This is a genomic window from Phycicoccus sp., from assembly GCF_035325325.1.
Taxonomy (GTDB): domain Bacteria; phylum Actinomycetota; class Actinomycetes; order Actinomycetales; family Dermatophilaceae; genus Phycicoccus.
Genome location: NZ_DAOLAC010000003.1, coordinates 76,109 through 133,779 on the forward strand (window position 1 = coordinate 76,109; position 57,671 = coordinate 133,779).

45 protein-coding genes (2 of these 45 running past the window's edge) are annotated in these 57,671 nt (G+C 71.6%); 22 read left to right on the forward strand and 23 right to left on the reverse strand.

Annotated features, from left to right (window positions below):
* From PKA89_RS03350 to PKA89_RS03365, 4 genes are all read left to right on the forward strand, one after another.
* Positions 1-1,374, forward strand: the 3' portion of a protein-coding gene (locus tag PKA89_RS03350) for a primary-amine oxidase (protein WP_324416600.1). 603 nt of this gene lie to the left of the window's left edge; the window shows 1,374 of its 1,977 coding nt (coding positions 604-1,977); the start codon falls outside the window, past its left edge; it ends in the stop codon at positions 1,372-1,374.
* Positions 1,375-1,533: 159 nt separating this feature from the next.
* Positions 1,534-2,919, forward strand: coding sequence for an APC family permease (locus PKA89_RS03355; RefSeq protein WP_324416602.1), 1,386 nt, complete (start codon positions 1,534-1,536; stop codon positions 2,917-2,919).
* A 122-nt stretch (positions 2,920-3,041) separates the two neighbouring features.
* Positions 3,042-3,959 (forward strand): pyridoxal 5'-phosphate synthase lyase subunit PdxS, encoded by a 918-nt coding sequence (gene pdxS / locus PKA89_RS03360; RefSeq protein WP_324416604.1) that lies wholly within the window; start codon positions 3,042-3,044, stop codon positions 3,957-3,959.
* Between the two features lie 1,049 nt (positions 3,960-5,008).
* The gene (locus tag PKA89_RS03365; protein WP_324416606.1) at positions 5,009-6,490 is read left to right on the forward strand and encodes a hypothetical protein; all 1,482 of its coding nucleotides are present in this window, start codon (positions 5,009-5,011) and stop codon (positions 6,488-6,490) included.
* Between the two features lie 189 nt (positions 6,491-6,679).
* Here PKA89_RS03365 and PKA89_RS03370 read toward each other — a convergent pair whose 3' ends face one another.
* A complete protein-coding gene (locus PKA89_RS03370) occupies positions 6,680-7,579 on the reverse strand; it encodes a LysR family transcriptional regulator (protein ID WP_324416608.1) in 900 nt (299 codons plus the stop codon).
* A gap of 71 nt (positions 7,580-7,650) precedes the next feature.
* Here PKA89_RS03370 and PKA89_RS03375 point away from each other — a divergent pair, with 71 nt between their 5' ends.
* Together PKA89_RS03375 and PKA89_RS03380 are read left to right on the forward strand one after the other, a co-directional pair.
* The gene (locus tag PKA89_RS03375) at positions 7,651-8,673 is read left to right on the forward strand and encodes a pyridoxal-phosphate dependent enzyme (RefSeq protein WP_324416610.1); all 1,023 of its coding nucleotides are present in this window, start codon (positions 7,651-7,653) and stop codon (positions 8,671-8,673) included.
* Positions 8,670-9,833, forward strand: a complete 1,164-nt coding sequence (locus PKA89_RS03380; RefSeq protein WP_324416612.1) for an amidohydrolase — start codon at positions 8,670-8,672, stop codon at positions 9,831-9,833. The genes PKA89_RS03375 and PKA89_RS03380 overlap by 4 nt, the downstream gene beginning before the upstream one ends.
* A gap of 358 nt (positions 9,834-10,191) precedes the next feature.
* On the opposite strand, the gene PKA89_RS03385 is transcribed toward PKA89_RS03380, so the two are convergent.
* The 7 genes from PKA89_RS03385 to PKA89_RS03415 all read right to left on the reverse strand — a co-directional run bounded on the left by PKA89_RS03385 (position 10,192) and on the right by PKA89_RS03415 (position 15,295).
* Entirely contained in the window at positions 10,192-10,710 is a 519-nt protein-coding gene (locus PKA89_RS03385) for a dsRBD fold-containing protein (RefSeq protein ID WP_324416614.1), read from the reverse strand.
* 140 nt (positions 10,711-10,850) lie between these two features.
* Positions 10,851-11,234: a hypothetical protein gene (locus PKA89_RS03390; protein ID WP_324416616.1), complete on the reverse strand. Its 384-nt coding sequence runs from the start codon at positions 11,232-11,234 to the stop codon at positions 10,851-10,853.
* Positions 11,235-11,501: 267 nt separating this feature from the next.
* Positions 11,502-11,906: a hypothetical protein gene (locus PKA89_RS03395; protein ID WP_324416618.1), complete on the reverse strand. Its 405-nt coding sequence runs from the start codon at positions 11,904-11,906 to the stop codon at positions 11,502-11,504.
* Positions 11,907-12,026: 120 nt separating this feature from the next.
* Positions 12,027-13,037 (reverse strand): zinc-dependent alcohol dehydrogenase family protein, encoded by a 1,011-nt coding sequence (locus tag PKA89_RS03400; protein WP_324416620.1) that lies wholly within the window; start codon positions 13,035-13,037, stop codon positions 12,027-12,029.
* Between the two features lie 27 nt (positions 13,038-13,064).
* Positions 13,065-13,493, reverse strand: coding sequence for an Hsp20/alpha crystallin family protein (locus tag PKA89_RS03405; RefSeq protein WP_324416622.1), 429 nt, complete (start codon positions 13,491-13,493; stop codon positions 13,065-13,067).
* A gap of 103 nt (positions 13,494-13,596) precedes the next feature.
* Positions 13,597-14,481: a fructose bisphosphate aldolase gene (locus PKA89_RS03410; protein WP_349255524.1), complete on the reverse strand. Its 885-nt coding sequence runs from the start codon at positions 14,479-14,481 to the stop codon at positions 13,597-13,599.
* Between the two features lie 130 nt (positions 14,482-14,611).
* Positions 14,612-15,295 carry a hypothetical protein gene (locus PKA89_RS03415; RefSeq protein ID WP_324416626.1) on the reverse strand — a complete coding sequence of 228 codons (684 nt, stop codon included), beginning with the start codon at positions 15,293-15,295 and terminating at the stop codon, positions 14,612-14,614.
* Between the two features lie 130 nt (positions 15,296-15,425).
* Here PKA89_RS03415 and PKA89_RS03420 point away from each other — a divergent pair, with 130 nt between their 5' ends.
* From PKA89_RS03420 to PKA89_RS03460, 9 genes are all read left to right on the forward strand, one after another.
* Complete coding sequence (locus PKA89_RS03420; protein ID WP_324416628.1) at positions 15,426-16,595, forward strand: sensor histidine kinase; 1,170 nt, start codon at positions 15,426-15,428, stop codon at positions 16,593-16,595.
* Entirely contained in the window at positions 16,592-17,248 is a 657-nt protein-coding gene (locus PKA89_RS03425) for a response regulator transcription factor (RefSeq protein ID WP_324416630.1), read from the forward strand. Before PKA89_RS03420 ends, PKA89_RS03425 begins: the two co-directional genes overlap by 4 nt.
* 500 nt (positions 17,249-17,748) lie before the next feature.
* Complete coding sequence (locus PKA89_RS03430) at positions 17,749-23,943, forward strand: SdrD B-like domain-containing protein (RefSeq protein WP_324416632.1); 6,195 nt, start codon at positions 17,749-17,751, stop codon at positions 23,941-23,943.
* A complete protein-coding gene (locus PKA89_RS03435) occupies positions 23,940-25,385 on the forward strand; it encodes a multicopper oxidase domain-containing protein (RefSeq protein ID WP_324416634.1) in 1,446 nt (481 codons plus the stop codon). Before PKA89_RS03430 ends, PKA89_RS03435 begins: the two co-directional genes overlap by 4 nt.
* The gene (locus PKA89_RS03440; RefSeq protein WP_324416637.1) at positions 25,382-26,725 is read left to right on the forward strand and encodes a multicopper oxidase domain-containing protein; all 1,344 of its coding nucleotides are present in this window, start codon (positions 25,382-25,384) and stop codon (positions 26,723-26,725) included. Before PKA89_RS03435 ends, PKA89_RS03440 begins: the two co-directional genes overlap by 4 nt.
* Before the next feature lie 14 nt (positions 26,726-26,739).
* Positions 26,740-29,694: a multicopper oxidase domain-containing protein gene (locus PKA89_RS03445; RefSeq protein ID WP_324416639.1), complete on the forward strand. Its 2,955-nt coding sequence runs from the start codon at positions 26,740-26,742 to the stop codon at positions 29,692-29,694.
* 65 nt (positions 29,695-29,759) lie between these two features.
* Positions 29,760-30,260: a hypothetical protein gene (locus PKA89_RS03450; protein ID WP_324416641.1), complete on the forward strand. Its 501-nt coding sequence runs from the start codon at positions 29,760-29,762 to the stop codon at positions 30,258-30,260.
* Positions 30,257-32,176, forward strand: coding sequence for a copper resistance protein CopC (locus tag PKA89_RS03455; RefSeq protein WP_324416643.1), 1,920 nt, complete (start codon positions 30,257-30,259; stop codon positions 32,174-32,176). The genes PKA89_RS03450 and PKA89_RS03455 overlap by 4 nt, the downstream gene beginning before the upstream one ends.
* The gene (locus PKA89_RS03460; protein WP_324416644.1) at positions 32,173-33,879 is read left to right on the forward strand and encodes a S8 family serine peptidase; all 1,707 of its coding nucleotides are present in this window, start codon (positions 32,173-32,175) and stop codon (positions 33,877-33,879) included. The genes PKA89_RS03455 and PKA89_RS03460 overlap by 4 nt, the downstream gene beginning before the upstream one ends.
* Before the next feature lie 21 nt (positions 33,880-33,900).
* Here the strand turns inward: PKA89_RS03460 and PKA89_RS03465 are convergent, their stop codons facing one another.
* Both PKA89_RS03465 and PKA89_RS03470 read right to left on the reverse strand, forming a co-directional pair.
* Complete coding sequence (locus PKA89_RS03465) at positions 33,901-34,914, reverse strand: HAMP domain-containing sensor histidine kinase (RefSeq protein ID WP_324416645.1); 1,014 nt, start codon at positions 34,912-34,914, stop codon at positions 33,901-33,903.
* 34 nt (positions 34,915-34,948) lie between these two features.
* The gene (locus tag PKA89_RS03470) at positions 34,949-35,620 is read right to left on the reverse strand and encodes a response regulator transcription factor (RefSeq protein WP_324416646.1); all 672 of its coding nucleotides are present in this window, start codon (positions 35,618-35,620) and stop codon (positions 34,949-34,951) included.
* Positions 35,621-35,960: 340 nt separating this feature from the next.
* Here PKA89_RS03470 and PKA89_RS03475 point away from each other — a divergent pair, with 340 nt between their 5' ends.
* Positions 35,961-36,887, forward strand: a complete 927-nt coding sequence (locus PKA89_RS03475; protein ID WP_324416647.1) for a universal stress protein — start codon at positions 35,961-35,963, stop codon at positions 36,885-36,887.
* 13 nt (positions 36,888-36,900) lie between these two features.
* Here PKA89_RS03475 and PKA89_RS03480 read toward each other — a convergent pair whose 3' ends face one another.
* Genes PKA89_RS03480 through PKA89_RS03495 form a run of 4 tightly spaced genes read right to left on the reverse strand, consistent with a single transcriptional unit; the run spans position 36,901 to position 40,048 of the window.
* The gene (locus PKA89_RS03480) at positions 36,901-37,704 is read right to left on the reverse strand and encodes a PIG-L family deacetylase (RefSeq protein ID WP_324416649.1); all 804 of its coding nucleotides are present in this window, start codon (positions 37,702-37,704) and stop codon (positions 36,901-36,903) included.
* Positions 37,705-37,729: 25 nt separating this feature from the next.
* On the reverse strand, positions 37,730-38,716 hold the full coding sequence (locus PKA89_RS03485; protein ID WP_324416651.1) for a HEAT repeat domain-containing protein: 987 nt from the start codon (positions 38,714-38,716) through the stop codon (positions 37,730-37,732).
* Positions 38,717-38,729: 13 nt separating this feature from the next.
* Complete coding sequence (locus PKA89_RS03490) at positions 38,730-39,488, reverse strand: hypothetical protein (protein ID WP_324416653.1); 759 nt, start codon at positions 39,486-39,488, stop codon at positions 38,730-38,732.
* Complete coding sequence (locus PKA89_RS03495) at positions 39,485-40,048, reverse strand: hypothetical protein (RefSeq protein WP_324416655.1); 564 nt, start codon at positions 40,046-40,048, stop codon at positions 39,485-39,487. The genes PKA89_RS03490 and PKA89_RS03495 overlap by 4 nt, the downstream gene beginning before the upstream one ends.
* A gap of 178 nt (positions 40,049-40,226) precedes the next feature.
* Here PKA89_RS03495 and PKA89_RS03500 point away from each other — a divergent pair, with 178 nt between their 5' ends.
* The 3 genes from PKA89_RS03500 to malQ all read left to right on the forward strand — a co-directional run bounded on the left by PKA89_RS03500 (position 40,227) and on the right by malQ (position 44,394).
* Positions 40,227-40,547: a DUF3311 domain-containing protein gene (locus PKA89_RS03500; RefSeq protein WP_324416657.1), complete on the forward strand. Its 321-nt coding sequence runs from the start codon at positions 40,227-40,229 to the stop codon at positions 40,545-40,547.
* Positions 40,544-42,190, forward strand: coding sequence for a sodium:solute symporter (locus PKA89_RS03505; RefSeq protein ID WP_324416659.1), 1,647 nt, complete (start codon positions 40,544-40,546; stop codon positions 42,188-42,190). The genes PKA89_RS03500 and PKA89_RS03505 overlap by 4 nt, the downstream gene beginning before the upstream one ends.
* A gap of 65 nt (positions 42,191-42,255) precedes the next feature.
* Positions 42,256-44,394, forward strand: coding sequence for a 4-alpha-glucanotransferase (malQ, locus tag PKA89_RS03510; RefSeq protein ID WP_324416661.1), 2,139 nt, complete (start codon positions 42,256-42,258; stop codon positions 44,392-44,394).
* A gap of 40 nt (positions 44,395-44,434) precedes the next feature.
* Here the strand turns inward: malQ and PKA89_RS03515 are convergent, their stop codons facing one another.
* The 9 genes from PKA89_RS03515 to PKA89_RS03555 all read right to left on the reverse strand — a co-directional run bounded on the left by PKA89_RS03515 (position 44,435) and on the right by PKA89_RS03555 (position 53,410).
* Positions 44,435-45,391: a hypothetical protein gene (locus tag PKA89_RS03515; protein WP_324416663.1), complete on the reverse strand. Its 957-nt coding sequence runs from the start codon at positions 45,389-45,391 to the stop codon at positions 44,435-44,437.
* 214 nt (positions 45,392-45,605) lie between these two features.
* Positions 45,606-46,304, reverse strand: a complete 699-nt coding sequence (locus PKA89_RS03520; RefSeq protein WP_324416665.1) for a type 1 glutamine amidotransferase — start codon at positions 46,302-46,304, stop codon at positions 45,606-45,608.
* Positions 46,304-47,008, reverse strand: coding sequence for a VIT family protein (locus tag PKA89_RS03525; protein ID WP_324416843.1), 705 nt, complete (start codon positions 47,006-47,008; stop codon positions 46,304-46,306). The genes PKA89_RS03520 and PKA89_RS03525 overlap by 1 nt, the downstream gene beginning before the upstream one ends.
* A 43-nt stretch (positions 47,009-47,051) precedes the next feature.
* Positions 47,052-47,360 (reverse strand): 4a-hydroxytetrahydrobiopterin dehydratase, encoded by a 309-nt coding sequence (locus PKA89_RS03530; protein WP_324416667.1) that lies wholly within the window; start codon positions 47,358-47,360, stop codon positions 47,052-47,054.
* A gap of 56 nt (positions 47,361-47,416) precedes the next feature.
* Positions 47,417-48,622 carry an ABC transporter ATP-binding protein gene (locus tag PKA89_RS03535; RefSeq protein WP_324416670.1) on the reverse strand — a complete coding sequence of 402 codons (1,206 nt, stop codon included), beginning with the start codon at positions 48,620-48,622 and terminating at the stop codon, positions 47,417-47,419.
* Positions 48,619-49,635, reverse strand: coding sequence for an ABC transporter ATP-binding protein (locus PKA89_RS03540; RefSeq protein ID WP_324416672.1), 1,017 nt, complete (start codon positions 49,633-49,635; stop codon positions 48,619-48,621). Before PKA89_RS03540 ends, PKA89_RS03535 begins: the two co-directional genes overlap by 4 nt.
* Before the next feature lie 7 nt (positions 49,636-49,642).
* Complete coding sequence (locus PKA89_RS03545) at positions 49,643-50,629, reverse strand: ABC transporter permease (protein WP_324416675.1); 987 nt, start codon at positions 50,627-50,629, stop codon at positions 49,643-49,645.
* Positions 50,626-51,633, reverse strand: coding sequence for an ABC transporter permease (locus PKA89_RS03550; protein WP_324416677.1), 1,008 nt, complete (start codon positions 51,631-51,633; stop codon positions 50,626-50,628). The genes PKA89_RS03545 and PKA89_RS03550 overlap by 4 nt, the downstream gene beginning before the upstream one ends.
* Before the next feature lie 109 nt (positions 51,634-51,742).
* On the reverse strand, positions 51,743-53,410 hold the full coding sequence (locus PKA89_RS03555) for an ABC transporter substrate-binding protein (protein ID WP_324416679.1): 1,668 nt from the start codon (positions 53,408-53,410) through the stop codon (positions 51,743-51,745).
* A 254-nt stretch (positions 53,411-53,664) separates the two neighbouring features.
* Between PKA89_RS03555 and typA the strand changes: the two genes are divergently transcribed.
* The 3 genes in view from typA to PKA89_RS03570 are tightly spaced (at most 9 nt apart) and all read left to right on the forward strand, a layout consistent with a single transcriptional unit that may run on beyond the window.
* Positions 53,665-55,560 carry a translational GTPase TypA gene (gene typA, locus PKA89_RS03560; RefSeq protein ID WP_324416681.1) on the forward strand — a complete coding sequence of 632 codons (1,896 nt, stop codon included), beginning with the start codon at positions 53,665-53,667 and terminating at the stop codon, positions 55,558-55,560.
* Between the two features lie 9 nt (positions 55,561-55,569).
* Complete coding sequence (locus PKA89_RS03565) at positions 55,570-57,423, forward strand: ABC transporter substrate-binding protein (RefSeq protein WP_324416683.1); 1,854 nt, start codon at positions 55,570-55,572, stop codon at positions 57,421-57,423.
* A protein-coding gene (locus PKA89_RS03570) for a PIG-L family deacetylase (RefSeq protein ID WP_324416685.1) crosses the window boundary here: on the forward strand, positions 57,420-57,671 show its 5' end (the start). 612 nt of this gene lie beyond the right edge of the window; only the first 252 of its 864 coding nucleotides appear in the window; its start codon is at positions 57,420-57,422; its stop codon lies off the right edge, out of view. Before PKA89_RS03565 ends, PKA89_RS03570 begins: the two co-directional genes overlap by 4 nt.

The following is a 57,671-nucleotide window of genomic DNA, read 5'->3' on the forward strand; positions in this document are numbered from 1 at the left end:
ATCGCCGTGGTGGACCATGAGATGATCCCGGTCCCCACCGAGACGGCCAACTTCCACCTTGCGGAGTACCGCGGGCCGGACATGGACACCCTCAAGCCGATCGAGATCACCCAGCCCGAAGGGCCCTCGTTCAAAGTGAAGGGCTCGCAGGTCGAATGGGCCAACTGGAAGGTCCGCCTCAGTTTCGATGCCCGCGAAGGTCTTATTGTTCGGCAACTGAGCTATAACGACGCGGGTGAGGACCGCCCCGTCATGTTCCGAGGCTCCATTGCAGAGATGGTGGTGCCCTACGCGGATCCGTCGCCGGCCCGCTACTGGCAGAACTACTTCGACACCGGCGAGTACCTCTTCGGGCGCTACGCCAACTCACTTCGCCTCGGATGTGACTGCCTGGGCGAGATCCACTACTTCGATGCAGTCATCGCTGATGCTCAGGGCGAGCCGAACACCATCGAGAACGCCATCTGCATGCACGAAGAGGACTACGGCACCTTGTGGAAGCACAACGATATGTACACCGGTGCCTCTGATGTTCGACGCCAGCGCAGGCTCGTGATCAGCTTCTTCACCACTGTTGGCAACTACGACTACGGCTTCTACTGGTACCTGTACCTCGACGGCACCGTGGAATGTGAGGCCAAGCTCACTGGCGTTCTGTTTCCCGCGGGCTATCCGCGGGAAGGGTTCCCCTACGCCTCGCAGGTCGCTCCCGGCGTTGGCGCCCCCTACCACCAGCACATGTTTAGTGCACGTCTGGACATGATGGTTGACGGCGTCGAGAACACCGTCGTGGAGGTCGACGCTCAGCGCGTCCCCATGGGACCGGAGAACCCTTACGGCAATGCCTTCACTAACAAGGCGACCGTTGTGCGTGAAGAGTCCGAAGGTGCTCGCCTCGCAGACGCAACGGTCGGTCGTACCTGGCACATCGTCAATCGCAACCGAACTAACCACGTCGGGCAGCCCACTGCCTACGTGCTCTATCCCGAACAGTCTCCAGTCCTGCTTGCCGACGAGAAGTCGGGCATCGCCAAGCGAGCCGCCTACACGACGAAACAACTCTGGGTGTCCGCCTACGACCCCGAGGAGCGCTACCCAGCGGGCGATCTGGTGAACCAGCACCCCGGCGGGGCCGGCCTTCCGGCCTACATGGCTGGCAACCGGCCCCTTGAGCAGGCCGACGTCGTGCTATGGCACACATTCGGTGTAACCCACTTTCCCCGGCCCGAGGATTGGCCCGTCATGCCTGTGGACTACGTCAAGTTCAAGCTGAAGCCGCACGGCTTCTTTGACCAAAACCCGGTCCTAAACATCCCCGAGAGCGCCGGCAAGCACTGCGGCAGCGCTTCGATGAGCGATACGACCTGTCACTAACCGCTTCTCCAAACGACAGCCATCAGTACCAGGAAAACAGCAGTCCCCGTCGGCCCGCGAAATTAGTCATGCAAGGCGGCTCTGGCCGGCTTGCGCCCAAACCTCGCAACCGTGTGGCCGAAAACCTAGGTCCGCGACACACATCACTTGGAGCACGAAATGTCCCAGATCGACACCACGCCTCAGATGAAGCAGACCTTGGGCCTGCGCGCGGTCGTCTTCTTCGGCCTGGCCTATATGGGCCCGCTCATCGGCATCGGCGTGTTTGGCGTCATCGCAACCGAGAGCTCCGGGGCTCCCGCGGGCTCAATGCTGCTCGCGACCGCCGCCATCTTGTTGACGGCTCTAAGTTACGGGAAGATGGCAAAACACTTTCCGGCGTCCGGTTCGGCGTACACCTACGTGCGAAAGACTATCGGCGCGAAGCTGGGGTTCATGGTCGGGTGGGCGATCCTGCTTGACTACCTCTTCATTCCGCTGGTCATTTGGCTGGTCGGCGCTGTCTATCTTGAGGCCGAGTTCCCTTCGATGCCAAAGGTTGCTTGGCTGACGATTTTCATCGTGGCCTCAACCGTGATCAACATCATTGGGATCAAGGTCGCTGACAGGGTCAACGTGGCCGCTATCGTCTTTCAAGTTTCCATCCTCGGCATCTACATCCTCCTCGCTCTGCGTCGCATCCTCTCCGACGACGGAGGCGGCGCCCTGTTCTCGCTCGACCCGTTGCTCGGCGTCCAGGAGAGCCTAGGCCCGATCGCCTCCGGTGCAGCTATTGCGGCCTACGTATTCCTGGGGTTTGACGCCGTGAGCACGCTGAGTGAAGAGACGAAGAACGCCGAGAAGAACATCCCGCGCGGCATTATCCTTGTCGCGTTGGTGGGGGGTGCCATATTCGTGACCGTCATCTACCTTCTGAGCATCATTGAACCGGGCGTCCCGCTCAACGCAGACACAGCAGGGTCGGACATAGCCAAGACCATCGGCGGCGACCTCTTCGCCTCGTTCTTCCTTGCGGCAATCATCTCGCAGCAGTTCAACGCTGGCATTGCAGCTCAGGCAAGCACCGCGCGACTGACCTATGCGATGGGCCGCGATGGCCTGTTCCCTCGAAGCATCTTCGGCAAGCTCTCGGCACGCTTTTTGACGCCGGTCTACGGGATTCTCGTTTGCGGCATGATCGGGTTCGGAGCAGCATTCCTCTCGCTGTCGACCTCGACCTCGTTCATCAACTTCGGGGCTTTCCTTGGCTTCACCATGGTCAACGTCGCCGTCATCGCCTATTACATCCGCAACCGCGATCGGCTCAAGCTTAACCCGCTGCAGTACGTCATCCTTCCGCTCGCGGGCGCCGCCGTAGACATCTACCTGCTGACCGCTCTGGACGGTCGCGCACAGCTAGTCGGTGGAATCTGGCTGGCACTTGGCTTCGGTTGGCTTCTCGTCCTCACCCGCGGATCCAGCCGCCCCCCCCCCGAGATGCACATGGAGGGTGCCGCAGCCCCCGCCGTTCGCGCGGCCAACCAGACCGCACGTAGCGAGACCTAACTCGGTGACCCCGACGTTCAGCTGCTCGCCCCCTAATCACACTCACTGGTCTCGGTTCCGACAGACCGGCAAGCGACACGACCGAGGAGGACCGCATGGACTCGAACGGTTCCAGGATCGCCGTGAACGATTCTGTCCTCAGCGACAACCCCAGGGCCACCACGGTCGGCACCACCGGCGTCAAGCGCGGCATGGCCGAGATGCTCAAGGGCGGGGTCATCATGGACGTCGTCAACGCCGAGCAGGCGAAGATCGCCGAGGACGCCGGCGCCGTCGCCGTCATGGCCCTCGAGCGGGTCCCCGCCGACATCCGCGCCCAGGGCGGGGTGTCGCGGATGAGCGACCCCGACATGATCGACGGCATCGTCGCGACGGTCTCCATCCCCGTCATGGCCAAGGCCCGCATCGGGCACTTCGTCGAGGCCCAGGTCCTCCAGGCCCTCGGGGTCGACTACATCGACGAGTCCGAGGTCCTCACCCCGGCCGACTACGCCAACCACATCGACAAGTGGGCCTTCACCGTCCCCTTCGTCTGCGGTGCGACCAACCTCGGCGAGGCCCTGCGCCGGATCACCGAGGGCGCGGCGATGATCCGCTCCAAGGGCGAGGCCGGCACCGGCGACGTCTCCAACGCCACCACCCACATGCGCCGGATCCGCCAGGAGATCCGCCGCCTGCAGAACCTCCCCGAGGACGAGCTGTACGTCGCCGCCAAGGAGCTCCAGGCGCCGTTCGACCTCGTCAAGGAGGTCGCCACCGCGGGCAAGCTCCCCGTCGTGCTCTTCACCGCCGGTGGCATCGCCACCCCGGCCGACGCCGCGATGATGATGCAGCTCGGCGCCGAGGGCGTGTTCGTCGGCTCGGGCATCTTCAAGTCAGGCAACCCGGCCCAGCGCGCCGAGGCGATCGTCCAGGCGACGACCTTCCACGACGACCCCGACGTCATCGCCAAGGTCTCGCGCGGCCTCGGCGAGGCGATGGTCGGAATCAACGTCGACGAGATCCCGCAGCCGCACCGCCTCGCCGAGCGCGGCTGGTGACGGTCGACTTCGGCCGCCTCATTCGAGGATTGCAGTCACCAGCGTCCCCTTGGCAACGGCCGGCATACCAGCGCCGCGCTCGGTCGTGAGCAAAGACCCCGGCACTATTTCCGTCTTCTTCGTTGCGGGAGGGACTGGGATCTCTGCAGAGACTCTCGGCAACCGCAAGTGTTGAACGACCCCGCATGAGATGAATCGATGAAGTTGAGATCTCCAGACCCTGGGGGCACTCAATGCATGAATCGGTTCAGCGAGGGACGCGCTCGGCTGTGGGCATAGAGGCCCAGCACTGGCCGTTCCGGCAATCAGCTCGCCTCGAACACGCTGTTGTGGTGTCCAGGGTGTAGGGACCCCTCCCAGAGCGCGATGCCTCAGGCAGCCAACCATGTGGCAACCGCAGAGCGAGTTCGTGTGATTGCTCCGCGCGGTCTATCTCTGGAATCTGATGACGATGGGTCCAATGCGAGGACTGCGGCTTAGCGTCGCCACTCGCACGCGGACAGCACGGACCCGCGCTCCTTGAGCCGCGCCAGGCTTGTCCCTTTGGGTGACCGGCGCCCATCCACAGGTGGCACAGCGCGTCCTCACTATCCACAGGTCTTGCCCTTGGACCGGTGGGCTGCTTCCGTGCCGTTCATCGTGATGAGGCGCGAGGGCGGTTGACCCTCAACGGCGGTGATTTGGCCTAGGGGGGTCATGAGGACTGACAAAGAAAATGCAGTGCGGGCAGCTCGGCGTGGGGATGGGTTGAAGGCCTTGGTCCAGGCTCTTCAGGCGGTCGGAGACGCGGCGTCGGAGGCCACCTCCGCCGGAGGCGACATCCGGCTGCATGTGATCGCCTGTCGCGCCCACCACCTCGCCAACCATCTGGCTCAGAAGGACGACGTCGTGGTGGGCGCACCAAGTGCGTCTGAGAGGGCGCAGGACCTGCATGAGGCCGCGCAGGAGCTCAGACGGCAGGTGGTTTCGCTCGCGGGTGGCCAGCCGGGCATCCGCCCGGTTCTCGTCCAAGCGCGTGGGCTGGTTCTGTTGGCCGATGCGATTCGGCGATGAGCGAGCGCGACGCCCGCAGCGTGGGCGAGCTGTTGCTGGAGGGTGACCTGGCCATGCGCCGGCTACTAGTGGATGCCGAGCGGCTCGACGTCGCAGAGTTGACGGCCGCCCTTCCATCACTGCTCCGGGCGGCCGAGGAGTTCGTCGGCGTGCTACCGCGTCGTGGTTCAGCGCCGGGCCAGGGCCTGCCGTCGATTGCGCCTGACCCTTCGCTCGGCCGGCTGCGCGCCGTCACCGACCGAATGGAGCGCCTCCGGGGTACCCGTGAGTGGCTGTCCTCGGCGCCTCCGAGCCCTCAACTGTCGGCGGTGAGGGACAACCTGCTTCGGGCCCGCGACTTGGTGGTGGAGCATCACCATGCTCAAGCCGTCCCTCGGCCCGACGTTCTCGCTGATGGAGCGGCGGCGCGGGCGCGAGTCATGCACACGCTGTATGTGTCCGCCCACGCTGTGGTCCTCGCAGCCCGGCACTCCGCGCTCGATAGAAGCGCGGGTGCACGCCGGCGTCCGGCATGGCGAGACCGAGAAGTCGGTGCCTTGGGGGCGATTCAGCATCTCGCGGAGTCACTGGAGCAGTTGGCCGGGGAGGAGGTTCGCCGGACCTTCCCCTCTGCGTCGCGCGGAGAGTGGCGAGAGCTTCCGAACCCCTCGCGCCTTCGGGAGAGCATGGGCGCTTGGGAGGTTGAAGCCCGTCGCTCGTTGTCAGGTAATGCGACACCAGCGGACCGTGCCGAGGTGGTTCGGGTGCAGGGTGCGATTCTGGCAATGGGCCGAGTGTTGCTGGGCGTGGCCGCGCACCAAGGCGTGATCGACCGAGACGGCTTTCGGGATCTGGTCGAGCCCAGCCTGCTCGAGGTCGAGGCCCGAGTCGGTGAAGTCCGCGGGATGGTGCAGGACCTTGCAACTCGGGGTTCAGGGGGCCTCGATCACCGTCTTGCTCGGGCAGGCTCGGAGGTTGTACTGGCTCACACCGAGCTCGTCTTGGACGGAACGGGGGCCGCTTCGCCGGCCGTGATTGCTCGGCGCACCGACCTGCGCGCGATTTCCAGCGACGTCGCGGATGCCCTTCCCGCAGCCGTTGGCGTCCTCAGCGAACTCGGCACTTCCCTGACTGACCCAGCCTTGGTGACCAACGCCGTGGGGCTCCAGCACCTGATCAACCGGCTCGAGCGGGGACAGGGCCCCCGGCTTGAGAGTCCAATGACTCCGTGGGTCGCGCCCAGGGACCTCGCCCTCGGCCGGAGTGTTCCACCACCCGACTGGGTTCGCGCCGAGATCGACGGTGCAGTGGAAGCGGCATTCAGGGCTCTGTCGGTCGCGATCACCGCGAGCACTTCCGTCGGTCTTGGTGGACGTGAGCACTTTCGCGATGTGACGGGGGAGGGATCGCCGTCGGCACTCCGGCCTCCCGCTGGTCGGCTTGGCCTTGGGCAGGGAAGGTCTCCAGGGCCCGCTGACCCAGGGGTCGCCCGCATGTAGCGGAACGTCCGGCCGGGCCTTGGTGAAGGTCATCGGACGCGCCAGCGAACGCCATTGATACAGCGCGAGCCTGCTCGCCCCGGTTCCGGCTCATTGATGCGGCCGTCGGTGTCGGGCACCCAGCGCGTCTGCACGACGTCCTTCGACGGTTCGCACGACGCTGAGTGTCACGGCCAACAGCGCTCCTGCTCAGGCAGTGGCTGCTGTCTTAAGGGCTTGGTGCGTCGCGGCGATGCGTGGGTGCTCGCGGCTGCCGACGCGGATGGCGGTCAGGATGCGCCGGTGGGGGCGCCCGGGGAGTGCATGGGTGACGACGCCGTCGCGATGCCGTGCGTCGGCGAGGCCGGGCAGGAGGGCTGCGGCGAGCCCCTGTTCGACGACGCGGAGGTGGATCTGCAGGTCGGTGGAGGTGTAGCGGACGTCGGGTTCGAACCCGGTCGTCCGGCACAGGGCCGTGGCCCAGGCGCGGGAGGTCGTGCCGTGGGGTTCGAGGGCGAGTGGCCGGCCCGCGAGGGCTTCGAGCGTCGTGACCTCGTCCCAGGTGGCCGGGACGGCGAGCTCGAGTGGGTCGGTCGTCAGCTCGTGGAGGTCGGCGCCGGGGACGACGGGGAGGGGGTGCCCTGGGTACTCCTCGGCGAGGACGAGGTCGAAGTCTCCGGCGGCGAGTGCGGGCAGGGCGGTCTCGGGTTCGAGCTCGGTGACCTCGAGGCGGCAGTCGGGGTGCCGGTCGGCCATGAGGGTGACGGCCCGCAGGACGAGGGAGAGGATGGCGCTCTGGAAGGCGGCCACCTTAACGGTTCCGGTGACATCGCCTCGAAGCGATGCGAGGTCGGCGTGCGCCTGTTCGACCTGTGCGAGGACGACGGTGGCGTGCCTGACGAGCAGCTCGCCCTCGGGGGTGAGGCGCAGACGGCGCCCGTCGGGCTCGAGGAGGCGGGCTCCCGCTTCGCGTTCGAGCACGGTCAGCTGCTGGGACACCGCGGAAGGGCTGAACGACAGGGCCTGGGCGACGGCCGCGATCGTGCCTCGACGCGACAGCTCGACGAGCAGGCGCAGCCGCTTGACGTCGAACACAGGCACCCCACCCATCAGATCTGCTTAACGGTTATCCTCGATTCTATGCGCTGGACCTGACGGGTGCAGTCCAGAACACTGGACGCATGACGACCTGGTTCCACAACCCCGAGGCCCGCCGTTGGCACTCCGTCGCGGGCGCGGTGACCCGCGAGTTCCACCGTGAGCTGCCCGGCTACGAGCCGACACCGCTGGTCGACCTTCCGGGCCTGGCCGCCGAGCTCGGTGTGGGGCGGGTCCTCGTCAAAGACGAGTCGATGCGCCTCGGGCTCCCGGCGTTCAAGGTGCTCGGTGCGTCCTGGGCGTGCACGAGGGTGCTCGAGCGTTCCCCGGGCGCACACCTGGTCACGGCGACCGACGGCAACCACGGTCGCGCGGTGGCGCGCATGGCCCGTCTCCTCGGCACCGCCGCCACGGTGTTCGTGCCTGCCGTGATGCTGCGCGAGACGGCCGAGCTCATCGAGACCGAGGGTGCGGAGGTCCGATGGGTCGACGGGGACTACGACGACGCGGTCCGCACCGCCGCGGAGCACGCCGCCGCCGAGGTCGGCCGAGAGCTGGTGCAGGACACCGCCTGGGAAGGCTACGAGGAGGTCCCCGGCTGGATCGTCGAGGGTTACGACACCCTGCTGGACGAGATCGACGAGCAGCTCGGCCGCGCTCCCGACCTCGTCGCCGTCCCGGTCGGGGTCGGCTCGCTGGCGCAGGCGGTTGTGGCGCACTACCGCCGACCCGCCCCCGGCGCGACTCGGGTGCTCACGGTCGAGCCCGACACCGCGGACTGCGTCATCACCAGCCTCTCGGAAGGTCGTCCCGCGAGCGTCCCCACGGCCTCCACGGTCATGGCCGGCCTGAACTGCGGGACGATCTCGAGCCTCGCCTGGCCCGTCCTGCGCGACGGGCTCGACGCCGCCGTCGTGGTCGACGACACCGCCGCCCTGCGCGCGTCCGCCGACCTCGGACGGCTCGGCGTCTCCTCCGGCGCGTGCGGCGCCGCCCCCCTGGCCGGCGTCCGTGCCGCCCTGGCCGACCCGGCCCACCGCTCCGACCTCGACCTGCCCGACGGCGCGGTCGTCGTCCTGCTCAGCACCGAAGGAGCCACCTCGTGACGCCACACCTCGACGCTCGGCTCCGGACCTGGCGCCGAGACCTCCACCGCATCCCCGAGACCGCGTTCGAGGAGCACGCCACCTCCACCTATGTCGCCGACGCGCTGGAGACCCTGGGGTTCAGCGTGAGTCGGGGCGTGGGCGGAACCGGCGTCGTCGGCTCCCTCACCCGAGGGACCTCCACCCGATCCGTCGGCCTGCGCGCCGACATGGACGCCCTCCCCATCGCCGAGGTCGAGGGCCGCACCCACGGGTCGACCCACCCCGGACGCATGCACGCCTGCGGCCACGACGGACACATGGCCATGGTCCTCGGCGCCGCCGCGACCGCAGCAGCCGACGACACCCTCGACGGCACGGTCCGCGTGATCTTCCAACCCGCCGAGGAGCCCGGCCGGGGCGCCCAGGCCATGATCGACGACGGTCTCCTCGAACGGTTTCCCCTCGACGCCCTCCACGGCCTGCACAACCTCCCCGGCATCCCCACCGGGCACCTCCACACCCGAGCCGGCGGCATCATGGCCAGCGAGGACAACTTCACCATCGTCATCACCGGCCGCGGTGGCCACGCAGCCCGGCCCGACGCCGTCGTCGACCCACTCGTCATCGGCGCGGAGATCGTCCTCGCCCTGCAGACCGTCGTCGCCCGGACGATCGACCCCGTCACTCCGGCCGTGCTCTCCTGCACCGAGTTCCACACCGATGGGGCCCGCAACGTCATCCCCGGAACCGTGACCATCACCGGCGACACCCGCAGCTTCGACCCCGCCGCGCAGACCATCCTCGAACGCCGCATCCGGGAGATCTCCCTCGGCATCGCGGCGGCCCACGGCGCCACCGCCTCCGTCGCCTACACCCACGAGTTCGCCCCCACCGTCAACGACCCCGAACGAGCGGCGCTCGCCGCCCGCGCGGCCGCCACGGCCCTGGGGGAGGACCGGGTCGACGGCACCTGCCTGCCGATCATGCCCAGCGAGGACTTCGGCGTGTTCGCCCGCCACGTCCCCTCCTGCTTCAGCTTCATCGGCAACGGCACGGACGACGCCGCCGGAGGTACACCCCTGCACAGCCGCACCTACGACTTCAACGACGACGTCCTCACCGCGGGCGTCGCCTTCTACACCGAGGTCCTCCGACAGGAGCTCACCGGACCGCGCTAACGAGCTCGTTCACCACCAAAACGAAACATCCGGACATGCCGCGATGCGGTCGGTCTTGCCGCGTTGCAGCCCCCCGGTGAGGAGGCCTAGCCTTATCGGGCGCAGCGACCATGCCGCACGATGGCTGCCGTCCAGTCCGCATATAGTCCGCAAAAAGTCCGCAAAGCGACCAACATTAGCCGGTCCTTTCCAGTTCTGGTCAACGTTGCCCACTTCGAAAAGATGCAGGTCAGACGGCATTTGCCAACCGTGCCCGGCAACTCCCAACGACACTCGGCGAAGTAGGGGTACGTTCCGCTTCAACGTCTAGCGTCGACGGGATGGGCCAGTCGGCGTCGGGCACCGCTGGCCACTGGGCTCACCGTGGTCTCAGCGCGACGTCGTGCTCTCCGGTCAGGCCCTCGATGTCGGAGGCGGCGGTCCCGAGGAGCTCGTCGGCCAGTCGGCGCAGGGCGCGGGCGACGGCCACCTCGGCACCGACCTCGGGGACGAGGGGGTCGTCCGGACCGCGAGTGCTGTGGCCGTAGCCCCGCAGGTGCTCGGGTGCCTCGGTGACGAGCACGGCATGCGCGTCCGTGTCGTCATCGGCCTCGTAGATGTGGATCCGCACGGTCCAGTCGTGGACGCGCCGGTGCGGCGCGGCGGCCGGGACGGGGGCGGCGGGGCGGCGGGCACGCGCGGCATGTGGCGTGGTGACCGGGGTGACCCGCAGGACGGAGCCGGGTCCCGGATGGACGAGGCTCTGGCTCCCGTCGTCCCACAGGACGACGAACGGTGCGGTGTGGCCCGGACCCCGGGCCTCGAGCACCTCTCCGGCGCGGGCGGGTGCGTCGCCGGCGGGCGAGAGGACGATGTGGTCCCCCGGGTTGGCATGCATGTCGATCCTCCTGCTGCGGCCGGCCGGTCGCGACACGGCGCCCGGTCGGCGGGTGGTGCACGGGCCGGAGCCCACGGTTGTGGGCGCGGGCTCCGCGACTCGTGGGGCGGCAGCCGTGTGCCGTGGCCGCCGTCGGTGGTTCAGGCGTGGCTCGCCGTCGGGGTCCCCTGGTGGGGGAGCCACCCGACGTGGTCCACCAGCTCCATCAACCAGACGACCGCGAGGGACGTCATGAAGACCGCGAGCCAGGTGGTGGCCGACGCCGACCCGGAGAGGATCAGTGCGACCACGCCGAGCGCGAGAGAGACACCGGCGACCGTCCACTCGAGCCTGCCGGTGGTGTCGAACGCGTCGCCGAGGCGGGTGACGAGGAACGCCATCGCCCCGAGGAACAGCCCGACCACCGTCATGCCCCGTTCATCCGTGGTGAACAGCGTCTGGGCATCCACGAGGAAGGCCCAGTACACGAGTCCCGCCGCGAGGAAGAGGACGGTGCCGAGAACGTCGCGCATCGTGAACTTCATCCATCTCACCTCCCTTCCCACACCTCCATCGTGGCGTGGTCGAGGACGGAGCACGAGGGACACAGGTCCCGCGACCGGTCCGCCGAGGCACTGGCGCCTGAGGCACTGGGTGCGGACGGGATGGAGGGAGGTCGCGAGGCCGAGCAACCCCAGGTGGCCGGCGACCACCGCGGCGAGCGTCCCCCTGAGGGTCACGAGGACCACTGCACCCGCGACGGCCGCGCCCAGGGCCCGGGTCGAAGGTCCCCGCTGCACCGCCGGGGCTCCTCACCCCGAGGCGAGCGCACAGGCTCGGTCGCCCAGGGCCGAGCCGACGTCCGGGTACGTCGGGTAGAGCGGCGCCACCCGGGCGAGGGCCAGCTCCGTCAGGCCGGCGGGTGAGACCGCCGCGAGCACGACGGGCACCCCGACGCGGACCGCCCGACGACGCACGAGCCCGAGCAGGCCGACGAGGAGCCGTGAGACCTCCACCCGGGAGAGGTCGGCGACCAGGACCCGGGGCCGTCGCCGCAACGCGAGCTCCACCTCGACCATGGTCGCCTCCACGCCGGCCCCCGCCGCGAGGGGAGCGGCGTGGTCCAGGGCGCCGGTCAGCGAGAGCACCACGGTGTCCTCCAGGTGGTGACGGCGGATCGTGAAGGAGCGGGACGCGCTGTCGGACTGCGTGGCCATGGGACCTCCTCGGGGTGCCCGATCCATCACAGGGTGGACACCGCGGCACGAGCCGGGAAGGGGCGGATGTCCCGGGTGGGTGCGGGTGGCCCCAGGCGCCCCGGACACGCTCGGGGGAGGTCAGGTGACGAGCACCGCGACGCCGGTCAGGGCTCCGGTCGCCACGTCGTCGAGCGCGACGTCGGCGCGGTGCATCGGGTAGGGGACGACGTGCGCGTGCACCCCGAGGCGCGAGGAGAGACGGAGCATCTCCTCGCCGTCCCTGCGGGTGTTGGCCGTCACCGACGTGAGGTGCTTCTCCAGGAAGAGGTGGCTCTGGTAGTCGAGCGCGGGGACGGGTGTCATGTGGATGCCGGCCGTCACCAGCGTGCCGCCACGGTCGAGCGCCGCCAGGGCGACGGGGACCAGCTCACCGGCCGGCGCGAAGAGGATGGCGGCGTCGAGCGGGACGGGTGGGGGCTGGTGGATCGACGACGCCGAGGCGACGCCGAGGTCGAGGGCGAGCCGCCGGGCGGCCTCTCCCCGCGTGAGGACGTGGACCTCCGCGCCCTGCGCGACGGCGAGCTGGGTCACGAGGTGGGCGCTGGCGCCGAAGCCGTAGATCCCGAGCCGACCGCCGGGGGGCAGGTTCGCTCGACGGAGGCAGCGGTACCCGATGACGCCGGCGCAGAGCAGGGCGGCGGCCTGCTCCGCGGGGAGACCGTCCGGAACGGGGTAGGCGTACGCGGCCGGGACGGTCGCGAACTCGGCGTAGCCTCCGTCGACGTCCCAGCCGGTGAACCTCGCCTCGGGGCAGAGGTTCTCGGCACCGTCGCGGCACCACCGGCATTCCCCGCAGGTGGCGCGCAGCCACGGGATCCCCACCCGGTCCCCGGGCCGGAAGCGGTGGACCCGGCGGGAGGCGACGACGGTGCCGACGACCTCGTGGCCGGGAACGACACCGGGGCGCCGGACCGGCAGGTCGCCGTCGGCGACGTGCAGGTCGGTGCGGCAGACACCGCACGCCTCGACGCGGACGAGCACCTCCCCGTCGAGCGGCTCCGGCACGGGACGGGAGACCGGCCGGAGCCGCTCGTCACGGCCCGGGTGCCCGGCGGCCGCCCACGCGGTCATCCGTCCCCGGTCGGACACGGCGCCTCGCCTCCTCGGTCGGGTCGCTCAGGCGTCGCCGCCGCGCACGACGGGGATGGTGACGGGCTCCGGCGAGCCCACGTGGAGCGGCACGCGCACCTCGAGCACGCCGTCGGTGTAGGACGCCTTCACCTCGTCGGGCTGGACGTCGTGGGGGAGCCGGAGGCTCCGGGTGAAGGCGCCGTAGTGGAACTCGTGGTGGGTCTTCTCCCTCTCCTCCTCGCGGCGTTCGCCGCGGATGGTCAGCAGGTCTCCCTCGATGTTCAACGTGACGTCCTTGTCCGGGTCGATGCCGGGCATCTCGGCGCGCAGGACGTAGGTGCCGTCCTCGGTGAAGTCCTCGACCCGGACGTAGGGGGTCAGCCCCAGGCCGCGGAGTCCGAGGGTGGTGCCGGAGTCGAGCCAGTCGAGCAGCTCGGAGACCGGGCTGGACGGACGACGGGTCAGCGTGCTCATGTCGGTCCTCCTCGATCGTGCGGCGCGACGGTCGTGCCGCACGTCAATCGTGGGCAGCCAGACGGGACGTCGGAAGGGGCGAATGTCCCTCCGTCGCAGCGGGTCAGGTCAGGGATGCCGCGTACACGGCGCCGATCGACGCGTCCAGGGCCGTGTCGAACTCCTCGTCGGTCATGTCGGCGCGCAGCCCCTCGGTGAGGGCCCGGGAGAAGCTCGCGACGACCCCGTGCTGGCGCTCCAGCCGAGCCACCGCCTCGATCCGCGCGTAGCCGCCCGAGAGCGCCGCCACGCGCAGCACGCGCGGGTGCTCGAGGAGGGGGACGTGCCCGTCGTCCAGCTCGGGAAGGGTGAGCTTGAGCACGACGGCACGGCCGGCGTCGAGTGCGTCGAGGTGACGCAGCAGCGCGTGCTGGAGGAGGTGCTCGGCGGCGGCCTTGTCGGGGGAGAGGATGTCGACCTCCGGCTCGACGATCGGCAGCATCCCCGCCTCGAGGACCGTCCGGGCCGCCCGGAACTGCTGCTCCACGACCGCCTCGATGCCGACGGGGTCGGCCCGCCGGACGAGCGAGCGCATCTTCGTGCCGAGGACGCCGTGCGTCTGGGCGCGGTCCAGGAGTGCGTCGAGGCCCGGCATCGGCCGCATGAGCCGGACCCCGTCCTCCTCGTCGGCGAGGCCCTGGTCGATCTTGACGAAGGGGACGACGCCCTTGTGCTGCCACAGGTACTCGGCGAAGCCGGTGCCGTCGACCGTGCGGTCCATCGTCTGCTCGAAGAGGATCGCGGCGATCACCCGGTCCCCACCGAAGGCGGGGCTGGTGACGATCCGCGTGCGCATGGCGTGCACGAGGTCGAACATCGTCGCCTCGTCACCCCAGGCGTCGTCGGGGACGCCGTAGCGGCGCAGCGCCGCCGGCGTGCTGCCGCCGCTCTGGTCGAGCGCGGCGAAGAACCCCCGGCCCCTGGCGACCTTCTCCCACATGTCCATCATCACCGTGGCGCCTCCTTCGCTCCCGGGACCGGTCACCATGCAACGCGACCGGGGGAGGCGGCGCCAGTGACAGGTGTCCCCGGGCTCCGGGCCGGCCGGGGCGAGGTCCCGGCCGGCCCGCCCCCTGCCCTCAGGCCGACGTCGGCTCCTTGTCCCGGTTCCGTGCTGCCAGGACGGCGTCCCGGGGCGGTGCCACCAGGGACTGCGCCGCGGGGAGGAGGGCGGCCATCATCGCCACCCCGCCGAGGACACCGATCCCGACTCCGCCCGCGCTGCCCGCGACGGCGAACACGACTGCGGCCACGGGGGCCCAGAGGGGGACCCGGCGGGCGCGCCGCAGCCCGAGGAGGAGGGCGACGACGCCGATCGTCATGCCACCGGCGAAGGCGATGACGATCGCGACGAGGAGCGGGTACGACTCCGAGGCGCCGTCGAGGGCGGAGATCGTCGAGGCGTCGGTCCCGGCGCGGTCGTACAGCGCGAACAGCGCGTAGTAGGCCACGGCGTGCCCGGTCGAGGCGACGAGCCCGAGGACGGTCAGGGCCCCGCCGACGCCGACCACCCGAGCCCCCCGTCCTCGGGTCGTCGCCACGAGGGCGCACACACCGGGGACGAGGAACACCGGCGCGAGGGCGCTGAGCAGACCGGCCACGAGCCACGTCACGGGGTGGTCGTGGACCGACGCGGTGAGCGCGGTGGGAGCGGGGCCGCTCGAGGAGTCGACCGAGCGACGCAGGACGTCGCCGAGCGAGAAGAGGAGTGAGCCGGCGAGCAGGCCGACGGCGGAGAACCGGAGGGGGATCGAGGTGGTCATGGCACCACCGTGGGTCGTGGACCGGTTCGACCGCTTCCTCCGGCGGCCCGAACCGGCTCCCCCGCCGGGAGGATCCCGCTCCTGCGCGCGGGTGACCCGCCGGGCCCCCGAACGGACCTACCCTCGACGCGTGCCCTCCACGCCGCGACCCCGGGCCGTCCTCGGCATCCCCCTGGTCGACGTCGTGCTCTCGGCGCTCGTGAGTGCGCTCTCGATCGGTGGGCTGCTCACCGGGGAGGTCGACGAGCGGCCGCTGGCGCTGACCCTGCCGGTCGCCCTCGTCCTCGGCGCGAGCATCCTCGCACGCACCCGGGCTCCCCTGCTCGGCGCCGGCGTCGCCACGGCCGCCAGTGTCGTTCAGGCGATCTGGGGGAACCAGGCTCCGGGCACCCTCATGTCGCTCGTGGTCGTGCTCGTGCTCGCGTACGGGGTGGGGGCCGGGTGCCGCGAGGGCGTCGCCGCGGCCGGGCTCGCGGTCATGCTGGCCGGGATGTTCCTCACCGAGTGGCTCGACGGCGGCTCGGACTACCCCTTCATCGCGGTCGAGCTGGGGGGCGCCTGGCTGCTCGGGTGCGCCGCGAGGTCCTGGCGATCCCGGGCGACCCGGGCCGAGGAGCACCAGCGCGACCTCGCCCGCCTGGCGGTGGCCGAGGAACGGGCCCGGATCGCCCGAGAGCTGCACGACGTGGTGGCCCACAGCCTCAGCGTCATCGCGGTCCAGGCCGATGCCGCCGAGGCGGCCCTCGCCCGCGACCCCACGCGCGCCGCGGATCCCCTGCGCGCGATCCGTGGCAGCGCCCGTGACGCACTGGTCGACATGCGTCAGCTCCTGCACGTCCTTCGCGCGGACGACGACGGTGACGCCGACGCCGCGGGCCACCCCCGGGCGCCGGCCCGCGGGCTCGCGGACCTGCCGTCCCTCGTCGCAGGACTGCGTCGGGCCGGGCTGCCGATCGACGCAGATCTGCGCGTCGGGGCCCTGCCGCTGCCGTCGGGCATCGAGCTGGCGGTCTATCGGATCGTCCAGGAGGCGCTGACCAACGTCCTCAAGCACGCCGGACCCGCGCCCACCCGGCTCGTCGTGCAGGGGACGGGCCAGGAGGTGGTCCTCGTCGTGCGCAACGGACCCGGGAGGGCGGCGCCGAGCGCTGACGTCGACGCGGGGGGCCGTTCGGGACACGGACTGGTCGGCGCGCGTGAGCGAGCCCTCGCGGCCGGAGGGACCCTGCGTTCGTGCCGCACGCAGGACGGCGGTTTCGAGCTGGTGGCGACGATCCCGGTCGGCGAGGAGGGCCGGTGACCCGGGTCCTGCTCTGTGACGACCAGGAGCTCGTCCGCGCCGGCTTCCGGCTCATCCTCGACCTCGAGGACGACCTGGAGGTCGTCGGTGAGGCGGCCGACGGGGTGGAGTGCCTGCGCCAGGTGGCCTCCCTGGCCCCCGACGTCGTCCTCATGGACATCCGGATGCCGAGGATGGACGGCGTCGAGGCGACGCGCCGCCTCGTCCGGGCGGGGTCGCCGGCGCGGGTGCTGGTGCTCACCACCTTCGACCTCGACCAGTACATCTACGACGCGATGCGTGAGGGGGTCAGCGGCTTCCTGCTCAAGGACGTGCCACGCGAGCAGCTCGTCTTCGCGGTGCGCATGGTGGCCCGCGGGGACGCGTTCGTCTCTCCCGCGGTGACCCGTCGCCTCGTCGAGCACTACGTCGGGTCGCCACCGCCGAGCACGGGCGTCCCGAGCGTCCTCGACCCGTTGAGCGACCGCGAGCTCGAGGTCTTCCGGTTCCTGGCCGACGGCTGCTCGAACCAGGAGATCGCCGAGGCGCTGGTGCTCGGCGAGACCACCGTCAAGACGCACGTCGGCAGCATCCTGGCCAAGCTTGGCCTGCGCGACCGCATCCAGGCGGTCGTGCTGGCCTACGAGTCGGGCTTCCGGCGACGCCGTGGGTGAGCGGCATCGGCGAGCCGCACCGACCGGGCGGGAGGGTCGGTCCGGGCCGGATCCGGGGGTCCCTGCGGGACACCCCCGGGGGTGTGTCGTGACCTTCCCCACACCGGGCGCATGGCTCGACCTGACTATTCGCTGACCTTCAGCGGTGGTCCTGGCCCGAGTGGGCCACGACGTTGCGCCGTGGCCTGGGCCCGGAAACCGGGTGTGGCGCAGCACTTTTCGATCACTGCGATGACCCTGTACACCCGTCGCCCGGCCTCGGCGGAGGCTGGTTCATGACAATTCGGTGACGACCGCCTGAGGGCCCGATAACGGCGTCCTGACCGAATCTTGACCATCCCCTGACCGGGCGTTCACGCCTGCGTGACAAAAGACCGCATTCACTCGGCGCCGGACCCCTGTCGGATGTCCCATGTTCCGCGTGAGCGCCGCAGGGAGGCGCTCCGACACAGCAGGGGTGAGTCGGTATGCAGGGAAACCATCACGTCCACTCGCAGGAGATGGACGCGACCACGCGTCGGACGGGTGCCGTCGGCGGCACCGGTCGCAGGGGTGCGGTGCGGTTCGGCCTGTCGCGGCCGAAGGCGCTCCTCCGGCGCGTGGTCACCCTCATCGGGTCGGCGGCGCTCGTGACGGGATCGGCCGTCGCGGTGCCGGTGCTCGTCGCGGCCCCCGCGCACGCGGCGACGACGAACACGGTCACCGTCGCGGTGACCAGCGCCGCGGACGGGCGCGCACCCGGCTCGACGGTGCACAAGGGGGACGCCGTCACCGACTTCCGCTACATGATCAACGTCGACAACGCCGGCAAGGGTGACCCCGTCGGCGCGCCCGTGCCGGGGTCCGGCTGCAACGCCGACGACCCGGGCTACCCGGCCAGCTGCGACTGGGCCTCGATCAAGGAGGTCACCGGCGCCCCGATCTGGACGCAGGGCACCGCCTCCGACTTCGCCGGCGGCGCGGGCCTCACCCTCCCGAACGGCCGCTACGTCATCAGCGTCCTCGCCGACGGCTACAAGATCGACGGCACCCACTTCACCGTCCCGATGGACGCCAGCAGCAGCACGGCGACGGCGACCGTCGGCGTCACCGTCCAGCCGGACCCGCTCGTCGACGCGACCCTGCGCGCCTTCATCTTCCAGGACGAGGCCTCGACCAACAGCGCCATCGACAACGGCGAGAACGGCCTGCCCGGGTTCCAGGGCCACATCAACGACATCCTCGGCGAGGTCACGACCGACGTCTACGGCAACCCGCTGTGCACCACCTACGTCGGCGAGAACCGGACCGGGCCCAACGCGGACTACTCGATCCCGTGGGCCGACCGGGACGCCGACGGCAACCCCGTCGTCGAGACGATCGGCGGCAAGTGCTTCAGCGACGCCACGGGCATGCTCGTCATCCCGCACCTCGGCACCAACCGCTACACCACGTGGATCAGCCCGCCCGACAACACCGACTGGATCCAGACGACGACCCTCGAGGGCAACCACGACTGGGACACCTGGCTGATGGAGGGTGCGACCGGCTACGACACCGAGTTCACGCTCGCCGGTGAGCCCGTTCCCACGCCGCAGTTCGGCTTCGTCTCACCGAAGAACCTCCTCGGGTCGACGGCCGCCGGGTCCATCACCGGCACGGTCGTCGCGGTCAAGCAGTACTACCCCCCCAGGGGCGGCAGCTTCAACCAGTACTGGGGCAGCATCGGCAGCAAGCTCGACAAGCCGATCTCCGACGGTGTGCTCTCGCTCAACGACCTCGACAGCGGGGACCGGGCGGTGTGGGTCGGCCGGTCCGCGGCCAACGGCACCTTCACCATCCCGCACGTCCCGGACGGCAACTACATGCTGACCTGGTGGGACGAGAAGCAGGACTACATCCTCCAGCTGACCAACGTCACCGTCGACAACGGCGAGACGGTCGACCTCAAGCAGCTGCCGCTCAACGGCTGGTGGACCCCGATCAGCGGGCACGTCTTCCTCGACGCCAACAAGAACGGCAAGCGCGACGCCGGTGAGCAGGGCGTGGCCCAGTTCCCGCTGACCATGCGCAAGAAGGACAACTCGCTGATGGACCGTGGCTCGACCACGGCGGGCACCGACAGCACCGGCTACTACGAGTTCCCCGCGAGCTACCCGCTGGCCGAGTGGATGGTCCTCGAGGCGTACTCGGACGGCTTCTACACGACCGGCGTCACCTACCAGGCCGACAACCAGCCGACGCCGACGACGGTCAAGGGGAGCGGTGTGGATGTCAGCGTCCTGCCGATCATCGGCCTCGGCGGCACCGTCGACTGGGGCGTCCAGAAGTACGACGCCACCGGCCGCAACGGTGGTCCGCGCAACGGCGGGATCGTCGGCTCGGTCTCCTACGACACGACCCGCAACGAGCTCGACCCGCAGTACGCGGCGACCGAGGACTGGCAGCCGGGCATCTCCGGCGTGCCGGTGCGGCTCTACGCGCCCGTCGACTGCGGCACGACCGCGGGCGCGCCGTGCGACCCGACCGACACCTACGAGCTCGCCACCGACGGCTCGTACAAGAAGGGCAAGCTGCTCAACTCCTACGTCTCGGAGAAGTGGAGCCGCCCGACGGGTTGCGTGGCCCGTGACGCCGACGGCGTGCCCTACGCGCACGGGACCGACGAGGACGTCCTCGTCCCGAACCAGAGCACGGACGGTGAGTGCCTCTCGGCCCTCGTCCAGGGCTTCCAGGTCGGGACGTACGCGACCGACCAGAACGACCCGGCCGCAGCCAACTTCGGTGCAGCCGTCGACGGCAACTACGGCTTCGGCGACGGCTGCACGGGCACGCTGAACGACAGCGACCCGGCAAACCCGACCTGCACCGGCGGCACCGGCTTCGAGGCCCTGGGCGCCGGCGACTACCTCGTCTCCGTCGACATCCCCAAGGACGCCCGCGGCAAGCCGATGTACGACGTGACCTCGGAGGAGGACATCAACATCGCCCGCGGCGACCAGATCGTCCCGCAGGTGCCGCCGCCGTCGTGCGCCGGTGCCCAGCACACCGTCGACGTCCAGGGTGTCGGCACGGACGGCTACGGCGCCACGACGCTCGCCAACGGGGTCCAGGTCCCGGCCTCGACCCCCGTCGACAACGCGCCGTTCGCGGACATGGGCGGCTCGCCCTACGAGGGCATGACCAAGCCCCGCTGCGACACCAAGCTGGTCACCCTCAACAACGGCAAGTCGATCGTGCCGATGTTCCACCTGTTCACCGACGTCCCGGTGCCGTCGCGCCTGCGCGGCCTCATCGTGGACGACCTCAACTACTCCACCGACAAGCGGACGACCCTCTTCGGTGACAAGGCCGGTCTGGCCAACGCCCCGGTCGGGCTGTACGACTTCGCCGGCGACCTCAAGTACACGGCGCACTCCGACTACAACGGGTTCTACGACGTGCTCATGCCGTCGACCGACCACATCAGCTGCCCGACACCCTCCGGTGTCTGCCAGGGGATGTACCGCTTCGTCGGCAACGACCCGGGCACCCCGGGCCACCTCAACGCCGACTACAACCCGCGGTTCCGCACCATCGCGACCGAGTTCGAGGCCACGCCGGGCGTCACCATCCCGACCGACCTCGCACCAACCCAGGTCGGCGTGAGCCTCGGCACGCCGGGCACGAGCCCGACGACGGTCCAGTGCTACGTCAACCCGGTTCGCCCGCAGGTGTTCTCGGTGGACAAGCCGGTCGTCCGATCGACCGACACCTCGGCGGCCTCGCGCCGGGTGACCATCACCGGACGCGGCTTCGGGGCGACGCAGGGCACCGGCAAGGTGGTCCTCGGGTCGACGAGCCTCCACGTCGTCTCGTGGAACGACACGCAGATCGTCGTCGACGTGCCGACCGCCGGCTACACCACCGGGCAGATCCCTGCCGGGCCGCTGCAGCTGTCGGTCACCGGAGGCAACGGCCTGGCCAGCGTCTCCGGCGTCACGATCCACGTCACCGGGGCCACGACCTCCTCGACGTCCTACGACCCCCGGATCCTCGAGGTCGGCCCCGGCCACGCGACGGCGCCGAAGTACGACCCGACCAGCACGGCCAGCCAGACGGGCACCGTCGGCGTCAGCCACGCCATCCAGAACGCCCTCGACGACGCCGTCACCGGCAACCAGGCCGGCAACACGGTCGTGGTCGTCTACCCGAACACGCCGACGGCCCTGAACCCCCGTGGCGCCTACTACGAGAACCTCGTGGTGACCGGACCGGTCAAGCTCCAGGGCGTCGGCTCCGGTGGGTTCCAGGGCACGGGCACCTCGAGCACGTGGGTCCCGGGCACGGTCGTCGACGGCAGCGCCTTCGGCGGTGACACCGACCTCGCGACCGACTGGTTCACCAAGGTCGGCGGGCTCACCTGGTCGGGCAACCAGACCGTCAGCGACGGCGCGGTCGTCTACCTGCTCGGCTCGTCAGGCAACGGCTCGAACGTCCGGCAGTACCCGCTGAACGCGACCTTCAAGCCGTCGATCGACGGGTTCGACCTCCGTGGCGGTGACCAGCAGGGCTTCCCGGGCAACATCAACGACCTCACCGGTCAGCCCACGGGTCTCCCGGCCAACATCGTCACCCAGGGCGGCGCGATCTTCGCCAACGCCTACGTCCGCGAGCTCCAGGTGACCAACAACGTCGTCGAGAACAACGGCGGCGGGTACGGCACCATCCGCATCGGGACCCCGGACCTCACCGGCGCCGACGAGAACCAGCACAACGAGCACGTGCGGATCGTCAACAACCGGATCGTCCAGAACGCGGGGACGAACTACGCCGGGGCCATCGGCCTCTTCGCGGGCTCCGACGGCTACGAGATCTCGGGCAACGACATCTGCGGCAACTTCTCGCTCGAGTACGGCGCGGGTGTCAGCCACCTCGGCTACAGCCCGGGCGGCAAGATCCACGACAACCGGATCACCCTCAACAACTCGAACGACGAGGGCGCCGGGATCATGGTCGCCGGTGCGCTGCCGGCCGACCCGACCACCCTGTCGCACGGTGCCGGCGCGGTCGACATCTACGCGAACGAGATCCAGGGCAACCTCGCCAACGACGACGGTGGTGCCATCCGGTTCCTCATGGCCGGCAACTACCCGATGAACGTGACGAACAACGTCATCACGAGCAACGTGTCCACCCACGAGGGTGCGGGCATCGCGATCGACGACGCCCCCGACGTCCGGATCGTCAACAACACGATCATGGACAACATCACGACGGCCACCGCGGTGACCTCCAACGGCCTGCCGGCCCCGTCCGGCATCGCCACCGGGATGAACAGCGACCAGCTGCAGGGCACGCTGCCGGACGGATCTCCGGCCTACAGCAAGCCGGTCCTGTTCAACAACATCCTGTGGAACAACATGGCCGGGACCCGCAACGGGGCGACGGTGAGCGGGATCGGGATCGGTGGCGCCGGGGACGTCGATGTGTGGGACCTCGGGTCGCTCGACCCGAGCGTGGACCTGGCGCCGACGAACTCGGTGATCCAGCAGCCGTCCTCGGCCGCGCGGACGTACGTCGACGACGCCACCAACAAGCACGCCGACCCCAAGATCGTCGCCTCCTGGCCGGTCTCGGTGAGCTTCGCCACCTGGCGCCAGAACCCGGCGTTCGTCGACGCCAACATCTCCGTCGTCGAGGTGCCCGCCGACCTCCAGGGTGACTACCACCTCAGCGGGTGCGGCACGACCGGGTCCCCGGCGTGCGACATCGGTGCGCTCTCGCGCGGTGGTGTCCCCGCCCCGACCGTGGACATCGACGGGGACACGCGTCCCGCCGGCGCCGGGTACGACGCCGGAGCCGACGAGTTCGGCAGCGCCGCCCCGCCACCGCCCCCGCCACCGCCGGCCGGTCCGACCTTCCAGTTCTCGACCACGGGTGGCTCGACGGGTACCGCCGGCGTCCCCGGGGTGAGTGGAGGAGCGGACCCCGCCGACGTCTACCAGCACGACGGAGCGACCGACACCTACTCGAGGAAGGTCGACCTGACCCTGCCCAACGGCGCCGACGTCGACGGCCTCTCGTGCGTCAGTGCCACGCAGTGCTACGTCTCCTTCTCGAACTCCTCCATGCAGCTGACGAACCGCCTCACCGTCCAGGACGAGGACGTCGCCTACTACAACAACGGCGCGTGGTCGCTGTGGTTCGACGGCAGCCGCCACGGGCTCGGCATCAGCAACGCCTTCGACATCCGAGGCATCACGGTCCGCAGTGGGATCCTCTACTTCTCGACCGCCGGCAACGTCACCCCCTTCGGGATCGCAGGCGCCGGCGACGACGCCGACGTCTACAGGTGGGACGGCACCCGGTTCACCCGGGTCTGGAACGCCGACTCCACCGCGCACGGTGTCCCGGCGGCCGCCCGGCTCGACGGGTCCGTCTGGGACCCGACGACGCCCGACCACGGGTGGTTCTCGTTCGACGCCGACACGACGCTCCCGGGTGTCGGGGCGGTGCAGGACGAGGACGTCGTCGAGTACAAGGACGGGGCGTGGTCGGTCTGGTTCGACGGCACGTCGCACGGCCTGACCGCGGACAACCTCGACATCGACGCCTTCTCGGTCCCGGGCACGACGGTGGCGGGTGCCGCCGCCGCCCCGGTCCGGGTCGCCGTCCGCATCAACCCCAGGCTCTTCCGCCGACTCGTCACGACCTTCAACAGGGGACTCCGATGACCGACCTCGACATGCCACGCCGCTCCTCCGTCCCGGTGGGCCCGGACACATCCGAGCCCACCCGGCGGGGCCTCAGCCGGCGTCGGGCGCTGGGCCTGACCGGGAGCGCCGCCCTCGTGGCCGGCGCGGCCACCTGGGCCGGCAAGGTCCTCCTGCCGGAGCAGGTGGCCGAGGCCGCCGGGGCACCTCCGGACCTCTACCTCGCAGGGACCGACGGCTGGATCCACCTGCCCGAGGACCCGGCCATCCCGCCGTTCCACCCGGACCCCATCGGCCGGGACATCGGTCCCGGGAAGACGACGTACATCTTCGGGTTCCGGAACGTCACCGGGATGTCGACGGCCCAGCGGCTGGCGCAGAAGTACCACGCGCAGCACTCGGCGCCGATGTTCTGGGTGGACGAGTACGACGGCAACCCTGCCAACGAGTTCCGGGTGCAGCTGACCAACCTCGGCCTCCAGCTGCGGCCCGACCTCTTCGACGCGCACACGCTGCACTGGCACGGCTTCCGCAACGTCATCCCGTTCTTCGACGGTGAGCCGAGCGGGTCGATCTCGGTGCGGGCCGGCGGCGAGTTCACCTACGTCTACCGGCCGCGCGACCCCGGCACCTACATGTTCCACTGCCACGTCGAGGACGTCGAGCACGTGCACATGGGCATGACCGGCATGGTCTTCGTCCGACCGAGGCAGAACGGGACGAGCAAGACCCACGACGGCCGCACCTACACGAAGTTCCTCTACAACGACGGCGACGGCAGCACCGGCTACGACCGCGAGTTCGCGATGTTCCTCTCCGAGGTGTGGGCCGAGGCGCACTGGGCCGACGCCCACATCCAGCTGCCCGAGTGGAGCGACTACCGGGCCGACTTCGCCCTCCTCAACGGGCGGGTCTACCCCGACACGCTCGAGGCGAACGGTCCCGGCGTCAACCCCTTCGACGTCGAGCCGGGGCGCACCTTCGCCGCGGACGGCAACCTCATCGCGCCGGCCGGCCGCGAGGACCTCAAGCACCAGCCGATCTCCTCGCTCGTCAACTGCGTCGCGGGCGAGCGGATCGCCCTGCGGTTCGCCAACCTCGGCTTCCGGGAGTCGGCGATGACGATCACCGGGATGCGGATGCGCGTCGTCGGACGCGACGCCACCCCGATGCGGGGCCGCACGAGCGCGACCACGGAGCACGACGGAGCGGACACCTCGTACGAGACCGACACGCTGAACATCGGCCCCGGCGAGAGCTACGACGTCCTCGTCACGGCCCCGCCGAAGACCGGCTCGGGTGCCTACGACACCTACTTCCTCTACAACCGCTCGTTCAGCCGCTCGGACAACCTCGCCGCCGGCGGGTTCGGCGGCCAGGCGACACAGATCCGGGTCTACGCGGCCGGAGCGGGTGCGCCCGCCCCGCAAGCGTTCCCGAACGACTGGGGGTTCTCGGCATGAACACCACGACGCGTCTCGCCCGCCGTGGCGTCCGGCGGGGTCTCGCCCTCGCCGTCGGGTCGCTGCTCGCCGTCGGCGCCGCGGCCTCCTCGGCCGTCACACCGGCCACCGCGGCGGCTCCGCCCCGCAACGGCATCGTCTGCACGAAGGGTGACGCCGGCGCCGCGCCGGGCCAGCCGGTCTTCAACCTCACGACGCGCACCGGCTACATCGACCTGCCGGACGGCAACACGTCGTTCATGTACGGCTACTCGAGCGGCTTCGACGCCTTCCAGCACCCCGGACCGGTGCTCTGCGTCAAGGAGAACGACACCGTCACGGTGATCCTCCACAACACCCTCGACGTGCCGGCCTCCATCGTCTTCCCGGGCCAGGACGAGGTGCTCGCCGACGGGGTGCCGTCCCAGCCGCAGATCGCGGGCAGCGGGTTCATGACGAGCCTCGCCCAGCCGGCCGCCGCCGGGACCGGCACCGTGACCTACAGCTTCAAGGCCACGCACGCCGGCACCTTCCTCTACGAGTCGGGGACCGACCCCGAGACGCAGGTGCGGATGGGGCTGTTCGGCGCACTCATCGTGCGACCGGCCGACAGTGACTCCCAGGCCTACGACGACGCGAGCACCGCGTTCGACCCGACCGAGGAGTTCATGGTCCTGCTCTCGGAGATCGACCCCTACCAGCACGCGGCGGTCGAGCAGCACAAGGCCTTCAACCTCAACAACTACAAGGCCAGGTACTGGCTGATCAACGGTCGCGGGTACCCGGACAGCATCGCCGACAACTTCGCCTCGTGGCTGCCCTCGCAGCCGTACGGCTCGCTGGCGACGGTCAAGCCCTACCAGCCGGACAGCACCAAGCCCGGCTACCACCCGCTCCCGGGGATGGCCCGCTACCTCAGTGTCGGCAGTGAGGACTACCCGTTCCACCCGCACGGCAACAACGGGCTCGTCGTCGGCCGTGACGGCCGGCAGTCCAAGGCGCTCAGCTCCGGTGGCGAGGACCTCTCGATGGAGAAGTTCGCGATCAACATCGGGCCGGGCCAGACCTGGGACGTCATCTTCAAGTGGTACGACGCCGAGGACTACAGCGTCGACAACCCGGTGACGGTCACCGTCCCGGACCTGGCCAACCAGGTCGTCGGCACCTTCTACAGCGGCAGCCCGTACCTCGGCAACACGCACGACCTGCCACCGGGGATCCAGACGCTCAACCAGTGCGGCGAGTTCTACATCATCTCGCACAACCACGCCCTCTTCCAGATCACCTCCTGGGGCGTGACGATGACCGGCCCGATCACGTACATGCGGATCGAGCCGCCCGAGCCCAACACCTGCCCGTGAGAGAGGGGACGACGATGAACAAGCACCTTCGCACTGCCGCTCTCTCGACGCTCGCCGGTGGGGCCCTGGCGGCCCTCGGCCTGCTGCTCGGGCCGGCGGGGTCGGCCAGCGCGGCCGACGTCGACATCCACCTGGACGCGACCGTCGGGTCGACGACGCTGCCGACCAAGACCGGCACGACCTCCCTCACTGTCTGGGGCTACTGCCAGCGGACCGCCGCCGACACCCCGTGTGCCGCGGTGGACAAGCCCGGCGGGCCCACGCTCACCGTGAATGCCGGTCAGACGGTGACGGTCACGCTGCACAACGCGGTCGGCGAGGCCAGCTCGCTGTACTTCGGTGGGCAGCAGCTCGTCCCCGACACCACCGGTGCCGCGAACGGCGGCACGGCGACGTACTCCTTCACGGCGTCGCGTCCCGGGACCTACCTCTACGAGGCCGGCCTCACCGCGAACCACCAGCACCAGGTCGCGATGGGCCTCTACGGCGCCCTCGTGGTCCGCCCGTCGGCAGCGGGTCAGGCGTACGCCGACGCCGCGACCGCGTACGACTCCGAGCAGGTCATGGTGGTCAGCGAGATCGACCCCGCGCTCAACACCGCGGCGAACAAGGCGGCGTTCGACATGCGCGCCTTCACGCCCCGCTACCAGCTGATCAACGGCAAGGTGCACGCTGACAGCGACCCGGTGACCGCCGGCGCCGGTACCGACGTGCTCCTGCGGTGGGTCAACGCGGGCACCTTCTACCACTCGATGTCGGTCCTCGGCGCCGAGCAGCGGGTCGTCGCGTACGACGGCAGCCGCCTGCTCAACGGCACGATGGACATCTCGCGCCGGCTCGTGGCCGACACCTTCGGCCCCGGGCAGACGGCCGACGCCATCGTCACCGTCCCCTCGGGTCCGACGGCCCGCAAGCTGCCGGTCTACGACGCCAGCCTCACGCTGCACAACACGAACGCGGCGGGTCTGGGCGGTGCCCTCACGGTCATCGACGTCGCGGCGAACGGACAGCCCGTCGCGTCGTCCGGTCCGGTGACGAGCAAGGTCGCCTGGGCGGACGCGACGAACACCCTGTCGGCGCAGGTCACCGCGCTCGCGGGCAACCCGGCGGTCGACGCGGTCGAGTACCTCGTCGACACGACGGTCGGCACCGGCACGGCGATGACCGCCGGCGCCACGGCAGGCACGTACGAAGCCACCTACTCGACCCCGGCCGGCCAGCACATCCTCTACGTGCACGGCCACGAGACCGGCGGTGGCTGGGGCCCGTGGAGCTCGGTGCTCGTCCAGGGCTCGGACAACGTCGGCCCGACCACGACCGGCCTCACCCTGACCCCGGACCGCGGCAACGGCTCGGCGACCATCGGCATCTCGGCCACCGGCAACGACTCCGCCTCGGGCAACAGCGCGATCGGCGGCGCCGAGTGGTGGATCGACGGCGGGGCGCACTCGGGCATGACGCTCGAGACGACCGGACCGGTCGCGAGCCTCGTCGGCACCATCCCGGCGTCGGCCTTCACCGGCCTGGCGGACGGCGTCCACCTGGTGCACGTGCAGGCCACCGACGAGCCGGGCAACCCCGGTGACGTCGCCGACGTCCAGCTGACGGTGGACCGCGGGGCTCCGACGACGAGTGACCAGACGCTCACGCCCAACCCGAACAACGGTGCGCTGCCGGTCAACGGCTCCTCGCCGGCGGTTCGCCTCACCGCGACCGTCGAGGACCTGGCCTCGGGCGACGGCGGGACCTTCCCGACGGCGCAGAGCAGCATCGACAAGGCCGAGGCGTTCCTCGAGACCGCCGGGGCCAACGGCGCCGGTATCCCGATGGAGGCCGCCGACGGTGCGTACTCGTCGCCGACGGAGGCCGTCTACCTCGACATCCCGCTCGCCACGGTGCGCCTCATGTCGGAAGGCCCGCACACGGTCTACCTGCACGGGCACGACGCGGCCGGCAACTGGGGCCCGATGGTCAGCGTGGTCCTCACCGTCGACAAGACCGCACCGGTCGTCAGCGGGCTGTCTGTCACTCCGTCGCCGTCGGCGGGCGCGCCGAGCGTGACCCTCAGCGGCACGGCCACCGACCCGGCGGGGCTCACGGTCCTCGAGTGGTTCGCGGCGACCGACCCCGGTGTCGGCAAGGCGACGCCCATCACGGGCAACACCACCACCGGTGCGTTCTCGACCACCGTCGACACCTCGTCGCTCTCGGACGGCACGGTCGTGCTGACGGTGCGCGCCAGGGACGCGGCGGGCAACGTGACGGTCGGAAAGGTCCCGCTCGTGGTGACGCACTCCTTGGAGTACGCCACCGTGGCGTCGCCTCCGGTCGGCGTGGCCGGGACGGTACGCGACGTCTACCGCTACAACGGGACGACGACTATCCGCACCCCGCTCCCTGGCCTGCCCCCCAACGCCAACATCGACGCCTACAGCAGGGTCGACGCGACGCACTTCTACCTGTCGTTCTCGAACACCGTCACGCTGGCGGGTCTCGGCCAGGTGCAGCCGCGTGACGTCGTCTACCGCAACGGGAACAGCTGGATGCTGGCCTTCGACGGCAGCCGCTGGCGGGTCTTCAGCGCGAACGTCGACGCCATCGACGTCGTCGGCGGTCGGCTCTACCTGTCGGTCAACGACACCCGGATCCCGGGGTCGACCTCGACGCGGGGCAGCCAGTCCGACATCTACCGCTGGAACGGTCGCACCTCGTTCACCCGGGTTCTGGACACCTCGACCATCGGCATCCCCGACACCGCCAACGTCGACGGGTTCAACTGGCTCGGCGGCAGCAACTGGGCGTTCTCCTTCGCGGCGACGAACTCGACCGTCACCGGGTTCGCCACGGTGCCGGACGAGGACGTGGTCGTGCGCCGGAACGGTGTGTGGAGCACGTGGTTCGACGGGTCGGCCCACGGGTTGACCACGACGGACAACAACCGCGACCTCGAGGGCTTCACCCTTCCCTGACCACCGACCCGGGGCGCCGGCCACGAGACGACTCGTGGCCGGCGTCCCGACCCACAGGAGTGACCATGAGCACCGGAACCCTCACCGCGGCCCCCGTGGCGCCGTCGGCGCCGAGCCGGCGTCGCGTCGTCCTCGTCGCGGCGCTGCTCGTCCTCGCCCTCGCGGCGTTCTTCGGGGTGCGCGCCGTGATGGCCCACGCCGCCGACGTCCGCTCCGGCACCGAGGCGGTCTCGGCCGAGGAGTTCGGCGCCCGCACCGGCGCCAAGATCACACTGCTCGGCGTCACCGCCGGCGGCGGCATGATCGAGCTGCGCTACCAGGTGGTCGACCCCGACAAGGCCAGCCTGCTGCTCCACCAGGAGGACAAGCGACCGGTCCTCGTCGTCGAGGACACCGGGCAGACGCTCGCCATGGTGTCGCGCCCGCACAACCACAAGGCCGAGCTCAACCTCGGGGGCACCTACTTCTTCATCATGGCCAACACGCAGAACGCCATCAAGGACGGCACCAAGGTGACCGTCATCGTCGGTGACGTCCGCCTCGAGCACGTGGTGGCGCAGGCGTGACCTCGCCGACCCGGCCACCGTCCGTGACGCCCCCGGCGGCACGGGGTCGCCGGGTCCTGCCGCGCCTCGGGCAGGCCCTGCTCGTGGCCCTCCTCCTGCTCGTCGGGGCAGCGGGCGCCGCCTCGGCGCACGCCACGCTCGAGCGCTCCGACCCGCCCAACGGAGGCATGGTCGCGACCGGTCGGACGACGCTGACCCTCTGGTACGGCGAGTCCATCACCCCGAGCGCGAGCACGTTCACGCTCGAGGGCGACACGGCCAGGGTGCCGGTGACGGTCGCGGTCGACGCCGACAGGCGCGTCGTGCACCTCACGACGCCGCCCCTGGAGAAGGGGACCTACACGCTGTCCTGGGCCGTCGTGGCCGCCGACGGCCACCCGACCCGAGGCACCGTCGTCTTCGGCAGCGGCTTCCGGCCGGACGGGCTGCCAGGCTCGGACAGCGCCCTGCCGCCGCCCACCCCGGTGCTGCTTCGGTCGCTCGACCTCGGCGGTACCCTGCTGGCGCTCGGTTCCCTCCTGGCGCTGCGCCGGGTGGTGCCCCTACTGGGCCCGCTGTCGCGGCGCACGGGGCGTCGCGTGCTCACCCTCGGGGCAACGGGCGCAACCCTCGCCGTGGTCGCTGCCGTCGCCACACCGCTGGTCACGACCGCGTCCCAGGTCGGTGCGTCGGTGGGCTCGGGGGAGTGGACCGCCGCACTCGGTCAGGTCCTCCTCGACAGCACCTGGGGCCGGCTCTGGATCGCGCGCCTGCTCGCCCTCGTCGTCGCCTACCTCGCGCTCTGGACGGCCCGTCGCAGCGCCGCCCGAGGCGTCGCCCGGCCCGCACTCGTGGCGTCGGCCGCCCTCGTGGTCTCGGTCGCGCTCGACGCCTGGGCGGGACACGCCTCTGCCCTGCCCTCGGGAGTCGTGCTCGTCTGGGTCGCCGCGACGGCGCACGTGCTCGCCGCAGGGGTGTGGGCGGGCGGCCTGCTCGTGCTCGCCCTCGTCCTGCGTCCGCTGGCCCTCCTCGACCGCGACGGACGGGCCGGGGTCGCGCTCGCAGCGTGGCGCTCCTTCAGCCCCGTGGCGGCGGTGGCCTCGGGGACGCTGCTGGCCACCGGCGTCTTCGAGGCCGGGGCCCACGTGGGGACGTGGGCCGCCCTCTTCCGGGGCGTCTACGGACCGGCGGTCCTCGCCAAGGTGGCCGTGGTCGGGGTCGCCCTGGGGATCGCCGCCTACAACACCCTGGTGGTCAACCCGCGCGTTGCCGGGACCGTGGGCCGGGTGCTGGGTCTCGGCAGCGCCTGGCGTCCTCGTCCGCACCCCCTGCGCACCACCGTTCTCGTCGAGGGACTGGTCCTCGTGCTCGCCGTGGGGGTCGCGGCCGTCATGACCTCGGTACCGACGGCCCGAGAGGTGACCTCGGCCATCACCGCGGACGCCCCCCAGAGCGACCGGGTCGACGGGCTCTTCGTCACCGTCGACGCCGTCCCGACCGGGGAAGAGGTACGTCTCGTCGTCCGAGCCCAGGCGGTCGTCAAGCCGCTCGGGACGCCGGTCACCGGCGTCGAGGTCGGCGTGACCCGCGGTGTCGTCACCGCGCCGCGGAGCCTCGGCGAGCAGCGCGTGACGCTGACCCAGACCGAACCCGGCCGGTACGAGGCACGCATTCCCGACCCGGGCGTGCGTGACTGGACCGCCGAGGTCTTCCTCCACCGCGAGGGCGGACGCACCAGCGTCGTCCTGGCACCGTGGAGCTCGGGCACCGACTGGCCCGTCCTGCGGGTCGTCACGACGCTCGTCGCGCTCGGACTCATCCTCATGGTCACCTCCGGAGTGGTTCTCGTGCGCCGCCGGAAGCACCTCGACTATGTTCCTGCCGGTCCCCGCCGGAGCGAGGACCTGAGATCCCTGGAGAAGGTGGCGAGCAGATGAGGCCACGTCTGGCGACGTCCCTGGCCGTGGCGGCGCTGTCCGCCACGCTCGTGGTGCCCGCGGCGGCACCCGCGGGTGCCGCCGCCCCCGCCGCCCCCGCCGTCGAGGCGCTCCTCGCCGGGGTGGACCCCGACGCGACGGTGTCGGTCCTGGTCACTCTTCGCTCGGACGCCGCCTCACCCGCATCCCTCGCCGCAAAGGGCTCCGGCCGCTCGCGCCACGAGTCGCTCGTCCGCGGCCTGCGCGCGGCCGCCGAGGCGCGACAGCGGGGTGTCCGCGACGACCTCGACCGCCTGGCCCGTCGGGGCCGGGTCCGCAGCCAGGATCCCCTGTGGGTGACGAACGCCGTGGCCGTCAGGGCCACCCCGGATGCGGTGCGCGAGATCGCCGCACGTCCCGACGTCGCCTCGATCGTCCCCGACCGCGTCGTCATCACCTCGACCCTCCTGCCACCCGAGCCGAACATCGACGCGACGCACGCACCACAGCTGTGGGCCGGAGGCCGCACCGGGACCGGGGTGGTCGTCGCCAGCCTCGACTCGGGGGTGGACACGACCAACCCGGACCTCGCCGCGTCGTGGCGGGGCGGGACGAACTCGTGGTTCGACCCCTACGGGCAGCACGCCGCCCCGGTCGACCTCCTCGGGCACGGCACCTCGGTGATGGGCACGATGGTGGGAGACACGGACGCGGGCTCGCCGTACGGAATGGCCCCGGGGGCTCGGTGGGTCGCGGCGCGGATCTACGACGATGCCGGGGGCTCGACCCTGTCGGCCATCCACCAGGCCTTCCAGTGGCTGCTCGACCCGGACCACGACCCCGCCACCGACGACGCACCCGACGTCGTCAACCTGTCCTGGGTCCTCGGGACCGGGGCGGGGTGCGACCTCAGCCTGGAGCCGGACATCGCCGCCCTGCGCGCCGCGGGCATCCTCCCGGTGGCGGCCGCGGGGAACTTCGCCCCGTCGGCGACGGGGTCGAGCGCGAGCCCCGCCAACTACCCCGAGGTGCTCTCCGTCGGCGCCGTCACGGCGAACAACACGATCGCGTCGTTCTCGAGTACCGGGCCCTCGACGTGCGGCGGCCGCACGCGCGTCTTCCCCGACCTCGTCGCGCCGGGCAAGACGATCCTGGCCGCGGACAAGGGCGGGTCGTACGCCTACGTCGACGGCACCTCGATCGCGGCACCCCACGTCGCCGGCGCGGTCGCCCTGCTGATGCAGGACCGTCCGACCCTCACCCCGGACGCCCTGACGAGCGCGCTCACCGGCACCGCCCACGACCTCGGCGCGCCTGGACCGGACTCCACCTTCGGCGCCGGTCTCCTCGACGTCAGTGCCGCTGACGCCGAGTTCGGCCCCACCGGGGTCGTGGGGGACTTCGGGCTCACCGTCGACCGCCCGGGGGTGGCGATGGCCGGGTCGCGGTCCGCCGGTGTGGTGCTCAGGGTGCAACCCCGGGACGGGTTCACGGCGCCGACGACGCTGAGCCTCGAAGGGCTCTCGGCCGCCGAGGCGAACTGGTGGTTCGTGCCCCAGCAGCTGGGCTCGGGCCGGTGGACCTCCGCGCTGCGCATCCAGGCCCTCCCGCGGCTGTCTCCCGGCGTCCACCGGGTGACCGTGCGGGCCAAGGGCGGCGGCCGTGACCACACCGTGGTGCTGACCCTGCTGGTGATCCGGCCGCTCCATCGCGCGTGGCGCTGAGCACCGTCGCGGCCTGGTGGCTCACTCGGTCGGAACGGCCAGCGCCACCCTCGCCCCGCCCCGCCGCCCGTGGCCGGCGACCAGCCGACCACCCGCCGACCTCGCGATGGCCTGGACGATGCGCAGGCCGAACCCGGTCTGCGAGTACGCATCCCGGAGCTGCGACGAGACGTCCGAGCCCGGTCCGGCGTCGTCGTCGTAGAGGGCGGCCTGGCCCTCGTTGACCGAGGCGATGAGATCATCCGACATGCCGGAGCCCTCGTCCTCGACGCCCACCTCGACCAGGCCGTCGTGCACCTCGCTGAAGAGGCAGATGCGGTCTCCCGGAACGGTGTAGCGGACCGAGTTCTCCACGAGGGTGTCGAGGGCGGCGCGGAGGCGCTCCGGGTGGACGGGCACACTGCCGGCCTCGGCACGCACCACGAGGTCGCGGTCGACGACGACGGCCCACCGGCGGCGGACGTCCTCGAGCAGACCTTCGGAGTCGGCGGGCACGTCGGGGGCGCCGAGGTCGAGGGACACCGCGCGGACGAGGCGCTCGGAGAGCCGGGTCAGCTGGTCGAGCTCCTCGCGCACCGTCGTCAGGTCCTCCCGACGCGCGTCGTCGACCTCGCTGGCCACGAGGTGGTCGACGTACCCCCGGGCGATCGTCAGCGGGGTGCGCAGCTCGTGCGAGGTCATCCGGCCGAGCCGCTCCCGCGCACTGGACCTGCGCCGGTCGGCCCGGGCCAGGACCTCGGCCGCCTCGATCGCGGCATCACGACGGCGGACGTGGTAGGTGACCACGGCGGCCAGGACGACCGGTGTCACGACCTCGATCATCTCGACGGCCGGCAGGTCCCCGCGGTCGACGCGGGGGAACATGATGACCGCCGCGACGACCGCGAAGGCCACCACCGAGGTGACCGTGCGGACCACCGGCCAGGCACCGAAGCCGTAGAGGACCGCGAACGAGAGGATGACCAGCTCGATGGCGGCGAGCTCGACCGAGGGCACGAGCAGCATGAAGAGCCCGCACACGACGAGGATGCCCAACCAGAGCAGGAACAGGCCGCCGGCGCGGCGGGGGTCACGCCTCGGCGACGCAGTACCCGACACCACGGACGGTCTCGATCATCGTCGGGTTCGCGATCTTCGTGCGCAGCCGCCCGACGCACACCTCGAGGACGTTGCTCCCGGGGTCGAAGTCGTAGCCCCAGATGTCCTTGAGCAGCTCCTCGCGGGTGCAGACGTCGCCCTCGCGCCGCAGCAGGTAGGCGAGGACCGCCGACTCGCGCTCGCTCAGCGAGCGGACACCCTGCGGGGTGTTCAGCACGCGGCGACGGGTGTCGAGGCTCAGGTCGCCGTGGACGAGGTAGCGGCCGGACTCGGCGACCGAGCGGGGGACTCCGAGGTGCCGGTTGACGCGGGCGAGGAGCTCGGCGGTGACGAACGGCTTGGTGACGAAGTCGGTGGCGCCCTCGTTGATGGCCTGCACGCGGGTGCCCACGTCACCGACGCCGGAGAGCACGACGATGGGCGGCGGGTCCTCGAGCTTCTGGATCTGGCGCAGGACGGTCAGCCCGTCCATGCCCGGCATGACGAGGTCGAGGAGCACGAGGTCGACGGTGCGGCTGCGGACCGTCTGGCAGGCTTCGGCGCCGTCCGCTGCGGACAGCGGCCGGTGACCGGCAGCGACGAGGGTGCGGCTGAGCAGGGTGCGCAGGCGCACCTCGTCGTCGACGATGAGAATGTCAGCCATCCCCTGCTGCCTCTCATGACGTGTTCGTGACGTGAGGTTAACGGTCGGATGAGCCGCGCGTAAGCCTTTTCTGAGAATTGGCCGCCCGCTCTGGCGCGTCCCCGCAGGTGGGGGCAGGGTGGGCGTCGAGCCACGGGGAGAGACGTCCGGGCACTGTGCCCGGCCGACGGTCACGGCGACCACCCTGCATCGAGGGCGAGGCCCCTCGATGGTCGCCGTGACCGGCTCCGCGAGCGCCTCCGCGCGCCCTCGTGCGGGCCCTCGTCGGGGGCCGCCGTCGGGGGCCGCCGGTGTGAGCCACGAGACTGCGCCGTCGCCACCACCGGAGGACACTGGGGGCATGGCCGACGACGAGCTCTCGAGCAGGTCGGGCCACGACCCGCAGGGGTCGGCCCGGATGGTGGTGGCCGCCCTGGACGGCTCCTCCCACGAGGCGGCGGTGCTCGCCTGGGCGAGCGCCTTCGCGCTGCGCCACCACGTGGCGCACGAGCTCGTGCACGTCGTGGACGTGGGGGTCTCGCTGACGCCCTACGCCGTGATCGCCACCGAGGCGCCGTGGTTCGGCGAACAGCTCGAGGCGAGCACCCGGGCGCGCCTGGAGCAGCTCGCGGCGACCGTCCGGACGAAGCACCCCGACCTCGAGGTGCGGGTCCGGACCCCCTTCGGGTCGCCGTCCGGCGTCCTGGTCTCCCTCTCGGAGCGCGCCGCGGCGGTCGTCGTCGGCGCCTCCACCCACGACCGACTGGAGCGCCTGGTCCTCGGCTCGACCGCGCTCGCGGTCGTGGCCCACGGGCACGGCACGGTCGTCGTCGTGCCCGAGTCGCTGCCGCCGGTGGAGCCGCACCGGGTGGTCGTCGGAGCCGACGGCAGCGACGCCGGGGGCCGGGCCCTCGCCGCGGCGGTCGAGGAGGCCGCGACGGTCGGCGGAAGCGTCACGGCCGTCACCGCCTGGACCCTCGAGATCGAGGACGGGATCGTCGTCACCGAGCCGGGCAGCGCCCGGTGGGCGCGGGTCGAGAGCCGCCTCGCCGAGGCGACGCGCGGGGCCCTCGAGGCCGCCCGTGCCGCGCACCCCGACGTCGCGGTCGACGTCCTCGTGCGCAACGAGAAGCCGGCCACCGCCCTGCTCGCCGTCGCCGCCGAGCGTGGGGCCGACCTCGTCGTCGTCGGCCGTCGGGGACGTGGCGGCTTCACGGGCCTGCTCATGGGCAGCGTGAGCCGGACGGTCGTGCAGCGCTCGAGCGTGCCGGTCGCGGTCGTCCACTGACCGCGCGGGCCACCTACTCCGCGACCGGGTCGAACGGCCAGCCGTCGACCATCCCGGCCGGGCGGCCCGGCTCGAGGTAGTGCTCGTGGCCGAAGACCGCGGCGAAGACCTCGGGCGGCATCGCGAGCATCATCCCGACGTCGCTCGTCTGGCTGGCGTGCGCGGAGAGCGCGGCGCGCTTGCGCTCGATCCGGTCGGTGACGTCGACCCGCCAGTGCAGCTCGGCCTCGGGGGTGCCCATCGGGTTGCCGTCGTCCATGGGGCGGTCGGGGTCCCAGTCGTCGTCGCGGCCGGCGGCCCGGGCCGCCTCGTACATGCGCCGCATCGCGTCGCGGTTCATCGAGGACTCCAGGACCCGCGGGCGGCGGGCCGCGAGCTCCGCGGCCCGGTGGAGGACCCGGTGCACCTGGACGTGGTCGGGGTGGCCGTAGCCGCCGTGCCAGTCGTAGCCGACGAGCACGTCCGCGTCCTCGTCGTCGAGGACCTCGACGACCCGGCGCGCGGCCTCGTCGACGTCCGCGCCGGTGAAGGCGCCGTCGTGGGCGTTCTGCTCCCAGCCGGTCATCCCGGAGTCGGCGTAGCCGAGCCACTCGACCCGGTGCAGCCCGATCGCCGCGGCCGAGGCGGCGAGCTCGCGGCGGCGACGGTCGACGACGGTCTCGCCGGGGCCGAGGTCGTCGGGGGCGGTGCCGTGGTCGCCATTGGTCGCGACGACGAGGACCACCCGGTGCCCCTCGTCGACCGCTCGGGCCATCGTGCCGGAGGTCTGCGAGGCCTCGTCGTCGGGGTGGGCGTGGAGGAAGACGATCGTCGACACGTGCCCATCATGCAGGCCGGGTCCGTCACTCCCTCGGCCGGGCGGGCGGCGGGGTGGCCCGCGCGGCGCGGGTCGAGGGGAGCCCGACGAGCGCCTCGTCGACCGTGAGCCGCCCGGTGGCGGTGTCGACGCTGCCGGCGACGCGCACGGGTGCGCCGTACGGGGCTCGCGACTCGTCGACGACGAAGGAGACGACGTTGCCCTCGGTCGACGTCGTGCCGCCGTGGACGAGCGTGCCGTCGGGCCGGACCAGCCACAGGCGGCCCCCGTCGCGGGGGTCGGCGAGCAGGTACGCGTCGAGGCTGTAGCGCTCCGAGCAGACCCGCTCGCGCAGCAGCGCCCCGAGCAGTCGTGGCGCGTCGAGCACCTCCGGGACCGCGCGTCCGCGCAGGCCCGCGTCGAGGACCAGCGCGCCCGGGTGGCCGGAGCACACGAACGGGTGCACCGAGGCCCGAGTCAGGGCGAGGTCGGGCAGCTCGCGCTCGGCCGAGGCGAGGATGGTGCGCTTGGGCATCCTGCCGCCACGCGTGAACTCGATGCTCCGGCCGCGGGAGCGCGACCAGCGGGTCATCGGCTCCGGCTCGACCAGTGCCTCGCTCAGCCCGTGCCGGTAGCCGACGAGCGTGCGGGCCATCCGCACCTCACGGCCGAGGACCGAGGCGGGGTCGACGGCCAGGCGGCCCAGGACCTCGAGGGCGCCGGCGTCGCCGACCCGGCCGAGCGCGCCGACGACGCGGCGTAGCACGATCGGGCTGTCGGTGGCGAGCGACGCCTCGAGGGCGTCCTGGGTGGCCCGGCCGGGCAGCCGGCCGAGGACGACCGCGGCCCGGGCGCGCACCCGGTCGTCACCGTGGCCCACGACGAGGTCGCGGCTCACGGCCGGCAGCGCCGAGGCGTCCCGTCGGGCCAGGACGGCGAGGCTCTCGCGGGCGACGTCGGGGCGGGTGGCCCGAGCCAGCCGGGCGAGCGCGGCGTCGGTGCGGTGGTCGAGGGGTGTGGTGTCGGTGGGCATGGGTGCTCCTTCCTCAGGCGCCGGCGCGGACCTGGCAGCGCCCGCGCATCGTCGAGCCCTGCGAGGTCGTGAGCAGCACCGAGCTGCGCGTGCTGACCGCGCACCGGGTCTGGGCCATGAGGTTCTCGCGGGCGGTCGTGTCGGTGGGGCAGCTGTCCCCGTGGTTGTGCGACAGGTCGAGGAAGTGGCCGAGCTCGTGGGCCATGGTCCGCGAGAAGCCCTCCGCGTCACGGTTCACCTCGCCGCCGACCAGCCCGTCGTCCTTGCCGCCCTTGCCGCAGTCGCCGGGGACGGGGGAGATGCCGACGAAGTCGGAGTCGCTGATGGTGCGGACGATGAACATGTCGACGCCGTCGTTCGACACGCTCCACTCGTCGGAGAGGCTGTCCGCCTCGGACTCGCTGCCGAGGTCGTCGCGGCCGTTGGAGTCGGCCGCGGTGACCCAGAAGTACTGCACCCGGCCGAGGCCGAGCTGGCGGGTCGCGTAGATCTGACGGGTGCGGTGCACGCCGTAGTCCACCTTGTCGTCGGCGGCGGCCAGGTCGGCGACCGACAGCAGGTCGAGGCCGACCTCGACGAGGTTGAGGTGGACGTGCCCGCGGGAGAGCCCGTCGAAGGCCTGGGACAACGAGACCTCGACCGGGGTGGAGGTCGCCGGGTCGGTCGGTGGCGTGCCGCGCCAGAAGCCGAGGACCTCCCGCATCACCGAGAGGTCCGCGGTGCCGCCGAGGCCCATCGCCGACATCGCCTGGCGCACGGAGGCGACGGTCACGGCCCGACCCGCCCCTCGAGGTCGGTCACGCGGGCGGTCAGCGCGGTGACCTGGCTCTGCAGCGACGCGATGACCGTGGCGACGTCCTGGCCGGCGACGCTGAGCGAGCCGGGGACGCTCACGCGCCCCTCGATCTGCACGCCACCGACGTAGTCCCGGTTGAAGTTGACGACGAGCGTGTCCTCCCAGGCGTGCACGAGCGCGCGGCGGAACGGGCTGCGGCGCACGGGACGCAGGACGCCGGTCGTGCGCCGGCGCTCGGCGCCGCCGTCGAGCATGAGGTCGGTGCCGAACTGCTGGACCACCCGCGAGGCGACGACGAGCCAGTCCCCGTTCGAGGCCCCGCGCGCCGTCCTGAGGTCGTTGATCGTCACGCCCCCGGGGTAGTCGCGGTCCCAGTTGAGCGTCAGGCCGTCGTCGAAGTCGTGGACGAGCGCCCGCCGGCAGGGCGTGTTCGTCTTGCGGCGCCACGGGGCGTCGAGCATGAGGTCGTTGCTCGCGGCCTTCGTGACGGCGGCCTCCAGGTGGATCCAGTCGCCGTCGAACCTGATGTCGGTCATCGTCTCGCCCTCTCCTGGTGCGGGTGTCGCCAGGAGGAGGAGGGGCGCGCGCGTGGTGATACGCCCGGGTCGCCGCGGATCGCGCGCACGCAACCCCCACAGGGGCCCCACGAGTCCCTACGGTGTCTCGTGGTTCCGGCCGCCCGACCGGAGGACCCGGGGGAACGAGGAGGTTTCCATGAGCGCCACCGAGATCGGAGACGACGGCCCGCGCGGCGAGGTCGTCGACCACGACACCGTCCCACCTGCGAACAAGGGGCTGCTCGCCGTCGCCGGCGTCCTGCTCCTCGTGCCGGTCGTCGCGCTGCTGTGGGTCGGCAGCTACAGCCGGGTCGACCCCAAGCTCGGGCCGTTCCCGTTCTTCTTCTGGTACCAGTTCCTCTGGGTGTTCCTCTGCTCGGCGATGACGTACTCCGCCTACCGCATCGTCCTCGTGGCCCGTCCGCACCGGTCGATGGCCGACACCGACGACGCCGACGGCACCGGGGCGCGCTCGTGAGCGGGGTCAACGGCGTCGCCCTCGCCGTGCTCGTCCTGCTCTTCCTCCTCGTCACCGGGATGGGCTTCTGGGCCACCCGCTGGCGCCGCCCCACCTCGATGGAGTCCCTCGACGAGTGGGGGCTCGGCGGCCGCTCGTTCGGCACGTGGATCACGTGGTTCCTGCTCGGCGGCGACCTCTACACCGCGTACACGTTCGTCGCGGTCCCCGCGGCGATGTTCGCGGCCGGGTCGGTCGGGGGGTTCTTCGCCGTGCCCTACACGATCGTGCTCTACCCCATCATCTTCGTCTTCATGGGCCGCCTGTGGTCGGTGAGCCACCGGCACGGGTACGTCACGACGGCCGACTTCGTCCGCGGCCGGTTCGGCTCGCGCGGTCTCTCCCTCGCCGTGGCCGTCACCGGGTTCCTCGCGACCATGCCCTACATCGCGCTGCAGCTGGTCGGGATCCAGGCGGTCCTCGAGGTCGCCGGGCTCGGCGGTGGGGACAGCGTCCTGGCCAAGGACCTGCCGTTGTTCATCGCCTTCGCGCTGCTCGCCGCCTACACGTACTCGAGCGGTCTGCGGGCCCCGGCGGTCATCGCCTTCGTCAAGGACACCCTGATCTACCTCGTGATCATCGTCGCGATCGTCTACCTGCCCTCGAAGGTCGGCGGGTGGGACCACGTGTTCTCGGCGGCGGAGCAGAAGATGACGACGCCTTCCGCCGACGGGAAGCCGACGGGGGCGTTCATCCCGGCCGCCACCCAGCACTGGGCGTACGCGACCCTCGGCCTCGGCTCGGCGCTCGCCCTGTTCATGTACCCGCACTCGATCACGGCCAGCCTGTCGTCCCAGTCGCGGAACACGGTGCGGCGCAACGCCTCGATCCTGCCGGCCTACAGCTTCGTGCTCGGCCTGCTCGCACTGCTCGGGTGGGTCGCCATCGCGGCGGGGACGAAGCCGATCGGCCTGGACGGCAAGCCGAACGCCCAGCTGGTCGTCCCGCAGCTCTTCGAGGACATGTTCCCCTCGTGGTTCGCCGGGGTCGCCTTCGCGGCCATCGCCATCGGCGCCCTCGTGCCAGCGGCGATCATGTCGATCGCCGCGGCGAACACCTTCACCCGCAACATCTACAAGGAGTGGCTCAAGCCGGACGCCACGGTGCAGCAGGAGGCCCGGGTCTCCAAGCTCGTCTCGCTCGTCGTCAAGGCGTTCGCGCTCGTGTTCGTCCTCGTGCTCGACAAGCAGAACGCGATCAACTTCCAGCTGCTCGGCGGCATCTGGATCCTCCAGACCTTCCCGGCGGTCGTCCTCGGGCTGTACACGCGCTGGCTGCACCGGTGGGCGCTGACGGCCGGCTGGGCGGTCGGCATGGTCTACGGGACGTGGCGCGCGTACGAGGTGACCAACCCGCGCGCCGGGGTGGACCACTTCGGTGGCTCGCTGGACCCGATCCCGGTCATCGGGGACCTCGGCTACATCGCGATGACCGCGTTCGTCGTCAACCTGCTCGTCGCGGTCGTGGGCACCGTCGTGCTCCGGGCGCTCAAGGCGCCGGCCGGCGAGGACGAGACGATCCGCGGCGACTACTTCGCCGACGAGGGCGACCCGCGGGTCCAGAAGGTGCTCCAGCCGCTGCACCAGGAGGCTCCCAACCCCTGACCCCCACCGGGCGGCGGGCACGGGCCGGGGTTCGTGCCCGCCACCGGCGTTGGCAGGATGGGCGCATGCAGCCCACCCCCTCGCCCCGGCTCGTCGAGCTCGCCCAGGCCCACGGGGTGGCCACCGACTACTGGGACTGGGTGGGTCAGCACGTCACGGTGTCGGCCGACTCGATCCGCGCGGTCCTCGCGGCGCTCGGGGTCGACGCCGCGGACGACGCGGCCGTCGAGTCCGCCCTCGCCGAGCACGCCGACGCGCCGTGGCGGCGCACGCTGCCGCCGACCGTCGTCGTCCGGGCCGGGCGCGGCGGCCGGGTGCCCGTGCACGTCCCGGCGGGCTCGGGGGTCCGGCTGCACGTCGAGCTCGAGGACGGCGGTCGGCGCGAGGCGGAGCAGGTCGACCGGTGGGTGCCGGACCGCGTCGTCGACGGCGCCCCGGTGGGGGAGGCCACCTTCGAGGTGCCCGTCGACCTCCCGCTCGGCTGGCACCGGCTCGTCGCCGACGTGGACGCCACGCCGCTCGACCCGACGACGACGGCGGCGACCCTCGTCGTCACCCCGGAGCGCCTCGAGCTGCCCGAGCCGGTCGCCTCGCAGCGCGTCGTCGGCCTGATGGCCCAGCTGTACCAGGTGCGCTCGGCCCGGACCTGGGGCGTCGGCGACCTGCGCGACCTCGCCGACCTCGCGACCTGGGCCGCCGCGGCCCACGACGCCGACTTCGTCCTCGTCAACCCCCTGCACGCCGCCGAGCCGGTCGTGCCGATGGAGCCCTCGCCCTACCTGCCGACGACGCGGCGGTTCGTCAACCCGCTCTACCTCCACGTCGAGGACGTCCCCGAGGTGGCCTCGCTCGACGCCACGGCGCACCGGCGCTACCTCGCCCTCGCGGCCCGCGGGCGTGCGCTGTCGACCGGCGACGGGGCGGACCGCATCGACCGCGACGCGGCGTGGACGGTCAAGCGCGAGGCGCTGCGGCTCGTCCACGACGCGGGGCTCACCGGCTCGCGTGCCGCCGCGTTCGCCGCGTACTGCGCTCGCGAGGGCGAGGGGCTGGAAAGGTTCGCCACGTGGTGCGCGCTCGCCGACGTGCACGGACTGCCGTTCACCGCGTGGCCGGCCGACCTCCAGGAGCCGGACGGTCCGGCGGTGCAGGCGTTCGCGGCGGAGCACGCGGACGACGTCGACTTCCACCGCTGGATGCAGTGGCTCCTCGAGGAGCAGCTCGGGTCCGTGCAGCGGGAGGCCCGCGCGGCGGGGATGTCGCTCGGGGTCGTCCACGACCTCGCCGTCGGGGTGCATCCCGTCGGCGCCGACGCGTGGGGGCTCGGCGACGCCCTGGCCCGCGGGGTGACCGTCGGGGCGCCGCCGGACCAGTTCAACCAGCTCGGGCAGAACTGGAGCCAGCCGCCGTGGCGCCCGGACCGGCTCGCCGAGCTCGGGTACGCGCCCTTCCGCGACATGGTGCGCACCGTCCTGCGCGACTCCGGTGGCCTGCGGGTCGACCACATCCTCGGGCTGTTCCGGCTGTGGTGGATCCCGACCGGCGGCTCGCCGGCCGAGGGGACCTACGTCTACTACGACCACGAGGCGCTGGTCGGCATCCTCGTCCTCGAGGCCCAGCGCGCGGGCGCGGTCGTCATCGGGGAGGACCTCGGCGTCGTCGCGCCCAACGTGCGCGACGTGCTCGTCGAGCGCGGGCTGCTCGGCACCTCCATCCTCTGGTTCGAGTGGGACGGCGACACCGTGCGTGCACCGGAGGCGTACCGCGACCTGTGCCTCTCGTCGGTGACCGTGCACGACCTGCCGCCCACCGCGGGCTACCTCACGCTCGAGCACGTCACCGTCCGGGAGGCGCTCGGGCTGCTGACCCGTCCCGTCGAGGAGGAGCGCGCCGTCGAGGAGGCGGCGATCGGGCGGGTCCGCGTGGCACTCGAGGAGCGTGGTCTCCTCGCGCCGGGGGCGGACGTCGACGAGACCGTCGTCGCCCTGCACCGGTGGCTCGCGCTGACCCCCAGCCGGATGCTCGCCGTCGCCCTGCCCGACCTCGTCGGCGACCGGCGGGCCATCAACCAGCCCGGGACGAACGACGAGTACCCCAACTGGCGCCTGCCGCTCGCCGGGCCGGACGGCGCGCCGGTCGACCTCGACGACATCCGCGAGGCTCCGCTCGTCGAGCCCCTCTTCGCCGCCCTCCGCGGCGACTGACCCGGCTTGATCCCCTGCTACGCCGCAGTACTGGCTGTGATCACGACCAGTACTGCGTCGTAGCACGCGATGCCGTGAGCGGGGGACGCGGACGTCGGCCGGCGCTGGACCAGGCCTGCTCGATGCGGGCGAGGACGGCTCTCCCATCGGAGCGGATCTGTCGCGGCGTGACCCCGACGACCACGGCGCCGGCGGCGACGAGGTCGGCGTCGGAGGAGACCGTGGCGTCCCAGTCGTCCCCGTTCGCGTGGTGGCGGCGCGAGTGGACCATGACCGCCATCGCGACGTCGTCCAGCCAGGCGTCAGGCGTCGTGAGACGCACCCCCCGGGCGTCGTGCAGCTCCGGGTTGGGCCACGCGTCGGGGAGGACGGCGGAGGTGCGCATGAGGTCGAGCAGGTCGTGCTCGGGAACCGACCACGCTCCCGACCCGGCCGCCTGGAGCGCCACGAGCACCGGAGCGGCGTCGCGGGGGCGGAGGCGGTAGACCCATTCGGCCAGCGCGTCGAGCGTGGTGAGCCGTCGCTGCACGGCCTCGATGAAGAGCGCCTCTCGGTCACGGGGGGAGCGTGCTGCGCGGGCCGCGTCGACGACCGAGCGCGCCACGGACGACATCAGCAGGCCGTCACGTTCGACCGGGCGATCGTCGAGCAGTGTGCGCCGGGCCGTCGCGAACCCGGCGACGCGGCTGCGGCGGGGCGCCGGGACGAGCAGCTCGACGGAGTCCTGCTCCGCGAGCGAGCCGAGGCCGTGAAGGCGTGCCGCGGTGCGACCGGCGAGCGCCGCCCCCGGTCCGGCCCAGAGCAGGCCCGCGCGCAGGCGCTGACGCGGCGTCGGCTGCTCGCGGGAGAGCAGGTAGACCCGCGGGAGGACCACCCGCCAGGACCGGCCGGCGTTCCAGCGGATGGTGCTGGCCGTCACACCGGCACGGACCAGCTGGGATCGGGTGGCCAGCAGGTCCTGACGGGCGAGGAGCTCGCTGAGGTCGGGTGTCGTCATCGGTCGACCGTCGTCCCGTGGCTCGGCAGCGGGCAAGGGGCACGGGTCAGCCTGTGGATGGACGACGCCGACGGAGCGCCTGTGGACATCGATGCCGAGAGCCGGCCACATCCCGGGCTACGGCGCAATAACTGTCGTCATCGCAGCAGATACTGCGGCGTAGCACGCGATGTAGATGGGGGTGGGGGGTGGCGGCGGCGACTGGCCGCTCCGGTCAGGCGAGCTGGGCGGCGAAGCGCTCGGCGAGCGGCTGCCACGCGCCGCGCAGTGCGTCCCGTGCGGCGGTGACGTCGGCGAGGGCCGCCGGACCGTCCGCCTCCTCGGGCTCGGAACGCATCCAGTCGGCGAACACCTCCGGCGAGGTCTCGGGATGGAACTGCACCGACCACGCCCGCAGCCCGAGCCGCAGCGCCTGCGGACGCCCGTCGGGCAGCCGGGCCAGCACGCTCGCCCCCGGCGGGACCTGGAGGACGACGTCGTCGTTGAAGTGCACGGCGGGCGCGCCGAGCGTGCCGGCCAGCAGCGGGTCGCCCATCCCGTCGGTCGTCAGCGCGACCGGGACGACCCCGAGCGTCCGGCCGGCCGGGTTGCGGCCCGCCCGCCCGCCGAGCGCGACAGCCGCCAGCTGGTGGCCGAGACAGACCCCGAGCACCGGCTCGCCGGCCCGTGCGGTGTCGCGCAGGAGCGTCTTGGTCGGGCCGAGCCACGGGTGCTCGGCGTCGTCGTTCGCGCCCATGGACCCGCCGAGGACGACGAGCCCGTCGTGGCCGCCGTCGGCCAGGCGCGCCGGCACCGGCTGGCCGAGGTCGCCCCGGACGACGGTGAGCCGCAGCCCCAGCGCCTCCCACCACTCGCCGAGCCAGGCGAGGGGGGCGTCCGGTTCGTGCTGGACGACGAGGAGCGACCTCGCCATCACCCGACCTGGGTGCCGACGAGCGAGCCGATGGCGTAGGTGACGACCATCGCCACGAGCCCGCCGACGACGACCCGGACCGTGGCCCGGCGCGCGTCGGCGTCGCCGAGGCGGGCGCTGAGCAGCCCGGTGCCGGCGAGCGCGAGGACGACGGCCACGACCGTCACCGGCACCCGCCAGCCGGTCGGGGGCAGGACGATGGCGAGCAGCGGCAGCAGCGCACCGACGGTGAACGCGACCATCGAGGCCCACGCGGCGTGCCACGGGTTCGTGAGGTTCTCCGGGTCGATGCCGAGCTCGACCTCGGCGTGCGCGGCGAGCGCGTCGTGGGCGGTGAGCTCGACGGCCACCTGGCGCGCGAGGTCGGGGGAGAGGCCCTTGCCCTCGTAGATGCCGCTCAGCTCGGCGAGCTCGGCCTCGGGCTCCTCGCGCAGCTCGCGGACCTCCTTGGCGATGAGGGCGCGCTCGGAGTCGCGCTGCGTGCTCACCGAGACGTACTCGCCGACGGCCATGCTCATCGCCCCGGCGGCGAGTCCGGCGAGCCCGGCCGTGAGGACCGCGCCGCGGCTCGTCGTGGCTGCGGCGACGCCGATGACGAGGCCGGCGGTGGACACGATGCCGTCGTTGGCCCCGAGCACCCCGGCCCGCAGCCAGTTGAGCCGGCCGGCGAACGACTTGTCGTGCGCCTCGTCGTGCGACGCCAGGGCGGCCTCGGCCGCCGCGGGGTCGACCTGCTCCGGACGGGCCTCAGCCACCGAGCTCGGCCCCCTCGGCGCGGGCCGCGGCGTTGATGCGGTGCGCGAGCTCGACGTCGAGCTGGGTCAGGCCGCCGGCGTCGTGGGTCGTGAGCAGCCAACGCGTCGTGCGCCACCGGATGTCGATGTCCGGGTGGTGGTTCATCTGCTCGGCCTCGTCGGCCACGGCGACGACGAGGCGCACCGCCGCCGGGAAGTCGGGGGCCTGGATCGTCGCGACGATGGCGTCGCCCTCGCGCGCCCAGCCGGGCAGGTCGGCGAGCTGGCGGGTCACCTCGTCGTCGGTGAGGAGTCGGCTCATCCCGCCATCATCGACCACGGGCGACCCGCCTGGCACCTCAGGGGAGCCTCACCGGGTCAGAACCCCCCGGCGCCGCCTTGGTTCTCGGTGTGCTTGGCCATCGCCTGGGCCTCGGCGAGGGAGGCCGGCCCGATGGCGTCGCCGTCGTCCGACCCGTGCCACTCCTGGGTCGTCGCGGTGGCGGTCACCTCGTGCCGCTCGATCTCGCCGCGGGCGATCTGCTCGGCGAAGTGGCAGGCCACGCGGTGGCTCGCCGGCACGCCGTCGACCTCGACGACCCGCAGCTGCGGGCGCTCGTCGTCGCAGCGGGTCTCCTGGCGCCACGGGCAGCGGGTGTGGAAGCGGCATCCGGTCGGCGGGTTGGACGGCGAGGGCAGGTCGCCGACGAGGAGGATCTGCTCGCGGGCGTCCTCGGCCCGCGGGTCGGGCAGCGGGACCGCGGACAGCAGCGCTCGCGTGTACGGGTGCAGCGGCGTCGCGTACAGGTCGTCCGCGGCGGCCTCCTCGACGAGGCCACCGAGGTACATGACCCCGATCCGGTCGCTGATGTGGCGCACCACCGCGAGGTCGTGGGCGATGACGAGGTAGGTGAGGTCGAACTCGTCCTGGAGCTCCTCGAGGAGGTTGATGACCTGCGCCTGCACCGAGACGTCGAGGGCGGAGACCGGCTCGTCGGCGACGATGAGCTTGGGCTCGACGGCCAGCGCCCGGGCGATGCCGATGCGCTGGCGCTGCCCGCCGGAGAACTCGTGTGGGTACTTCTTGAGCGCCGCGGCGGGCAGGCCGACGGCGGAGAGCAGCTCGCGCAGCCGCCGCCCGGTCGCCTGCTCGTCCTTGGCCAGGCCGTGCGCCTTCATCCCCTCGACGAGCAGGGACTCCACGGACTGGCGGGGGTCGAGGCTGCTCATCGGGTCCTGGAAGACCATCTGGAAGTCCTTGCGCCGGCGGCGCAGCTCCTCGCCCCGCAGCGAGGCCACGTCGGTGCCGTCGACGAGGACCGAGCCGTCGGTCGGCGGCTCGAGGTTGAGGATCGCCTTGCCGAGGGTCGACTTGCCGCACCCCGACTCGCCGACGAGCCCGTAGGTCTCGCCGCGGCGGATCTGCAGGTCGACGCCGTCGACCGCGTACACGTGGCCGATGACCTTGTCGAAGACGACGCCGCGCTTGATCGGGAAGTGCACCTCGACGCCACGGGCGTCGACGAGCAGGTCGCGCTCGTCGGAGGTCGCGTCCGGCGTCACGGGTTCGGTGGTCGTCGTCATCGGGTCACCTCGACGGGGTTGAAGCAGCGCAGGGCCCGGCCGTCGGACTCCTCGAGCGGCGGGGTCTGCTGGCGGCACACGTCGACGGGCTGGGAGCACCGGGGGGCGAAGGCGCAGGCGCTCGTCCACGGGAGGTTGTCCGAGACCGAGCCCGGGATGGGGGTGAGCGGCGCGCGCTCCGCGTCGAGGCGGGGGATCGAGGCGAGCAGCCCGGTCGTGTACGGGTGGCGCGGTGACTCGAAGAGCTCGTGGCGCCGGCCGCGCTCGACGATCCGGCCGCCGTAGAGGACGTTGACCTCGTCGCACAGCCCCGCGACGACGCCGAGGTCGTGGGTGATCATCACGAGCGCGGTCCCGGTGTCCTGGACCAGCTCCTTGAGCAGGGCGAGGATCTGGGCCTGGATGGTCACGTCGAGCGCCGTCGTCGGCTCGTCGGCGATGAGCAGCCGCGGTGCGCAGGCCAGGGCCATCGCGATGAGGGCCCGCTGCCGCATCCCGCCCGACATCTGGTGCGGGTAGTCCTTGAGCCGGCGGTCGGGGTCGGGGATGCCGACCCGCTGGAGCAGGTCGCGGGCGACCGGGGTGGCCGCCTTGCGGGACATCCCGCGGTGGCGCTCCAGGACCTCGGTGACCTGCAGCCCGACCGGGACGACCGGGTTGAGCGAGGAGAGGGGGTCCTGGAAGATCATCGCGATGTCGCGGCCGCGCCGGTCGCGCATCTCGGACGCGGGGAGCCTCAGCAGGTCGGTGCCCTCGAACATCGCCGAGCCCTCGACGGTGTTGCCGCGCTCGGGCAGCAGGCCCATGATCGCGAGCGAGGTGACCGACTTGCCGCACCCGGACTCGCCGACGAGGCCGACGGTCTGCCCGGGGCGCACGTCGAAGCTCACGCCGTCGACGGCGGTGAACGGCTCCTCGCCCTGCCGGGTGAAGGTCACCCGCAGGTCGCGCACGGACAGCAGCGGCTCCTCGCCGTGCGAGGACGGGCGGGGTGTGGTCGCGGTGGCGGTCATCGGCCGCTCACCTCCTGCTCTTGGGGTCGAGCGCCTCGCGCAGCGACTCGCCCATGAGGGTGAAGCCGAGGGCGACGACGATGATGCACACCGCCGGGTAGATCGCGAGGTGCGGGTAGTCGTAGATGTACTGCTGCGCGCGCCCGAGCATCTGGCCCCACTCCGGCTGGCGGTCGTCGGGGTTGCCGAGGCCGAGGAAGGACAGCGCGGCGGCGTCGATGATCGAGGTCGCGAGGACGAGGGTCGACTGGACGATGACCGGCCCGAGCGAGTTCGGGACCATGTGCCGGAAGACGATCGCCCGCTGGTTCACCCCGAGGGCGCGCGCCGCGAGGACGTGGTCGCTCGAACGCTGGGAGAGCATCGAGCCGCGCAGCAGCCGCGCGAAGATCGGCACCTGGACGGCGGCCACCGCGATGATGACGGTGAGCTGGCTGGGCCGCGCGGCGATCGCGGCGATGGAGAACGCGAGGAGCAGCGACGGGATCGAGAGGAGCACGTCGACCACCCGCATGACGAGCGCGTCGACCCAGCCGCCGAACGCCCCGGCGAGGATGCCGAGGACGAGCCCACCGGTCAGGCCGAACACGGTGGCGACGACGCCGACGATGAGCGTCTGCTGGCTGCCGACGAGCAGCCTCGAGAGCAGGTCGCGGCCGATGTCGTCGCCGCCGAGGGGGAAGCCCGGCTGCGGCCCCGGCACCGGGTTGGACTGAGTGCGCACCTGGCTGATGAGAGGGTTGTCGGCCGGGTCGTGGGGGGCGAGGAACGGGGAGATCAGTGCCAGCACGACGAAGACGAGGGTGATCCCCAGGCCGATGAGGAAGACCGGGTTGCGGCGCAGGCGCTGCCAGGCGCTGGCGATGAGCGAGACGCCGGGCTTCTCGTCGACGCTGCCCGCCTCGAGCAGGGCGGTGCCCGTCGCGCCCCCGGTCGAGGCGGCGAGGGAGTCGATGCGGTCCTTGCGCCGGTTCATCGGGTTGCTCGGGCTCATCGGGTCCTCACCCTCGGGTCGATGATCGCGTAGGAGATGTCGACGAGCAGGTTGATGACGACGTAGGTGCCGGCCGCGGCGAGGATGAGTACCTGGAGCACGGCGTAGTCGCGGCGCTCGAAGGCGACGGCGAGGGCGTTGCCGATGCCGCCCCAGTTGAACACCTTCTCGGTGAGGACGGCCCCGGCGAGGAGGCCGCCGGTCTGCAGGCCGATCGTCGTCACGACCGGCAGCAGGGCGTTGCGCAGGACGTGGCGCCCGCGCACGACCCGGGCGGTCAGGCCCTTGGACTCGGCGGTGCGCACGTAGTCCTCGCCGAGCACCTCCAGCACCGACGCCCGGGTGATCCGGTAGATCACGGCGAACGGGATGGTCGCCAGGGCGACCGACGGCAGCACGAGGTGCTTGAGGGCGCTCGCCGAGCAGTCGAACTCGCGGGTCAGCAGCCCGTCGAGGACGAAGAAGTTCGTCACCCGCGTGCAGCCGAGGTTGTCCTGGCGGCCCGAGACCGGGAAGACGTGGTGCTCGACGGCCAGCTGGTACTTGAGGATGAAGGCGAGGAAGAACACCGGCACCGCGACGCCGATGAGCGAGACGACGACCAGGGAGCTGTCGAGGGGGGAGTTCGCCCGCCGGGCGGAGACGTACCCGAGCGGGATCGCGACGACGACGGCGATGACGAGCGCGGCCACGCTCAGCTCGATCGTCGCGGGGAAGCGGCTGAGGAAGATCTGGAAGGCGTCCGACCCCGGCAGCACGCCGGTGGAGACCCCGAAGTCGCCGTGGGCGGCCCGGCCGAGGAACTTCAGGTACTGCACCCAGACCGGCTGGTCGAGGCCGAAGGCCTTGCTCAGGGCGGCCCGGGTCTCGGGGGTGGCGCGCTCGCCGAGGATCGCCGAGACCGTCCCGCCGGGGAGCGAGCGCAGCCAGAGGAAGACCAGGAGCGACAGGACGAACACCACCCCGACCATCTGGAGGAGACGTCTGATGATGAATCTCGCCAACGGGGGCTCCTGGTCTCGGGCTGGACGACGGTGGCCGCCTCGAACCTAGCGGTTCGAGGCGGCCACCGACCCTATACGGATGTGCGCGCGGGGTGTGGCCCGCGTGTGGTCACTTGCCGACGGTGACGGTGTCGAACGTCTCCGCCGTCAGCGGGCTGGCGACCAGGCCCTCCACCTTGCCGCTCGTGACGAGCGCCGGCGGGGAGTGGCTGATCGGCAGGCCGGGGAGGTACTCCTCGGCGATCCGCTTGTTGATGTCCTGGTACGCCGTGTCGCGAGCGGACTCGTCGACGATGGCGTCGGCCTTCTTGAGGTCGTCCGAGAGCGTCTTGCCCCACGGCATGACGCTCGTGTGGAAGTCGTTCTGCTTGAGGTTGCTGAAGAAGGTCCCGAGGAAGTTGTCCGCGGCGTTGTAGTCACCGGTCCAGCCGAGCAGCCACGCGTCGTAGTTGCCGTTGTTCACGTCGTCGAGGTAGCCGCCGTTCCACGGCTTGCTCACCGCCTGGACCTTGATGCCGACCGCCTCGAGGTCCTTGACGAACGCCGCGTGGATCTTCTGGGGGTCCGGCATGTACGGCCGCGACACCTCGGTCGGGAAGGCGAACTGGAGGGTCATGCCCTCGGCGCCGGCTTCCTTGAGGAGCTGCTTGGCCTTCTCCGGGTCGTACGGGTAGGGCTGCAGCTCCTTGTTGTAGCCGGAGACCGCCTCGGGCATGAACTGCGAGGCCACCGTCGCGCCCTCGGGCAGCTGGCTCTTGACCATCTGCTCGCGGTTGAGCGCGTACATGAGCGCCTGGCGGACCTTGAGGTCCTTGAGCTTCGGGTTGTGCTCGGGGTTCAGGCCCATGTAGAGCACGTTGAACGCGGGGCGGACCTCGACCTTGTTGCCGGCGTCCTTGAGGCCCTTCCAGTCGACCGGGTTGGGCAGGTCGTAGCCGTCGATCGAGCCGGCCTGCAGCTCCTGACGGCGGGTGCTCTCGTCGGGGATGATCTTGAAGACGATCGTCTTGGTCTTCGGCTTGTCGCCGTAGTAGGTGTCGTTGGCCACGAGGGTGACCGTCTTGTTGGCCTCGTCGTACTTCTGGAGCTTGTACGGGCCGATGCCCACCGGGTTCATCGCGTAGGCGGGGTAGGTGAAGCCGTCACCCTGGGCCTTGACGTTGTTCGCGTCGCCGTCCTTGAGCGCCTTGGGCGACTGCATCGAGAACGAGTCGAGCGAGAGGATGGTCGGGAAGCTCGAGGTGGTGCGGGTGATGTTGATGACCGCGGTGCTGTCGTCCTTGGCCTCGCACGACTTGTAGAGCGAGTTGGACGGGTCGTCCTTGAACGAGCCGAAGAAGTAGGTCCAGTACTCGGCGGCCTGCTGGCCGGCGCCCTTCTGGTCGAACATCCGCTCCATGTTGTAGCAGACGGCCTCGGCGTTGAACGGCTCCCCGTCGCTGAACTTCACGCCCTGACGGAGCTTGAAGGTCCAGCTGAGTCCGTCCTGGGACGGCTCCCAGCTCTCGGCGAGCTCGGGCTGGATGTCGGCGGTGCCGGGCTTGACGCCGAGCAGGCCGGAGTGGATCTGCCGGGTGACCCGGAAGGTCTCGCCGTCCGTGGCGTACAGCGGGTCGAACAGCTTGGGAGCGCCGGCGGCGCCGAAGGTGAAGGTGTCCTTCACGTCGCTGCTGCCGCCGCCCGTGCCCCCGGAGTCGCGCTCCGACTGGGCGCACGCCGTCATGCTCAGGGCGGCCACCGTCAGGAGGACGAGGGGCGCCGTGCGCTGGAGTGTCATCAGTGTGAACCTCGCTTGGATGTGCGATCACTCGGCCGCCCGGGTCGGGCGGACGAGGTCCCGCGCAGGGACCGGTCATCCGGCCCGTCCGCGGTTGCACGGGACCCTAGCCAGCAAATCCGCTCGGGGGAACGCTCCGCCACCAGTGGTTACCCAAGTGAGACCGAACCCCGGCCGCAGACCTTCCGGCACCGCGGGCCTGCGCCGATACACCCGATTCGGTGACGCGCGCAATCCCTGAGAGACTGGTGGGCATGTCTGTCTCCCGCCGCGACGACCTCCGTAACGTCGCCATCGTCGCGCACGTCGACCACGGAAAGACCACCCTCGTCGACAAGATGCTCTGGCAGTCCGGAGCCTTCGGCGAGCACGACCACATCGCCGAGCGGGCGATGGACAGCGGTGACCTCGAGCGCGAGAAGGGCATCACGATCCTCGCGAAGAACACCGCCGTGCGCTACGCCGGCAAGGCGGCGGTCGACGCCGGCATCACCGGCGGGATGACGATCAACATCATCGACACCCCCGGCCACGCCGACTTCGGCGGCGAGGTCGAGCGTGGCCTGTCGATGGTCGACGGCGTCGTCCTCCTCGTCGACGCGAGCGAGGGCCCGCTCCCGCAGACCCGCTTCGTCCTCCGCAAGGCGCTCGCGGCGCAGATGCCCGTCGTCCTGTGCATCAACAAGGTCGACCGCCCCGACGCCCGGATCGCCGAGGTCGTCGACGAGGTCTACGAGCTCTTCATGGACCTGCTCGTCGACGCCGAGCACCACCAGGACCAGCTCGACTTCCCGGTCGTCTACGCCTCGGCCAAGGCGGGCATCGCCTCGCTGACCCGCCCGGCCGACGGCGGCCTGCCCGACGGCGACGACCTCGAGCCGCTGTTCCGGACGATCATCGAGACCATCCCGGCGCCGTCCTACGACTCCGACGCGCCCCTCCAGGCCCACGTGACCAACCTCGACGCCTCGAACTTCCTCGGCCGGCTCGCCCTGCTGCGCGTGCACAACGGCACGATCCGCAAGGGCCAGCAGGTCGCGTGGTGCCGCCGCGACGGCTCGATCACGCCGGTGAAGATCACCGAGCTGCTCATGACCGAGGCCCTCGAGCGCCGTCCGGCCGACTCGGCGGGGCCCGGCGACATCATCGCCGTCGCCGGCATCCCCGAGATCACCATCGGCGAGACGCTGGCCGACCTCGACGACCCCCGCCCGCTGCCGCTCATCACCGTCGACGAGCCGGCCATCTCGATGACCATCGGCATCAACACCAGCCCGATGGCCGGCCGGGTCAAGGGCGCCAAGGTCACCGCCCGCCTCGTCAAGGACCGCCTCGACCGCGAGCTGGTCGGCAACGTCTCGATGCGGGTCCTGCCCACCGAGCGCCCCGACGCCTGGGAGGTCCAGGGTCGCGGCGAGCTGGCGCTGGCCATCCTCGTCGAGCAGATGCGGCGCGAGGGCTACGAGCTGACCGTCGGCAAGCCGGTCGTCGTGACCCGCGAGGTCGACGGCAAGGTCCACGAGCCGATGGAGCGCGTCACCATCGACACCCCCGAGGAGTACCTCGGCGCCATCACCCAGCTGCTCGCGGCCCGCAAGGGCCGGATGGAGCAGATGACCAACCACGGCACCGGCTGGGTCCGGATGGAGTACCTCGTGCCGTCGCGCGGGCTCATCGGCTTCCGCACCCAGTTCCTCACCGACACCCGCGGCACCGGCATCGCGAACCACGTCTTCGAGGGCTACGAGCCCTGGCAGGGCGAGATCTCGACCCGGATCAGCGGCTCGCTCGTCGCCGACCGCTCCGGGCCCGCCACCGCCTACGCGATGGCCAACCTCCAGGAGCGCGGCACCCTCTTCATCGCGCCCACGACCGAGGTCTACGAGGGGATGATCGTCGGCGAGAACTCCCGGGTCGACGACATGGACGTCAACATCACCAAGGAGAAGAAGCTCACCAACGTGCGCTCCGCCGGCGCCGACGTGCTCGAGCGGCTCGCCCCCCCGCGGGCCCTCTCCCTCGAGCAGTCCCTCGAGTTCTGCCGCGAGGACGAGTGCGTCGAGGTGACCCCGGAGGCGGTGCGCATCCGCAAGGTGGAGCTCGACCAGACCCTGCGCGCCCGCGCCGCGGCCCGCGCCAGGAGGAGCTGACCGCGAGGCATGACGAGCAGGAGAGAGCGCAGGGCCGAGCAGGCCACCCAGACCCGAGCCGGGCGTCGCCGGGCGACCCGCCGGCGACGGCCGGGGCGGCTCGTCCTCGCGGTCGCGCTCACCGTCGTCGTGGCGGTCGTCGTCGGGGGCGTGGTCCTCGCTAGGCAGCGCACCACGCAGGCCACCCCGGACACCCTGCCCACGTCGGCCGTCGGCGACCGCGTCGACACCCGCGGGGGCGTCGTCAACGCCCTGTCGCTCGGTCCCGTCCCCTCCTGGGACCCCCAGCGGATCGGGTCGCGCGCCGACATGGCCTTCGCCGGGCGGGTCTTCGCGCGCACCCTCACGGCCTACGCGCCGAGCACCGACCCCAAGGCCCAGAGCCGCCTCGTCGGCGACCTCGCGACCGACACCGGCACCCCGAACCAGGACCTCACCTCGTGGACCTTCACCCTCCGCGACGGCGTCACCTGGCAGGACGGCAGCCCGGTGACCTGCGAGGACGTGGCCTACGGCATCTCGCGCACCTTCGCGACCAAGGACATCACGGGGGGCCCCAGCGACGCCCTCGCGGTGCTCGCCGTGCCGCGAGGCGCCGACGGCACGAGCACCTACGGCGGCCCGTGGGCCACCGGCGCCGCGGCCAGGACGGCCCAGGCGGCCTACGACAAGGCGGTCTCCTGCGACGGGCAGAAGATCACCTTCACGCTGAGCACCCCGGTCGGCGACTTCGCCGAGATGCTCACCCAGCCGGCGTTCGGGCCGGTCAAGAAGTCGGTCGACCGCGGCAAGGACGGAACCTACGACGTCTTCAGTGCCGGGCCCTACATGCTCCGCGGGGCGTGGGAGCCCGGGCGCGGCGGCACCTTCGTGCGCAACCCGCACTGGTCCGCGGCGAGCGACCCGGTGCGCAAGGCCTACCCCGACGAGATCCGCTACCAGGAGGGCCTCGACACCGAGGCCGTCGCGCAGCAGGTGATGGCCGACAACGCCGCCGGCCGGGTCTCGGTCGCGCTCGGGTCGGCGCCGCCGGCCATCCAGCAGCACATCACCGCGGTCCAGAGCCTCGACGAGCGCTCGGTCAACCCGCTCACCGGGGTCGTCGACTACCTCGTGCCGAACGTCCGCAGCGCCGTGTTCAAGGACGAGAAGGTGCGCCTGGCGCTCGCCGCCGCGACCAACCGCGACGCCTACGTCACGGCGATCGGTGGGGACACCGCTGCCGAGCCGTCGCTGTCGCTGCTGCCGCAGGCGCTCCCCGCGGCGCACGACGACGACCCGGTGGGGGTCGGGTTCCGCGGGGACGTCGCGAAGGCCAAGGCGCTGCTCGCCGAGGCGGGGGTGGCCACCCCGGTCAAGTTCACCGTCGCCTACCGCTCGGACACCACCTCCGACAAGGCGATGGCGGCGCTCGTCGCCGGCTGGCGCCAGGCCGGGTTCGAGCCGACGACGAAGCCGGTCACCGACGACTACTTCGCGACGATCTCCACCCCGGCCGCGGCCAAGGACGTCGACGTCTTCTGGTCGAACTGGGCGCCGGGCTGGGCCTCGGGCTCGACGGTGCTGCCACCGCTGTTCGACAGCACCATCAACCTCACCGCCGCCGGCCCGGGCCGCGACTACGGCTACTTCAGCGACAAGCAGCTCGACGAGCAGATGGCCAAGACCTCCTCGGTCGCCGACCGCCGCGCGCGCGAGCGCGGGTGGGCCGACGTCGACCGACGGCTGCTCCAGCAGGGGGCGTACATCGGCCTCGCCGAGCGCCGGGCGCTCTACGTCGCCGGGACCGACGTGCGCAACCTCTCCGCGAACGCCGTCCTCGGGGGTGTGGTCGAGTTCGCCGACATCGCGGTCGTCCCGTGAGGTCCCTCCTCGACGGCGTGGCCGTCGGCGACCGCCCGGCCCGGCTGCTCCTCGTCCACGCGCACCCCGACGACGAGCTGCTGACGACCGGCGTGGCCATCGCCCACCACGTCGCGCGCGGTGACGAGGTCCACGTCCTCACCTGCACGCTCGGCGAGGAGGGCGAGGTCATCCCACCCGAGCTGGCTCACCTCGAGGGCGACGGTCCCGCCCTCGCCGCCCACCGCCGACGGGAGCTCGCCGCGGCG

What these genes read in the sequence shown, in the direction of transcription:
- PKA89_RS03440 (WP_324416637.1), top strand. Translation starts at nt 25,382, where the DNA reads ATGAACACCACGACGCGTCTCGCCCGCCGTGGCGTCCGGCGGGGTCTC.
- PKA89_RS03485 (WP_324416651.1), bottom strand. Translation starts at nt 38,716, where the DNA reads ATGCCCACCGACACCACACCCCTCGACCACCGCACCGACGCCGCGCTC.
- PKA89_RS03375 (WP_324416610.1), top strand. Translation starts at nt 7,651, where the DNA reads ATGACGACCTGGTTCCACAACCCCGAGGCCCGCCGTTGGCACTCCGTC.
- PKA89_RS03410 (WP_349255524.1), bottom strand. Translation starts at nt 14,481, where the DNA reads ATGATGGACATGTGGGAGAAGGTCGCCAGGGGCCGGGGGTTCTTCGCC.
- PKA89_RS03545 (WP_324416675.1), bottom strand. Translation starts at nt 50,629, where the DNA reads ATGAGCCCGAGCAACCCGATGAACCGGCGCAAGGACCGCATCGACTCC.
- PKA89_RS03495 (WP_324416655.1), bottom strand. Translation starts at nt 40,048, where the DNA reads ATGACCGACATCAGGTTCGACGGCGACTGGATCCACCTGGAGGCCGCC.
- PKA89_RS03435 (WP_324416634.1), top strand. Translation starts at nt 23,940, where the DNA reads ATGACCGACCTCGACATGCCACGCCGCTCCTCCGTCCCGGTGGGCCCG.
- PKA89_RS03500 (WP_324416657.1), top strand. Translation starts at nt 40,227, where the DNA reads ATGAGCGCCACCGAGATCGGAGACGACGGCCCGCGCGGCGAGGTCGTC.
- PKA89_RS03535 (WP_324416670.1), bottom strand. Translation starts at nt 48,622, where the DNA reads ATGACGACGACCACCGAACCCGTGACGCCGGACGCGACCTCCGACGAG.
- PKA89_RS03540 (WP_324416672.1), bottom strand. Translation starts at nt 49,635, where the DNA reads ATGACCGCCACCGCGACCACACCCCGCCCGTCCTCGCACGGCGAGGAG.
- PKA89_RS03450 (WP_324416641.1), top strand. Translation starts at nt 29,760, where the DNA reads ATGAGCACCGGAACCCTCACCGCGGCCCCCGTGGCGCCGTCGGCGCCG.
- malQ (WP_324416661.1), top strand. Translation starts at nt 42,256, where the DNA reads ATGCAGCCCACCCCCTCGCCCCGGCTCGTCGAGCTCGCCCAGGCCCAC.
- PKA89_RS03355 (WP_324416602.1), top strand. Translation starts at nt 1,534, where the DNA reads ATGTCCCAGATCGACACCACGCCTCAGATGAAGCAGACCTTGGGCCTG.
- typA (WP_324416681.1), top strand. Translation starts at nt 53,665, where the DNA reads ATGTCTGTCTCCCGCCGCGACGACCTCCGTAACGTCGCCATCGTCGCG.
- PKA89_RS03520 (WP_324416665.1), bottom strand. Translation starts at nt 46,304, where the DNA reads ATGGCGAGGTCGCTCCTCGTCGTCCAGCACGAACCGGACGCCCCCCTC.
- PKA89_RS03445 (WP_324416639.1), top strand. Translation starts at nt 26,740, where the DNA reads ATGAACAAGCACCTTCGCACTGCCGCTCTCTCGACGCTCGCCGGTGGG.
- PKA89_RS03555 (WP_324416679.1), bottom strand. Translation starts at nt 53,410, where the DNA reads ATGACACTCCAGCGCACGGCGCCCCTCGTCCTCCTGACGGTGGCCGCC.
- PKA89_RS03565 (WP_324416683.1), top strand. Translation starts at nt 55,570, where the DNA reads ATGACGAGCAGGAGAGAGCGCAGGGCCGAGCAGGCCACCCAGACCCGA.
- PKA89_RS03460 (WP_324416644.1), top strand. Translation starts at nt 32,173, where the DNA reads ATGAGGCCACGTCTGGCGACGTCCCTGGCCGTGGCGGCGCTGTCCGCC.
- PKA89_RS03370 (WP_324416608.1), bottom strand. Translation starts at nt 7,579, where the DNA reads ATGGGTGGGGTGCCTGTGTTCGACGTCAAGCGGCTGCGCCTGCTCGTC.
- PKA89_RS03395 (WP_324416618.1), bottom strand. Translation starts at nt 11,906, where the DNA reads ATGGCCACGCAGTCCGACAGCGCGTCCCGCTCCTTCACGATCCGCCGT.
- PKA89_RS03385 (WP_324416614.1), bottom strand. Translation starts at nt 10,710, where the DNA reads ATGCATGCCAACCCGGGGGACCACATCGTCCTCTCGCCCGCCGGCGAC.
- PKA89_RS03530 (WP_324416667.1), bottom strand. Translation starts at nt 47,360, where the DNA reads ATGAGCCGACTCCTCACCGACGACGAGGTGACCCGCCAGCTCGCCGAC.
- PKA89_RS03475 (WP_324416647.1), top strand. Translation starts at nt 35,961, where the DNA reads ATGGCCGACGACGAGCTCTCGAGCAGGTCGGGCCACGACCCGCAGGGG.
- PKA89_RS03470 (WP_324416646.1), bottom strand. Translation starts at nt 35,620, where the DNA reads ATGGCTGACATTCTCATCGTCGACGACGAGGTGCGCCTGCGCACCCTG.
- PKA89_RS03365 (WP_324416606.1), top strand. Translation starts at nt 5,009, where the DNA reads ATGAGCGAGCGCGACGCCCGCAGCGTGGGCGAGCTGTTGCTGGAGGGT.
- PKA89_RS03405 (WP_324416622.1), bottom strand. Translation starts at nt 13,493, where the DNA reads ATGAGCACGCTGACCCGTCGTCCGTCCAGCCCGGTCTCCGAGCTGCTC.
- PKA89_RS03515 (WP_324416663.1), bottom strand. Translation starts at nt 45,391, where the DNA reads ATGACGACACCCGACCTCAGCGAGCTCCTCGCCCGTCAGGACCTGCTG.
- PKA89_RS03415 (WP_324416626.1), bottom strand. Translation starts at nt 15,295, where the DNA reads ATGACCACCTCGATCCCCCTCCGGTTCTCCGCCGTCGGCCTGCTCGCC.
- PKA89_RS03390 (WP_324416616.1), bottom strand. Translation starts at nt 11,234, where the DNA reads ATGAAGTTCACGATGCGCGACGTTCTCGGCACCGTCCTCTTCCTCGCG.
- PKA89_RS03430 (WP_324416632.1), top strand. Translation starts at nt 17,749, where the DNA reads ATGGACGCGACCACGCGTCGGACGGGTGCCGTCGGCGGCACCGGTCGC.